The sequence below is a fragment of the Meridianimarinicoccus aquatilis genome, assembly GCF_004358675.1.
In the GTDB taxonomy this organism is placed as follows: domain Bacteria; phylum Pseudomonadota; class Alphaproteobacteria; order Rhodobacterales; family Rhodobacteraceae; genus Meridianimarinicoccus; species Meridianimarinicoccus aquatilis.
The window spans coordinates 1-57037 of sequence record NZ_SMZO01000014.1; the positions used below are offsets into that span (position 1 = coordinate 1).

The 57037-nt window shown below is 59.2% G+C and carries 53 protein-coding genes (1 of these 53 cut by a window edge); 20 read left to right on the forward strand and 33 right to left on the reverse strand.

Annotated elements, in window-relative coordinates; all coding sequences use genetic code 11:
• The coding region (locus E2L05_RS07990; protein WP_133342398.1) for a DUF2235 domain-containing protein at nucleotides 1-843 on the reverse strand (843 nt) is incomplete at its 3' end.
• Nucleotides 844-994: 151 nt separating this feature from the next.
• Between E2L05_RS07990 and E2L05_RS07995 the strand changes: the two genes are divergently transcribed.
• Genes E2L05_RS07995 through E2L05_RS08005 form a run of 3 tightly spaced genes read left to right on the forward strand, consistent with a single transcriptional unit; the run spans nucleotide 995 to nucleotide 5624 of the window.
• Nucleotides 995-4192: a valine--tRNA ligase gene (locus E2L05_RS07995; protein ID WP_133342399.1), complete on the forward strand. Its 3198-nt coding sequence runs from the start codon at nucleotides 995-997 to the stop codon at nucleotides 4190-4192.
• A 50-nt stretch (nucleotides 4193-4242) separates the two neighbouring features.
• On the forward strand, nucleotides 4243-5364 hold the full coding sequence (locus E2L05_RS08000; RefSeq protein WP_133342400.1) for a pyridoxal phosphate-dependent aminotransferase: 1122 nt from the start codon (nucleotides 4243-4245) through the stop codon (nucleotides 5362-5364).
• 50 nt (nucleotides 5365-5414) lie between these two features.
• Nucleotides 5415-5624 (forward strand): hypothetical protein, encoded by a 210-nt coding sequence (locus E2L05_RS08005; RefSeq protein WP_133342401.1) that lies wholly within the window; start codon nucleotides 5415-5417, stop codon nucleotides 5622-5624.
• Between the two features lie 7 nt (nucleotides 5625-5631).
• Here E2L05_RS08005 and E2L05_RS08010 read toward each other — a convergent pair whose 3' ends face one another.
• Nucleotides 5632-6858, reverse strand: a complete 1227-nt coding sequence (locus tag E2L05_RS08010) for a pyridoxal-phosphate-dependent aminotransferase family protein (protein ID WP_133342402.1) — start codon at nucleotides 6856-6858, stop codon at nucleotides 5632-5634.
• Between the two features lie 136 nt (nucleotides 6859-6994).
• Here E2L05_RS08010 and E2L05_RS08015 point away from each other — a divergent pair, with 136 nt between their 5' ends.
• From E2L05_RS08015 to E2L05_RS08045, 7 genes are all read left to right on the forward strand, one after another.
• Nucleotides 6995-7669 carry a phosphatase domain-containing protein gene (locus tag E2L05_RS08015; RefSeq protein ID WP_165971710.1) on the forward strand — a complete coding sequence of 225 codons (675 nt, stop codon included), beginning with the start codon at nucleotides 6995-6997 and terminating at the stop codon, nucleotides 7667-7669.
• Between the two features lie 58 nt (nucleotides 7670-7727).
• On the forward strand, nucleotides 7728-8489 hold the full coding sequence (gene ygfZ / locus E2L05_RS08020) for a CAF17-like 4Fe-4S cluster assembly/insertion protein YgfZ (protein WP_133342404.1): 762 nt from the start codon (nucleotides 7728-7730) through the stop codon (nucleotides 8487-8489).
• 142 nt (nucleotides 8490-8631) lie between these two features.
• The gene (locus E2L05_RS08025; protein ID WP_133342471.1) at nucleotides 8632-9849 is read left to right on the forward strand and encodes an aminopeptidase P family protein; all 1218 of its coding nucleotides are present in this window, start codon (nucleotides 8632-8634) and stop codon (nucleotides 9847-9849) included.
• 194 nt (nucleotides 9850-10043) lie between these two features.
• A complete protein-coding gene (locus E2L05_RS08030) occupies nucleotides 10044-11144 on the forward strand; it encodes an ABC transporter ATP-binding protein (protein WP_133342405.1) in 1101 nt (366 codons plus the stop codon).
• Between the two features lie 129 nt (nucleotides 11145-11273).
• Nucleotides 11274-12380, forward strand: coding sequence for an extracellular solute-binding protein (locus E2L05_RS08035; RefSeq protein ID WP_133342406.1), 1107 nt, complete (start codon nucleotides 11274-11276; stop codon nucleotides 12378-12380).
• Between the two features lie 84 nt (nucleotides 12381-12464).
• Nucleotides 12465-14162 (forward strand): ABC transporter permease, encoded by a 1698-nt coding sequence (locus E2L05_RS08040; RefSeq protein ID WP_133342407.1) that lies wholly within the window; start codon nucleotides 12465-12467, stop codon nucleotides 14160-14162.
• 3 nt (nucleotides 14163-14165) lie between these two features.
• Nucleotides 14166-15344 carry an ABC transporter permease gene (locus E2L05_RS08045; protein ID WP_133342408.1) on the forward strand — a complete coding sequence of 393 codons (1179 nt, stop codon included), beginning with the start codon at nucleotides 14166-14168 and terminating at the stop codon, nucleotides 15342-15344.
• Between the two features lie 76 nt (nucleotides 15345-15420).
• On the opposite strand, the gene E2L05_RS08050 is transcribed toward E2L05_RS08045, so the two are convergent.
• From E2L05_RS08050 to E2L05_RS08060, 3 genes are all read right to left on the reverse strand, one after another.
• On the reverse strand, nucleotides 15421-15753 hold the full coding sequence (locus tag E2L05_RS08050) for a DUF1236 domain-containing protein (RefSeq protein WP_243721912.1): 333 nt from the start codon (nucleotides 15751-15753) through the stop codon (nucleotides 15421-15423).
• A gap of 110 nt (nucleotides 15754-15863) precedes the next feature.
• Complete coding sequence (locus E2L05_RS08055) at nucleotides 15864-16526, reverse strand: DUF1523 family protein (RefSeq protein ID WP_133342409.1); 663 nt, start codon at nucleotides 16524-16526, stop codon at nucleotides 15864-15866.
• Between the two features lie 7 nt (nucleotides 16527-16533).
• Entirely contained in the window at nucleotides 16534-16797 is a 264-nt protein-coding gene (locus E2L05_RS08060) for a hypothetical protein (RefSeq protein WP_133342410.1), read from the reverse strand.
• Between the two features lie 106 nt (nucleotides 16798-16903).
• On the opposite strand from E2L05_RS08060, the gene E2L05_RS08065 reads away from it, so the two are divergent.
• Complete coding sequence (locus tag E2L05_RS08065) at nucleotides 16904-17899, forward strand: P1 family peptidase (RefSeq protein ID WP_394346541.1); 996 nt, start codon at nucleotides 16904-16906, stop codon at nucleotides 17897-17899.
• On the opposite strand, the gene E2L05_RS08070 is transcribed toward E2L05_RS08065, so the two are convergent.
• Complete coding sequence (locus E2L05_RS08070; protein WP_133342411.1) at nucleotides 17896-18705, reverse strand: alpha/beta hydrolase; 810 nt, start codon at nucleotides 18703-18705, stop codon at nucleotides 17896-17898. The genes E2L05_RS08065 and E2L05_RS08070 overlap by 4 nt on opposite strands.
• A 146-nt stretch (nucleotides 18706-18851) precedes the next feature.
• Here E2L05_RS08070 and E2L05_RS08075 point away from each other — a divergent pair, with 146 nt between their 5' ends.
• Nucleotides 18852-21014 (forward strand): esterase-like activity of phytase family protein, encoded by a 2163-nt coding sequence (locus E2L05_RS08075; protein ID WP_133342412.1) that lies wholly within the window; start codon nucleotides 18852-18854, stop codon nucleotides 21012-21014.
• A gap of 62 nt (nucleotides 21015-21076) precedes the next feature.
• Here E2L05_RS08075 and E2L05_RS08080 read toward each other — a convergent pair whose 3' ends face one another.
• The 6 genes from E2L05_RS08080 to E2L05_RS08105 form a co-directional block, all read right to left on the reverse strand.
• Nucleotides 21077-22465, reverse strand: a complete 1389-nt coding sequence (locus tag E2L05_RS08080; RefSeq protein WP_133342413.1) for a GntP family permease — start codon at nucleotides 22463-22465, stop codon at nucleotides 21077-21079.
• A gap of 134 nt (nucleotides 22466-22599) precedes the next feature.
• Complete coding sequence (locus E2L05_RS08085; RefSeq protein ID WP_133342414.1) at nucleotides 22600-23070, reverse strand: Hsp20 family protein; 471 nt, start codon at nucleotides 23068-23070, stop codon at nucleotides 22600-22602.
• A gap of 117 nt (nucleotides 23071-23187) precedes the next feature.
• Entirely contained in the window at nucleotides 23188-23907 is a 720-nt protein-coding gene (locus E2L05_RS08090; protein WP_165971711.1) for a trypsin-like serine peptidase, read from the reverse strand.
• 141 nt (nucleotides 23908-24048) lie between these two features.
• Entirely contained in the window at nucleotides 24049-25341 is a 1293-nt protein-coding gene (gene glcF / locus E2L05_RS08095) for a glycolate oxidase subunit GlcF (RefSeq protein ID WP_133342416.1), read from the reverse strand.
• Nucleotides 25342-25352: 11 nt separating this feature from the next.
• Nucleotides 25353-26522, reverse strand: a complete 1170-nt coding sequence (locus E2L05_RS08100) for an FAD-binding protein (protein ID WP_133342417.1) — start codon at nucleotides 26520-26522, stop codon at nucleotides 25353-25355.
• Nucleotides 26523-26643: 121 nt separating this feature from the next.
• On the reverse strand, nucleotides 26644-28083 hold the full coding sequence (locus E2L05_RS08105) for an FAD-linked oxidase C-terminal domain-containing protein (protein ID WP_133342418.1): 1440 nt from the start codon (nucleotides 28081-28083) through the stop codon (nucleotides 26644-26646).
• A gap of 81 nt (nucleotides 28084-28164) precedes the next feature.
• Here E2L05_RS08105 and E2L05_RS08110 point away from each other — a divergent pair, with 81 nt between their 5' ends.
• Both E2L05_RS08110 and E2L05_RS08115 read left to right on the forward strand, forming a co-directional pair.
• Nucleotides 28165-28863, forward strand: a complete 699-nt coding sequence (locus E2L05_RS08110) for a DUF599 domain-containing protein (protein ID WP_133342419.1) — start codon at nucleotides 28165-28167, stop codon at nucleotides 28861-28863.
• A gap of 46 nt (nucleotides 28864-28909) precedes the next feature.
• Nucleotides 28910-29269, forward strand: coding sequence for a hypothetical protein (locus E2L05_RS08115; protein WP_133342420.1), 360 nt, complete (start codon nucleotides 28910-28912; stop codon nucleotides 29267-29269).
• Between the two features lie 77 nt (nucleotides 29270-29346).
• On the opposite strand, the gene E2L05_RS08120 is transcribed toward E2L05_RS08115, so the two are convergent.
• Genes E2L05_RS08120 through E2L05_RS08135 form a run of 4 tightly spaced genes read right to left on the reverse strand, consistent with a single transcriptional unit; the run spans nucleotide 29347 to nucleotide 36144 of the window.
• Nucleotides 29347-31437: a hypothetical protein gene (locus tag E2L05_RS08120; RefSeq protein ID WP_133342421.1), complete on the reverse strand. Its 2091-nt coding sequence runs from the start codon at nucleotides 31435-31437 to the stop codon at nucleotides 29347-29349.
• A complete protein-coding gene (locus E2L05_RS08125; RefSeq protein WP_133342422.1) occupies nucleotides 31437-34247 on the reverse strand; it encodes a DUF4159 domain-containing protein in 2811 nt (936 codons plus the stop codon). The genes E2L05_RS08120 and E2L05_RS08125 overlap by 1 nt, the downstream gene beginning before the upstream one ends.
• Entirely contained in the window at nucleotides 34247-35122 is an 876-nt protein-coding gene (locus tag E2L05_RS08130; RefSeq protein ID WP_133342474.1) for a DUF58 domain-containing protein, read from the reverse strand. The genes E2L05_RS08125 and E2L05_RS08130 overlap by 1 nt, the downstream gene beginning before the upstream one ends.
• 14 nt (nucleotides 35123-35136) lie before the next feature.
• Nucleotides 35137-36144 carry an AAA family ATPase gene (locus tag E2L05_RS08135; protein WP_133342423.1) on the reverse strand — a complete coding sequence of 336 codons (1008 nt, stop codon included), beginning with the start codon at nucleotides 36142-36144 and terminating at the stop codon, nucleotides 35137-35139.
• Between the two features lie 57 nt (nucleotides 36145-36201).
• On the opposite strand from E2L05_RS08135, the gene E2L05_RS08140 reads away from it, so the two are divergent.
• Nucleotides 36202-36807 carry a DUF1285 domain-containing protein gene (locus tag E2L05_RS08140; RefSeq protein ID WP_133342424.1) on the forward strand — a complete coding sequence of 202 codons (606 nt, stop codon included), beginning with the start codon at nucleotides 36202-36204 and terminating at the stop codon, nucleotides 36805-36807.
• A gap of 175 nt (nucleotides 36808-36982) precedes the next feature.
• Complete coding sequence (locus E2L05_RS08145; protein WP_133342425.1) at nucleotides 36983-37216, forward strand: DUF2798 domain-containing protein; 234 nt, start codon at nucleotides 36983-36985, stop codon at nucleotides 37214-37216.
• Between the two features lie 10 nt (nucleotides 37217-37226).
• On the opposite strand, the gene E2L05_RS08150 is transcribed toward E2L05_RS08145, so the two are convergent.
• The 4 genes from E2L05_RS08150 to E2L05_RS08165 form a co-directional block, all read right to left on the reverse strand.
• A complete protein-coding gene (locus tag E2L05_RS08150) occupies nucleotides 37227-38165 on the reverse strand; it encodes a cation diffusion facilitator family transporter (protein ID WP_133342426.1) in 939 nt (312 codons plus the stop codon).
• A 277-nt stretch (nucleotides 38166-38442) separates the two neighbouring features.
• Nucleotides 38443-38637 (reverse strand): hypothetical protein, encoded by a 195-nt coding sequence (locus E2L05_RS08155; protein ID WP_133342427.1) that lies wholly within the window; start codon nucleotides 38635-38637, stop codon nucleotides 38443-38445.
• Nucleotides 38638-38717: 80 nt separating this feature from the next.
• Nucleotides 38718-41504 carry a DNA polymerase I gene (polA, locus tag E2L05_RS08160; protein ID WP_133342428.1) on the reverse strand — a complete coding sequence of 929 codons (2787 nt, stop codon included), beginning with the start codon at nucleotides 41502-41504 and terminating at the stop codon, nucleotides 38718-38720.
• Between the two features lie 84 nt (nucleotides 41505-41588).
• Nucleotides 41589-41780, reverse strand: coding sequence for a zinc-finger domain-containing protein (locus tag E2L05_RS08165; protein ID WP_133342429.1), 192 nt, complete (start codon nucleotides 41778-41780; stop codon nucleotides 41589-41591).
• A 149-nt stretch (nucleotides 41781-41929) separates the two neighbouring features.
• Here E2L05_RS08165 and E2L05_RS08170 point away from each other — a divergent pair, with 149 nt between their 5' ends.
• Nucleotides 41930-42859, forward strand: coding sequence for an ABC transporter ATP-binding protein (locus E2L05_RS08170; RefSeq protein WP_133342430.1), 930 nt, complete (start codon nucleotides 41930-41932; stop codon nucleotides 42857-42859).
• Between the two features lie 39 nt (nucleotides 42860-42898).
• On the opposite strand, the gene E2L05_RS08175 is transcribed toward E2L05_RS08170, so the two are convergent.
• The 5 genes from E2L05_RS08175 to E2L05_RS08195 form a co-directional block, all read right to left on the reverse strand.
• Nucleotides 42899-43336, reverse strand: coding sequence for a hypothetical protein (locus E2L05_RS08175; protein WP_133342431.1), 438 nt, complete (start codon nucleotides 43334-43336; stop codon nucleotides 42899-42901).
• A 110-nt stretch (nucleotides 43337-43446) separates the two neighbouring features.
• Nucleotides 43447-44433 (reverse strand): NAD(P)H-quinone oxidoreductase, encoded by a 987-nt coding sequence (locus tag E2L05_RS08180; RefSeq protein ID WP_133342432.1) that lies wholly within the window; start codon nucleotides 44431-44433, stop codon nucleotides 43447-43449.
• A gap of 39 nt (nucleotides 44434-44472) precedes the next feature.
• A complete protein-coding gene (locus E2L05_RS08185) occupies nucleotides 44473-45057 on the reverse strand; it encodes a hypothetical protein (RefSeq protein WP_133342433.1) in 585 nt (194 codons plus the stop codon).
• A complete protein-coding gene (locus tag E2L05_RS08190; protein ID WP_133342434.1) occupies nucleotides 45054-46373 on the reverse strand; it encodes a hypothetical protein in 1320 nt (439 codons plus the stop codon). The genes E2L05_RS08185 and E2L05_RS08190 overlap by 4 nt, the downstream gene beginning before the upstream one ends.
• An 81-nt stretch (nucleotides 46374-46454) precedes the next feature.
• Complete coding sequence (locus tag E2L05_RS08195) at nucleotides 46455-47156, reverse strand: COQ9 family protein (RefSeq protein ID WP_133342435.1); 702 nt, start codon at nucleotides 47154-47156, stop codon at nucleotides 46455-46457.
• Nucleotides 47157-47281: 125 nt separating this feature from the next.
• On the opposite strand from E2L05_RS08195, the gene rpsU reads away from it, so the two are divergent.
• Both rpsU and E2L05_RS08205 read left to right on the forward strand, forming a co-directional pair.
• Nucleotides 47282-47488 carry a 30S ribosomal protein S21 gene (gene rpsU, locus E2L05_RS08200; RefSeq protein WP_005614280.1) on the forward strand — a complete coding sequence of 69 codons (207 nt, stop codon included), beginning with the start codon at nucleotides 47282-47284 and terminating at the stop codon, nucleotides 47486-47488.
• 199 nt (nucleotides 47489-47687) lie between these two features.
• Complete coding sequence (locus E2L05_RS08205) at nucleotides 47688-48389, forward strand: glutathione S-transferase N-terminal domain-containing protein (protein WP_133342436.1); 702 nt, start codon at nucleotides 47688-47690, stop codon at nucleotides 48387-48389.
• Between the two features lie 128 nt (nucleotides 48390-48517).
• Here E2L05_RS08205 and rplT read toward each other — a convergent pair whose 3' ends face one another.
• From rplT to pyk, 3 genes are all read right to left on the reverse strand, one after another.
• Complete coding sequence (gene rplT, locus E2L05_RS08210) at nucleotides 48518-48883, reverse strand: 50S ribosomal protein L20 (RefSeq protein WP_133342437.1); 366 nt, start codon at nucleotides 48881-48883, stop codon at nucleotides 48518-48520.
• A gap of 12 nt (nucleotides 48884-48895) precedes the next feature.
• The gene (gene rpmI / locus E2L05_RS08215) at nucleotides 48896-49096 is read right to left on the reverse strand and encodes a 50S ribosomal protein L35 (RefSeq protein ID WP_133342438.1); all 201 of its coding nucleotides are present in this window, start codon (nucleotides 49094-49096) and stop codon (nucleotides 48896-48898) included.
• A 279-nt stretch (nucleotides 49097-49375) separates the two neighbouring features.
• Complete coding sequence (gene pyk, locus E2L05_RS08220; protein WP_133342439.1) at nucleotides 49376-50821, reverse strand: pyruvate kinase; 1446 nt, start codon at nucleotides 50819-50821, stop codon at nucleotides 49376-49378.
• 379 nt (nucleotides 50822-51200) lie between these two features.
• Here pyk and E2L05_RS08225 point away from each other — a divergent pair, with 379 nt between their 5' ends.
• Complete coding sequence (locus E2L05_RS08225) at nucleotides 51201-51497, forward strand: DUF1244 domain-containing protein (protein WP_133342440.1); 297 nt, start codon at nucleotides 51201-51203, stop codon at nucleotides 51495-51497.
• Nucleotides 51498-51547: 50 nt separating this feature from the next.
• On the opposite strand, the gene cobJ is transcribed toward E2L05_RS08225, so the two are convergent.
• The 5 genes in view from cobJ to E2L05_RS08250 are tightly spaced (at most 52 nt apart) and all read right to left on the reverse strand, a layout consistent with a single transcriptional unit that may run on beyond the window.
• Nucleotides 51548-53353, reverse strand: coding sequence for a precorrin-3B C(17)-methyltransferase (cobJ, locus tag E2L05_RS08230; RefSeq protein WP_133342441.1), 1806 nt, complete (start codon nucleotides 53351-53353; stop codon nucleotides 51548-51550).
• Nucleotides 53344-54054 (reverse strand): precorrin-2 C(20)-methyltransferase, encoded by a 711-nt coding sequence (gene cobI / locus E2L05_RS08235; RefSeq protein WP_133342442.1) that lies wholly within the window; start codon nucleotides 54052-54054, stop codon nucleotides 53344-53346. Before cobI ends, cobJ begins: the two co-directional genes overlap by 10 nt.
• Nucleotides 54051-55262 (reverse strand): precorrin-6y C5,15-methyltransferase (decarboxylating) subunit CbiE, encoded by a 1212-nt coding sequence (gene cbiE / locus E2L05_RS08240; protein WP_133342443.1) that lies wholly within the window; start codon nucleotides 55260-55262, stop codon nucleotides 54051-54053. The genes cobI and cbiE overlap by 4 nt, the downstream gene beginning before the upstream one ends.
• A complete protein-coding gene (locus E2L05_RS08245; RefSeq protein WP_133342475.1) occupies nucleotides 55259-55897 on the reverse strand; it encodes a precorrin-8X methylmutase in 639 nt (212 codons plus the stop codon). The genes cbiE and E2L05_RS08245 overlap by 4 nt, the downstream gene beginning before the upstream one ends.
• A 52-nt stretch (nucleotides 55898-55949) precedes the next feature.
• A protein-coding gene (locus tag E2L05_RS08250) for a sirohydrochlorin chelatase (RefSeq protein ID WP_133342476.1) crosses the window boundary here: on the reverse strand, nucleotides 55950-57037 show its 3' portion. 7 nt of this gene lie beyond the right edge of the window; only the last 1088 of its 1095 coding nucleotides appear in the window; its start codon lies off the right edge, out of view; the stop codon is at nucleotides 55950-55952.

Sequence of the window (57037 nt, forward strand, 5' to 3'; positions counted from 1 at the left end):
CCCCGATCCCGGCGCATTCGCATCGCGCGGAAATCCGGCGCGCCATCCCGGCGGCAAGGGCAAGCCGCACCCTTCTAGCTGGCACAGCATCCAGACCAGAGGAATATTGGCCAGCGGACGCGCCGCTTCGCGCCCGGCCAGCTGGCCGCCCACATCAGAATGGGTGCCGCGAAACCACACCTGCTCGACATGTCCGGTCCATCCCGGCGGACAATCCCACAGCACCGGCGTGAACGCGACCCGCGTCTCATCCAACGCCAGCGCATGAAATCCGTGCCGCACCCGCGCGCCCAGATGATGGGAATGAAACGCATGGGCGCGCTCTGTGAGTCCCGCCAAAACCGGCAAACGCACCCCCAACGCCTTGACCGTGTCAAACACCCCCACGGCAGTTATCTCGGCCTCTGGCACACAGAACCGCGCGGCAAATGCCTTTGCATGGGGGCCGTGCGGGTCTTCCATGTACAAACGGTAGAGCTGTTCAATCATCGGCGCCGTCGCACAGCGCGCCTTCAGCAGCCCAATCCGGTCGATCAGCCCGGCCAGTGACCGCACCGCATAGGCCCCGCGTGAGTACCCGATCAGAAACACCCGGTCACCGGGCCGATACCGCGCCGCCAAAAAGCCATAGGCGCGCCGGATCTGCCGATTGATCCCCCGCCCGGTGATCACCGGCCCCATGTCGCGCCAGCCCTGCCACTGGCCACCCTCTTCATAGAACACTTCGGCCCGCCGTCCGTCATGCCCCTTGTCCAGCAACCGCGCAATCCGCCCGGCATGGGTCATATGCTCGGGCAACAAACGCCCCAACGTTCCATCAAGAATCACAACCAGATCGCGCATGACGCCCTCCCTGCGCCCAACCTAGCCGCTGGCCGGTTAACAAGGGCCGCATATCTTGTCACACCTGCGCCATTAGCCGCGCGCCCTTGGCCTTGCCCGCGCCTTTCGATATGTCCGCCCCAAAGACGATGACCCATCGAGGACGCGAACAATGGCAATGGACAAGACCTTTAACGCCGCCGAAGCCGAAGCCCGGCTTTACGAGGCTTGGGAAACCGCCGGGGCCTTCAAGGCCGGCGCAAATGCCAAACCGGGGCCGGACGGCAAGACCGAGGCGTTCTCTATCGTGATCCCGCCGCCCAACGTGACCGGCTCGCTGCATATGGGCCATGCCTTCAACAACACGCTGCAAGACATCCTCGTGCGCTGGCACCGTATGCGCGGCCACGACACCCTTTGGCAGCCCGGCACCGATCACGCGGGCATCGCCACGCAAATGGTCACCGAACGCGATATGGCGGCCAAGGGCGAACCCTCCCGCCGCGAAATGGGCCGCGACGCGTTTCTGGACCGCGTCTGGCAACAAAAGCAAAACTCGCGCGGCACCATAATCGGTCAGCTCAAGCGCCTCGGCGCGTCCTGCGACTGGTCCCGCGAAGCCTTCACCATGGGCGGCGCAAAGGGCGACCCCGAAGCAGGCAACGGCCCCAACTTCCACGATGCCGTGATCAAGGTCTTCGTCGATATGTACGACAAAGGCCTGATCTATCGCGGCAAACGGCTGGTCAACTGGGACCCGCATTTTGAAACGGCAATCTCTGACCTCGAAGTCGAAAACATCGAAACGCCGGGCCATATGTGGCACTTCAAATACCCGCTCGCGGGCGGCGAAACCTATGAATACGTCGAAAACGACGAAGACGGAAACGTCACACTGCGTGAGACACGCGATTACATTTCCATCGCGACGACGCGCCCCGAAACCATGCTGGGCGACGGCGCGGTTGCGGTGCACACATCCGACACGCGCTATGCGCCCATCGTTGGCAAGATGTGCGAAATCCCGGTCGGCCCCAAGGAACACCGCCGCCTGATCCCGATCATCACCGATGAATACCCCGATCCGACATTCGGGTCGGGCGCGGTCAAGATCACCGGCGCGCATGACTTCAACGACTACCAAGTCGCCAAGCGTGGCGGCATACCGATGTACCGCCTGATGGATACCAAGGGCCACATGCGGGCCGATGGCGCCGATTACGGAACCTGCGCGGCACAGGCGCAATCCCTCGCCCAAGGCAACACTGCGTCTGAAACCGAAGTCGATGCGATCAACCTTGTGCCCGACCATCTGCGCGGGCTCGACCGGTTTGAAGCGCGCGAAAAGGTCATCGCCGAGATCACCGCCGAAGGGCTGGCCGTCATGGTGCCGCCCACCGATGCGCGCCTTGGCAAGAAAGCCGTCAAAGCCGCCCAGGAAAACGACGAGGACCAAGGCGAAACCCTTGTGCCGCTGGTCGAACCCAAGATGATCATGCAGCCCTTTGGCGACCGGTCCAAGGTCGTGATTGAACCCATGCTCACCGACCAATGGTTCGTGGAAACCTCCAAGATCGTGCAACCCGCGATCGATGCCGTGCGCAATGGCGATACGCAAATCCTGCCCGAACGCGACGCCAAGGTGTATTTCCACTGGCTGGAAAACATCGAACCGTGGTGCATCTCGCGCCAGCTTTGGTGGGGCCACCAGATTCCCGTCTGGTACGGGCTCGACATCTGGCCAACCGGCTTCCGCGACGATGAAGGTGGCAATGCCCTGGACGAGGTGGAAATCTTCCGCCTGCTCCGCGAAGGCGCGTTCAACCATGCCGATCCGACGCATCATTGCGGCGAACATATCGACGACATCACTGCACGCTTCCGGGCCGATCTGGCCGCACTGCCTGCGCCGCTCCATGCGGCCCAAATCGTCGAAGTCGCGGACAAGAACGCAGCTATCGAAGCGCTCGCCGCGGCCATGGCCGATTACAATCTCAGCCAAGACCCGACACATCTGATCTACCCCGTCTGGCGCGACCCCGACGTGCTCGACACGTGGTTCTCGTCCGGCCTTTGGCCCATCGGCACGCTCGGCTGGCCCGAACAGACAGCAGAGCTTGAGAAGTATTTCCCGACCTCCGTTCTGGTCACCGGCTTTGACATCATCTTCTTCTGGGTCGCCCGGATGATGATGATGCAATACGCCGTCGTCGGGCAAAAGCCGTTCAGCACCGTCTATGTCCACGCGCTCGTCCGCGACGAGAAGGGCAAGAAGATGTCCAAAAGCTTGGGCAACGTGCTCGACCCGCTCGACTTGATCGACGAATACGGCTGCGACGCGGTGCGCTTTACCCTGTCGTCCATGGCCGCCATGGGGCGCGATCTGAAGCTGTCGAAGGACCGCATCGCAGGCTACCGCAACTTCGGAACCAAGCTGTGGAACGCCGTGCGCTTTGCTGAAATGAACGGCGTGTTCGAAGCGCGGGACTCCGACGGGATTCCTACAGGACTCCTACAGCAATCCGACATCACCCAAACGGCCAATAAATGGATCGTCGGGGAAACCGCCCGCGCCCGCGCCGAAATTGACGACGCGCTCGCCGCCTACCGGTTTAATGACGCCTCCGCGACACTGTATTCCTATGTCTGGGGCACGGTTTGCGACTGGTATGTGGAATTTGCCAAGCCGCTCTTTTCCAGCGAAGACCCTGCAATCGTTGCGGAAACTCGGCGCACAATGGCGTGGGTGCTGGATCAGTGCATGATCCTCGCCCATCCGTTCATGCCCTTCATCACCGAAGAGTTGTGGGCCTTGACCGCCGCCCAGCGCGACGAAATGCTGATCCATGCCGACTGGCCGACCTATGAAGCCTCTGAAATTGCTGACAAAACAGCAGATGGCGAAATGGGATGGGTGATCGCCTTGATCGACTCGATCCGGTCCCTGCGCGCCCAGATGCACGTGCCTGCCGGGGCCAAGCTGCCCCTGCTGCAACTTGATCTAGACGCCGCTGGTCAAGCCGCGTGGGACCGAAACGCAACCCTGATCCAGCGCCTTGCCCGCATTGAATCAGTCAGCATAATCAACGAGTTGCCCAAGGGTGCCGTGACCATTCCGGTCGAGGGCGGCACCTTCGCACTTCCGCTGGCAGACGTGATTGATGTGGCCGAAGAACAAGCGCGACTGGAAAAGACGCTGGGCAAATTGGCCAAGGATATGGGCGGTCTTCGCGGCCGGTTGAACAACCCCAAATTCGTGGCCTCCGCCCCCGATGACGTGATCACCGAAACCCGCGATCTGCTCGCCACCAAAGAAGACGAAGACGCCAAGCTGCGTGCAGCTCTGGCCCGCTTGGCCGCCCTCGCCTGAAGCTGTCAAACCCCTTGCCTGCAAAGCGTTTTCCGCGATAGGCAAGGGGTATGACACGTGCCCCACGATACACGCAGACCGTGGCGAACCTGCCCGCGACGGTGCCCTTCATCGGCCCCGAAGCGATGCAGCGCAGCGCCGGGAAACCCTTCGCGACCCGCCTCGGCGCCAATGAAAGCGTCTATGGCCCCTCGCCCCGTGTGATTGACGCGATTGCCGCGGCAGGGCCTGATGTCTGGATGTATGGTGACGCCGAGGCGTTTGACCTGCGCAACGCATTGGCAAAGCACCACAATCTGGCGATCGATAACATCGTCGTCGGCTCTGGAATCGACGGCCTGCTGGGCACTGTGATCCGCCTTCTGGTCGCCCCCGGCGATCCGGTCGTAACCTCGGCCGGGGCTTACCCGACCTTCGCATATCACGTCGCGGCCAATGGCGGGACCCTGCACACCGTTCCTTATTCAGGCGACCATGAAGACCCCAAAGCCCTAGTGGCCAAGGCACGAGAAACACGCGCAAAAATTGTCTATATCGCCAACCCAGACAACCCGATGGGCAGCTGGCACAGTGCCGCCACCATTCAAGACATGATCAAAGATCTGCCAGATGACTGCGTTTTGGCGCTGGACGAGGCATATATCGATCTGGCCCCTGCGGGCGCGGCCCCACTTTTCGACATGGGCGATCCTCGCATTCTGCGTTTCCGAACCTTTTCCAAGGCGCATGGTCTTGCAGGGCTGCGGGTTGGCTATGCCATCGGCGCGGCGACGACGATCCGCATGTTCGACACGATCCGCGATCATTTCGGGGTCGGCAGGCTTGCGCAATCCGCCGCACTGGCAGCCGTTCAAGACGTGGAATGGTTGCGCCAAGTGAAGGCAAAAGTCGCGACGGCGCGCACGGAACTCTCTGCAATCGCATCGGAAAATGGGCTGGCCGCGCTACCATCCGCGACCAACTTCGTGACAATCGATTGTGGGCGCGATGGGGCCTTTGCCCGCGCGGTCTTGTCCGGGCTACTGGCGCGCGGCATTTTTGCCCGCATGCCCGGCGTGGCCCCGCTGGACCGCTGCATCCGGGTCAGTTGCGGACGTGCCGATGATCACGCGCTGTTCGCCACCGCGCTTTCAGAGACGCTCAGAGAATTAGGCAACGCCGATGTGACTTGACGCAGCGCCGGGACCGCGCCCCAATATGGGCACAGTCACGGAGTTTGCCCATGTTTGACCCGCAAGACAGTCGCGCGCCCCTTCCCGGTCACGGTCAACCGGTCGAAGATTATACCAACGCATTCCTTGTTACCGCCTGCGGGCTGGTGTTCTGTACCCTGTTTGCGCTCTGGGCGATGTATGGGTTGTTTGCAGCGCTGGCAGTTGCGTGGGTCGCAGATAGGGCGCTGTTGCGCTTTACGACACGCCAAAGGCACTGACAGCCTTCTAGGCGCTTACTTCTTTCGAGCGGCGCGTCGCGTCTGCGACAACGCGAGCCGCTGCATCAAGTCCGCCCGGTGCATAGGGGACATCAAGCGCGTCCATCCCAGCCTGAAGCGACGTCAAAACACCCAGAACCATGTGCGGGTTCACGTGGCCCATGTGCCCGATACGGAAAAATCCAGCAGCCTCGGGACTGCCGGGCGCGGCCATGCCAAGCCCGATGCCCAAGGTCACGCCCGCCTCTTGCTCCATCCACGATCGCAACTGCGCCCCATGCGGTGCTGCGCACCGAAGGGCGGTGACTGCATGGCTTCGATACGCCGGATCAACGATATTCAGCGAAACCCCGCCCTCGGTCGCCCAGCCATCGAAAGCCGCCCAGACCGCGCGGGCCAATACCCCATGGCGTGCAAGCGCCGCATCAATACCTTCCTCATGGACCAGCATGTTCAGCGCCTCGCGCAAGCCAAACAGGTGATGCGTCGGCGCCGTACCGAAGAAGTATTGATAGAAAATATCCGCCTGTGTCCGCGGCAGCCAATCCCAGTATGCCGTGACGCAATCGGCCTTTGCACGCGCTTGGGAGGCTTTTTCATTGAAATAGACAAAGCCAAGTCCAGGCGGGGTCATCAGACCCTTCTGACTGCCTGCAACCATAACATCGACGCCCCAATCATCCATCCGAAGATCATCACAGGCAAGGCAGGCGATACAATCCAGCAAGAAAAGCGCAGGATGACCCGCCTCATCAATCGCTGCCCGAATGGCGGGCACATCGTTGCGCACGCTGGTCGCGGTATCGACCTGAACGCATAAAATCGCCTTGATGTCGTGCGCGGTGTCTTCGCGCAACCGCTCGGCCACACGGACCGGGTCCACCGGGCCGCGCAACCCGAATTCCATCACTTCGATTTGCGCCCCAAGGTTAGCAGCGACATTGCCCCAGCCTTTGGCAAAATGGCCAGTGGACAGAACAAGGACCTTGTCGCCCCGTGACAGGACGTTGGCCAATGCCGCTTCCCATGCGCCGTGACCGTTCGCGATATATATCGCCACTTCGCCGCGAGTGCGGGCGACTGTTTTCAGATCGGGGAAAATGGTTTCTACCATTTCTGGCAGCGCGCCTTCGTAAATATTGGGGGCGGGCTGATGCATCGCTTGCAGCACACGATCCGGCAACGCGGACGGACCGGGAATGGCAAGATAGGGGCGACCATAGGCGAGTGACATCTCGTGACCTCGAAAATCATACTGCCCAAGCGAGGTAGATCAGCCACGCCAAGCGGTCAACGTTGCTTGCACACATTGATTGCTGCCGTCGGGAGCGGTACATCACCAAAATCTTGTCCTAAGAATGGTCCTCACCTTGACGCTCAAGTCCCGCTTCCGCGCAATCGAACATGGACTACGTGACCGGTATGGTCGCAGCATTGACGGCGCACAGGCCCGCCGCCGGGCGTGGTGGCATTTCCAGCTTCTGGACCATGCCTTTTTGCGGGTCGTTTGGTGGAACCTTTTTGAAATCGCCCCAGACGTATGGCGGTCGAACCAGCCCTCACCCAAACGGTTGAAACGCTATAAACGTATGGGCATTCGCAGCGTAATAAATTTGCGCGGCGCGGTGCAGCAAAGTCCGTACCTGTTCGAAGAAGAGGCCTGCGCAAAGCTGGGCCTTCATTTGCATAATATCACGCTCAGTGCCCGCAAACTGGTCCCACGTGAAAATATCCTGACCTTGATCGACCTGATGCGTTCCGTGGAAAAGCCCTTTGTACTGCACTGCAAATCGGGCGCTGACCGGGCCGGGTTCGCGTCGGCCATTTATCTGGCCGTGATCGAAGGCCGGCCTGTCGCCGAAGCGCGCAAACAACTCCATTGGAAGTATATGCATCTGTCCACAACAGACACCGGCGTGCTGGATCACGTGTTCGATGTGTACGAAGCGGAACAGGCCGATACTCCGATGCCTTTCGAAGACTGGCTGAACACGCGCTATGATCACGAGGCATTGACCGCGAGCTGGGATGCATCGCGCGCCTGATCCCTTTCGAAGCGCCCTGCGCGGCCCTATATCAGTCCGACGCATGACAGGAGCCGCAATGACCCATTCTCGCAGCATTTTTCGCATCTCTGGCGCCGACCGAGTGCATTTTCTACAAGGCCTGGTCACAAATGACGTGACGAAGCTTGCGGATGGGGCCGTGTACGCGGCGATGCTGACACCTCAGGGAAAGCTTCTTGCTGACTTCATACTCGTGGCCGAGAACGATGCGATTTTGTTGGATGTGGCCGAGCCGCTGGCAGCAGGGCTTTTCAAACGGCTGTCCATGTACAAGCTTCGGGCGGATGTGGGCATTGAGAAAACCGGGCTGGTGCTATCTCGGGGGCTGGGCAAGGCCCCGGCAGGTGCGGTTTCAGATCCGCGTCACCCCGCGCTTGGCTGGCGGTCATACGGCACAACAGTCACCAGCGAGATAGATCCGGCCGACTGGCAAGCCCTTCGGGTCGCCCATCTGATCCCTGAGACCGGGACAGAACTGTTACCAGACGGAACATTCATTCTTGAGGCTGGCTTTGAAAGGCTCAACGGTGTCGATTTCCGCAAAGGATGTTATGTCGGTCAAGAAGTGACGGCGCGGATGAAGCACAAGACCGAGCTGCGCAAAGGGCTAACCCGCGTCACGGTTGAAGGCAGCGCGCCCAGCGGAACCGAAATCACCGCGAACGGTAAACCGGCTGGCACGTTGTTCACCCAATCGGGCGGTTTCGGGATTGCTTATTTACGCTTCGATCGGGCCAAAGGTGCACTTCAGGCGGGCGATGCCACGCTGCACTGGACCGGGGCAAATCAAGACGCTTGACCATAGCGACGGGCAAATCTAACGGTTTTGCATCCACGATGGCGTCGTGGTGCCGCGCCAACAGCGCGGGTCTATGTCGTCCTGCACGCCGGGATGCCCTGACCGGGCGTCATTGCCCGGCACGTTTCGGGACATCACCAAGATGAACACGCAAAATCGCCTTGCCACCTTCACCTGTCACAACGGGGAAAAAGCCCCCCTGCCCTTCCCGCGCAGCGAATACGAACGGCGCCTTGCCGCCCTGCGCGCTTTGATGGCAGAGCGGGACATCCCCGTTGTTCTGCTCACCTCCATGCACAATATCGCGTATTTCAGCGGCTTCTTGTATTGCGCTTTCGGGCGGCCCTATGGTTGCGTAGTCACGCAAGAGGCGTGCACAACCGTCAGCGCCAATATTGACGCCGGTCAGCCTTGGCGCCGGTCCATCGGTGAAAATGTCATCTATACCGACTGGGCGCGGGACAATTACTGGCGTGCCGTGCGCGATTTGGTCGGCAGTGCCAGACGTGTGGGGATCGAAGGGGACCACCTGACGCTTTTGCAATCCGCCAAGCTGGCCGACTTTCTGAACGCCCCGGAAACAGTGGACATCGCAGATGGCACCATGGCGATCCGCATGCGGAAATCCGATGTTGAGATTGCGCTGATCCGCGAAGGCGCGCGTATTGCAGATATCGGCGGCGAAGCCGTCCGCGACGCGATCCGCGTTGGAACCCGCGAAATCGACGTGGCCATGGCTGGCCGCGATGCAATGGAAGCAGAAATCGCCAGAAGTCACCCAGACAGCGAAATGCGCGACAACTGGGTTTGGTTTCAATCGGGGCTAAACACGGACGGCGCACATAACCCTGTGACCACGCGGGCTCTGCAAGCCGGTGATATCCTCAGCCTGAACACGTTTCCGATGATCTCTGGCTACTACACCGCGCTGGAACGTACACTTTTCTTGGGGGAGCCAGACGCAGCATCCCTAAAGATCTGGGAAGCGAACGTGGCTATCCACGAGTTGGGTTTGTCGTTGATCAAACCCGGAATGACCTGCGCCGGGATTTGCGACGCGTTAAACACCGCGTTGGCCGACATGGGGCTACTAAACTATCGGTCCTTTGGATTTGGACACTCCTTTGGGGTTCTGTCCCATTACTACGGCCGCGAAGCTGGTCTGGAATTGCGCGAAGATGTGGATACGGTTCTAGAGCCGGGCATGGTCGTCTCAATGGAACCCATGCTGTGGATTCGCGAAGGTCAACCGGGCGCTGGCGGTTACCGCGAGCATGACATTCTGATCGTGAACGAAGACGGTTCCGAGAACATCACCGGCTTTCCCTATGGCCCCGAACACAACATCGTCGCGGTCTAGCGGCGATTCGGCCCCGGGTGCATCTTTAGCGGCAGTTCCATAGGGCGCACATCCGGGGCCAATTGCGCAATTAGTATACATTTGCCTGAATAAGGGCGCTTTTGACCCTAAATGGTCGCTAACCGGTTGCGCCTCGCCAGTTCAGCGGTTTTCATTGGGGCAATAACAAAACGCATAGCAACGGGGAGCCCTTCGTGGCCAATGACCAATCTACAGCGGCGTTCGTAGAATTTGAGCGCGTGCAGAAAAGCTATGACGGCGAGACTCTGGTCGTCAAAGACTTGAACCTTTCAATGCCGAAGGGTGAGTTTCTGACAATGCTCGGGCCGTCCGGGTCCGGGAAAACGACTTGCCTGATGATGCTTGCCGGGTTTGAAACGGCAACACATGGCGAGATCCTGTTGGACGGCAATCCGATCAACAACATTCCGCCGCACAAGCGCGGCATCGGCATGGTGTTCCAGAACTACGCCCTTTTCCCCCATATGACGGTCGCGGAAAACCTGTCCTTTCCGCTTGAAGTGCGGAAAATGGGCAAATCGGACCGCGAGGCAAAAATCACCCGCGCGCTGGACATGGTGCAAATGGGGGCCTTTGGGGGCCGACGCCCCGCCCAGCTTTCGGGCGGTCAGCAACAGCGGATCGCACTGGCGCGCGCGCTGGTGTTTGAACCCGAGTTGGTCTTGATGGACGAACCGTTGGGCGCACTCGACAAACAGTTACGCGAAACCTTGCAGTTCGAAATCACGCGTCTGGCCCACAATCTTGGCATCACGGTCGTCTATGTGACCCACGATCAGACCGAAGCACTGACAATGTCAGACCGCGTGGCCGTGTTCGACGATGGCCGTATTCAACAACTGGCCCCGCCCGACCAACTCTATGAAAGCCCGGAGAACAGTTTCGTCGCGCAGTTCATAGGCGAGAACAATACGCTCGAAGGTGTGGTCAAGGATATCTCGGGCAACGTCGCACATGTTGAACTTGATGGCGGCGAACTGATTACCTGCAAGCCCGTCAACGTGACCAAGGCCGGCGAGCGGACCAAAGTGTCCATCCGGCCCGAACGGGTGGAATACAACAAAGAGCGATTGAGTGAAGATGCACACACACTCAAGGCAGAGGTTCTTGAATTCATCTATATGGGCGATATTTTCCGCACCCGGTTGCGGGTCGCTGGCAATGACGATTTCGTCGTGAAAACGCGGAACGCCCCAGATCAGGTCAGGCTGAAGCCTGGTCAGCAGATCGAAATCGGCTGGCTTCCAGAAGACTGTCACGCGCTCGACGCCTGATCACATGAACACGCCTCGCGGCCACGCAGCGATTGGTTTGCGTGACCGCATGGCGATCCGACGGACGCGGTTGCACCCGTGGCCCAACACGTCGGAACGAACGACACGGGAAAACAGGGGAAATTACAAATGAAGATCACCACTGCCCTTTTGGCGAGCACGGCACTTGTTGTCACGCTGAGCCCAGCAACCGCGCAGGACATGTCCAACGAGATGACAATCGTTTCGTGGGGCGGCGCGTATCAGAGCAGCCAACAGAAAGCTTACTCAGAGCCGTATGTTGAAATGCACCCGGAAGTTACCGTCACTTGGGACGAATCTTCGAACGAAGCCGTTGCCAAGCTGCGCGCCATGAACGAAGCCGGCAACATCACTTGGGATCTGGTCGATGTCGTCGCCGCTGACGCGATCCGCTTGTGTGACGAAGGTCTCGCAATGGAATACGACCCGGATGACCTTCTGGCAGAAGGCGCAGATGGCACATCAGCCGAAGACGATTTCGGTGATCTGATCGTGTCCGACTGCTTTATCCCGCAGATCGTGTATTCGACCACATTTGGCTATCGCACAGACATGGTCGGCGACACGCCACCAACCGAAGTCTGCGCTGTGTTCGATCTTGAAGCCTATCCGGGCAAGCGCGCGCTGGAAAAGCGGCCTATCAACAACATGGAATGGGCGCTGTACTGTGATGGCGTCGCAAAGGACGAAATCTATGACGTGTTGGCAACCGCCGAAGGTCAGGATCAGGCCCTTGCCAAGCTCGACACCATCAAGGACGACGTAATCTGGTGGTCTGCCGGCGCGGACACGCCGCAACTTCTGGCAGACGGCGAAGTTGTCATGGGCTCGACCTATAACGGTCGTTTGTTCAGCGTGATCGTTGACCAGGAGCAGCCCGTTGGGATGCTGTGGGACATGCAGGTGTTCGACCTTGACGGTTGGATCATTCCCGAAGGTCTGAGCGACGAAGAACTGGCCCGCGTCAAGGACTTCGTCTTCTTCGCGACAGACACTCAGCGTCTTGCGGATCAGTCCCAGTACATCTCGTACGGTCCTGCACGCCTGTCTTCTGCACCGCTGGTCGGTCAACACGCCGATTTGGGTATCGACATGGCGCCGCACATGCCAACCGATCCCGAGAACGCCAAGAACACGCTTCTCTACAACTACGAGTTCTGGGCTGACTACCGCGACGATATCGACGCGAAGTTCCAGTCCTGGCTGGTACAGTAACAAAACCTGAGAAAAGGGGCCGCTTGGCCCCTTTTCACCGTCCTGACGGGACATACCGAACAAAAAGAACCGAACGGGGATGATATGGCCGACGCGACAAATACAAATGCGGGCGCCCACGCGGATGACGCCACAGGGCCAGTTCTGGCCGCCGATGGATCACCGCTAAAGTCCAGCCTGAACAAGGCATTGCGCGCGCAAAAGCTGCGTGCCTTGGCGTTGATCGCCCCGCTTTTGATTTTCGTGATGGTCACGTTCATCGCGCCCATCGTCGACATGCTTTTCAGATCCGTCGAGAACCAGATCGTTTCAGAAACGCTTCCACGAACGGTTGCCGAACTGGGCGATTGGGACGCGACCAGCGAAACACTTCCCGATGATGACGTGTACGCTGCGCTGTATTACGACCTTTTCATCGCGGCCGAGTACAAGAACCACACACGCCTTGGCAGCCGATTGAATTATGAACAAACCGGCATGTCCTCCATGTTCCGGCGGGTTGGCCGCAATGTCGGCGACTTTGGGGAACTGTATCTCGATCAGTTCGAAGACCTGGACGAGCGTTGGGACGAAGAGGCCGATTGGGCCGCCCTGATGGCGCATCCTGGATATCTCGAAGACGCAGCAGAGTGGCGCGACAACCGTGATGCAGACAGGATCGACCCACGCGATACCCCCGCCCCTCGTTTCCGTCTTGCGCCGGGCATTGCAGACCTGCTGCCACAAACTGCGCAAGCCTATTCCCAGTACGCAGAGTTCATGCGCACCGAAGAGCAAGAGACAGCCGATGAAGACCAGCCTTGGACGCTGGTCGATACGATGCTGTACAACGATCTTATGGCCGCTTCTGAAGCTGACATCGCGGCCTATTCCGGCCCCATGGCGGACGCTTTGCAAGCCGCACATGCTGCTGTACCTGAATTTGAAACGGCGACACTGAAAGAACTGTTTATCGAGTCTGACGATGAGTGGGCCAATCTGGACAACTGGGCGACCATCAAAGTCTACGCGCCAAATTACACGTCCGGCTATTTCCTGACAGCAGTGGATATGAAACTTGGGCCCGACGGGATGGTCAGCCAACCCGAGGATCAGCAGATCTATGGCCTGCTGTTCAAGCGAACTTTGTTCATGTCGATGGCTATTACCATCAGCTGTATTCTGCTCGGCTATCCGGTTGCGTGGTTGCTTGCGAATCTGCCGATGCGCTCTGCAAACTTGTTGATGATCCTTGTTCTGTTGCCCTTCTGGACCTCGCTTCTGGTGCGGACCAGCGCGTGGAAGGTGATGTTGCAGCAACAGGGGGTCATCAACGACGTCCTCGTTTGGCTGGGCGTCGTGGGGGATGGCGACCGACTGATTATGATCAACAACCAGTTCGGAACGATTGTGGCCATGACGCACATCCTGCTGCCGTTCATGATATTGCCTCTGTATTCCGTGATGCAGACGATCCCACCGACCTATCTGCGCGCCGCAAAATCACTGGGGGCAACCCCGTTCACAGCCTTCTGGCGAGTGTATTTCCCACAATCGGTGCCGGGGATCGGGGCGGGCTCGATCCTCGTATTCATTCTTGCGATCGGCTACTACATTACGCCTGAAATCGTGGGCGGCACATCCGGTACCTTCATCTCGAACCGGATCGCTTATCACATCTCCAGTTCACTAAATTGGGGTCTTGCCGCGGCACTTGGAACAATCCTTCTGGGGGCGGTTCTGATCCTCTATTGGGCCTACGACCGCATCGTCGGTATCGACAACGTCAAATTGGGGGGCTGAAACATGGCAACTGTAATCACACTGAAAAAGCAGCCCTATTCGTTTGTAGGTCCGGTCAGCGCAGCCGCCGGCGGCTTTGCCGGGCTGTTCGTCGGAACCGCGCAAGGGTCTGGTCTGCTTGGCATCATTCTGGGTGCAACTTTGATGGCCGGGCTTGCTTATGGCCTTATGACCCTGGATTTACCGCGCAAGACCGTCAGGCTCGGTATTGCCGCCGTGTTCGCGGCTGTTGGCTTTTTGCTTAGTGGTCCCATGGGGTTGATCATCGGGGCCTTATTCGGGGCCTTCTTCGGCTGGTTCCCGGCTTGGCTCGCCGATGGCAAGTATCGCGCAAGCCTGCCGCCCTATCTGACCGCACGGGAAGTGCTTTGGCACTATACGTTCCGGATCATCTGCGGATTGATCTTCTTCTTTTTGATCGCACCGATCGTCGTGGTCATGCCGCTCAGTTTCAATGCCGAGAACTTCTTCACCTTCACCCCCGAGATGCTGCGCCTTGACCCGGACGGGTACTCGCTCAAACACTATCAGGACTTCTTCCAAAGCAATGACTGGCAAGCTGCCCTGCGCAATTCGCTGACCATCGCACCGGTTGCCACGCTGCTGTCCGTTTCATTCGGCACTCTGGCAGCCATCGGTCTGAGCCAACCGCACGTCCCGTTCCGTCAGGTCATCATGGCGATCCTGATCTCGCCGATGATCGTGCCTTTGATCATCTCCGCCGCTGGCATGTATTTCTTTTACAGTCGGATTGGACTTCAAGGCACATATCTGGGCGTTGTTCTGGCCCACGCTGCGCTTGGCATTCCCTTCGTCATCATCACCGTGACAGCAACACTCGTGGGCTTTGACCGTTCGCTCACCCGTGCGGCTGCGAACATGGGCGCGAACCCGGTGACCACATTCTTCCGGGTTCAGATGCCACTGATCCTGCCCGGCGTTATCTCGGGCGGCCTGTTCGCGTTCATTACGTCCTTTGACGAAGTGGTCGTGGTGCTGTTTGTTGGATCCGCCAGCCAGAAAACACTTCCGTGGCAAATGTTCATCGGCTTGCGAGAGCAGATAAGCCCCACGATTTTGGCTGTTGCGACGATCCTCGTGTGCCTGTCCATCGCGCTTTTGACGACGCTGGAACTGCTGCGCCGCCGATCGGAACGTCTGCGCGGCATGTCCCCGGGCTGACACCGCGACGCAGATGCAACGCAAAAAAGGGCGGCTCGCCCATCGCGGCCCGCCCTTTTCGTTACGCAGTTGACGGTCAGTTCAGAACTGCGCCTACCGCCTCAAGAAGTTGCAAGATCTCGCGCGTGTCCCGGTCGACCCGGAATACCGTATCGCCAATGCGGTAATAACTTTCGTTCTGGCCCACCCGTGGCAGCCCGTACCGATCTGGCTGGTCCAGAAGGATGCCATCTGAGGGAAGCTTGTCGCCCACGCGCAGGGATTGCTTGACCTGCCCGGGCGGCACGCATGGCACCGCTTTCTTGGCAAGGCCCGGCGGGCACCCTTTGGGTGCAGCCTTGGCACCAGCCCCAGACAGACACATGCCAACGGCAAGCGCCGTCAAACCACTGATAATCCATGCGCGCATTTCGAATCCTTCAAAGACATCACCAGGCGACGACAAACGCAGGTTGCCAGTGGCAGCCCAAGTTTGCCAGTCAGCCCCGTCCCTTCGGCGATTTATCGCTTGATGATCGCTTAGCCGAACGTCTCGACCCACCATTCACGGAACTTCTGCCGCTTACCGCGGAACCGTGTTTGGGCATCCCCAACCGCATCCTCGGCATCGTCAAACCCTTCGGCCACGCGCGCGACGACCGGATCTACCCGGTTGCGCCAGAACCGCTTGATCAGCGCACGGATAACCAGCACCAGCACTACAAGCACTGTCAGAATGATGATGTTCAACCACGGGATGACCCGCACATTGGGGCTATCAACCGCGGTCAGTTTCAGCGCGTTGGGGTAGATTGAGAACAACTGACTGCGCCAGCCATAATACTCGACCGACACCCATTGCGGATTGCTTGTGTTCGAAATCAGATCAGCTGCACGCGCTTGCAAGTCACTTGAGTTGAACTTGAAATATGGCGGCCATCCCCAACCAGTGTCTTCATTACGAAGGACCAAAGGCTTGCTACCCTCGTCGACAGCAGAGATGAATTTGACATCGCGACTTCCGGTTGTCGCATCTGCTGGTTCGGCACTGCCCCAAAAAAGTCCGTTGGTGCCAGCAAGCTCCACACGGCGCACTTCGCTTTCCACAAGCCGCAAGGTTTCATGCCGCGGCAGCGTATAGTGCAGGAACCCGCCTACAACGAGGACCACCAAGGCCCAGAAAATCCATTTCACGTAGGCCATTGCGCCCTCACATAGTGTTGGTCAGAAAAACTTGGGCCGCCAGCCCCGTCAGTGGAATCCCAAACACTGCCAAAGCCAACCATCCCCGGATCCGCGCAGCATAGGCGCGAACCCCCGCAGTGACAAACGCGTCACGTTCGCGTTCAGTTCCCCCCGGCTGATAATTCGCCAGCAAATGCTCGCGGTGGCGCTGGCATAGATATGCCAGTACGCTCAGGTAAACGACCGTGAGCGGGATCAAAACAAGTACCATAAGCCTAAGAAACGCCATGCAGGGCCTCCATTGTCCTGATCTAGGGCATCGCGCGCGTCGGCGGAAGGGGCTTCACGTGCGGCGCGGCTTGACCGTGCAGCAAGAGCGCCCCAAGGTCCGCACTATGACTTTGCGCCCTGGCCCGCGAAACCTGATCACTGACGTACCCGGACTCTTTGTCGGCAATGCGTCAGACGCCGATCTCAAGTCCGGCGCAACCGTTCTGACGGCAGATGCGCCCTTTACGGCAGCGGTCCATGTGATGGGCGGCGCGCCGGGAAGTGTCGAAACAGACTTGCTCGCGCCTGACAAGTTGGTCACGCAAGTCGATGCGTTGGTCTTGTCCGGTGGGTCGGCCTTTGGTCTTGCCGCCGCAGACGGGGTACGCGGGGCGCTTCGGGCGCGAGGTCGCGGTTTTGCTGTTGGCGATCAGCGCGTGCCGATCGTGCCTGGCGCTATCCTGTTCGATTTGCTGAACGGCGGAAACAAATCATGGGGCGACAATCCGTATACCGCTCTTGGCGCGGCGGCATTTGACGCCGCAGGCAGGACTTTCGATTTGGGAAGTTTCGGTGCCGGTACCGGGGCAATGACGGCCACTCTAAAGGGCGGAATTGGGTCCGCATCTTTGCAGGTCGGGTCAATAACGATTGGGGCTCTGGTTGCCGTCAACGCACTCGGCTCGGCAACGGTTGGCAACGGCCCACATTTCTGGGCTGCACCGTTCGAGATGGAGGGTGAGTTTGGCGCACGCGGCCCCTGCCTTTCCCCACCGCCGCCATCCTTGCCGACCTTGAAAGCCAAACCCGGCGAGGCAACAACCATCGCAATCGTGGCGACAGATGCGGCCTTGAATCAGGCACAGTCAAAACGTTTGGCCGTGGCTGCCCACGATGGCTTGGCGCGCGCACTGGTGCCCTCCCACAGCTTGCTGGACGGCGATCTGGTGTTTGCCGCATCAACAGGCGCGCAAGCGCTGCCGGACCCGTTGGAAACTCCGTTTCAGTTGGGCCATGCCGCCGCGATCTGCCTTGCCCGCGCCGTGGCACGCGCTGTCCATTCGGCTACTCCGGCCCCCGGCGACACACGGCCGTGCTGGCATTCGCTGTTTGAGAACTAGGCGGCGGGGCTATCCCCCAAGAGATCGCGCAGCATGGCACTTCCCGGCTCGCGGAGCGCATCGATGACATCAAAATGATGCTTGCCTTGTGCAATTCGAACCGGGGTCTGCCATGCCTCGCCAAGCCAACGCGCTTGATCCAGAAAGGCGGGTCGCTCTGCTCCGCCAACCCATGTGGTGACCGAAACGCCGTCCCGCAGATCGCCCAAAGCCGGGCTTTCTGACGCTGCCTCTGACGCATCAAGCCCCAGCTTGCTATTCATCGTCGTTTCCAACAGCGGGCGCAGGTCCGACAAAGGCGAGATCGGCACAACGCGCACCACCCGCGCGGCCACGTCTTCCGAAATCGGGGCATCTGTCATCGCCATTCGGGCTACAAGATGGCCGCCAGCAGAATGACCCGAAAGCGCAATGGGCCCACGCACCTGCTCCGCCGCTGCGGCTATGGCCTGCCCAATCTGTTTCGTCATCGTGGTGATACGCGCCTCGGGCGCAAGCGTGTAGGACGGCAGGGCACAGGCCCACCCTGCTGCGGTACACCCTTGGGCAAGGTGTGACCAATCCTCACGGCCGAACCGCAACCAATACCCGCCATGCACAAACACGGCCAACCCTTCAGGCCGACCGGCGGGCAGAAAGAGGTCAAAGCGTTCGCGCGGCGCACCGCCGTATGGAAGGTTCAGGCGCGCCCGGCCAATGGCGGCCTCGACCCCGCGCCAATCAGCGGCATCATCCGCCCAACGGTCGAGAAACGCAGCAGCGTCAGGGATATGCCCGCTATTGTCATAGGCGTCATCTAGGGTCATGCGCATCTTTCCTGTCTGTCCGGCGATGCTGCGCCGCTGGAAACAAATGCGCAAGTCGTCACATTTTCACCAAACTGTCACAGCTTCGAAACACGTCTGTCGTGAACCGGGCGCAGCACACGACCGACGTCAATCAGGAGTTTCGAATGAACCACCTTGTCTGCTTTACCTCTGTGCTTGCGCTCACGGCCGGGGCTGCCACGGCGCAAGAGATGAATTTTAACCGCATCGCATCTTTCCCCGTCGTTGAAAACATGGCCGAAGGCGAAGATACGGACCGGGCAACCGCCCCGGAAATCATCGACGTCACACCGGACGGAAACACACTTGTCTACACCGACAGCCCGCTGGGCGTTTTGGGCTTTGTTGACATCACCGACCCGAAAAATCCCGCCCCGCTGGGTAATCTTGATGTGGGGGGCGAACCGACCTCTGTCGCCGTGTTCGCGCGCCGTGCCTATGCCGGGGTGAACACGTCGGAAAGTTTCACCAACCCATCGGGCCATCTGGCGGTCATCGACATCGACACACGAACACAAGTTGCGTCGTGCGATCTGGGCGGCCAGCCTGACAGCGTTGCCGTTGCTACAGATGGCAGCTTCGCAGCGATCGCGATCGAAAACGAGCGTGACGAAGACCTAGGCGACGGCCGCACCGGCCAGATGCCTGCCGGTTCCCTTGTCATGATCGACCTCGCCGATGACACAGCGCTGTGTGACACGCTCAAGATTGTGGAAATGACCGGTCTGGCGGACGTGTCCCCCGAAGATCCAGAGCCGGAATTCGTGGATATCAATGCCCTTGGTGAAACCGTCGTCACGATGCAGGAAAACAACCATCTTGTGGTGGTTGCGCGGGATGGAACGATCTTGTCGCATTTCTCGGCTGGGGCCGTCGATCTTGAGGGTATCGACACCGAAGAAGAGGGCGCGCTGGTCTTTGACCAAAGCCAGACAGCACGCGTTCGCGAACCCGACACCGTAAAATGGATCGACGACAACCATTTCCTCATCGCCAACGAAGGCGACATGGACGGTGGATCACGCGGCTGGACGATCTTTTCCAAGACCGGTGACGTCATGTACGAAGACGGCACCGCATTAGAACGGGCGATGATCCAAATCGGTCACTATCCGGAAAACCGGTCTGGCAACAAAGGTGTAGAGCCCGAAGGCATCGCATTCGGCACTTTTGATGGAACACCCATGGCCTTTGTCGGCTCTGAACGCGGGTCCATCGTCGGCGTGTATGATGTGACCGATCCCACCGCTCCGGTTCTGCGGCAACTGCTTCCCTCAGGTATTGGGCCAGAGGGGTACGTCGCAATCCCATCCCGCAATCTGTTGGCCACAGCGAACGAAGAAGACCTGCTTGAGGACGGCGGCGCCCGAGGGCATGTGATGCTCTACGAATACCAAGATGCGCCAGCAACCTATCCGCATCTGACAAGCGCGGGCATGGACGAGTTGACAGGCTGGGGCGCCATTTCCGGCATGGTGGCTGACGCAGATGGCATGATCTATGCCGTGAACGACAGCTTTTATGCGATGCAGCCCACGATCTTCAAGATCAACCCGGCGCAGACCCCGGCACAGATCATCGAAGCGATCCGGGTCACCCGCTCAGGCCAACCCGCGCAGAAACTGGATATGGAAGGCATCACGCTTGACGGCAATGGCGGCTTTTGGGTCGCCTCGGAAGGACGCACTGACCGGGTGATCCCGCATGCAATCTATCACATCGGGGCAGATGGCGAGATTAAGGCAGAAATCGGGCTACCGGCTGAGTTGATGGCCGTCGAAAAGCGGTTCGGCTTTGAGGGCATCACCTTGGTTGACGACACCCTTTGGATGGCTGTTCAGCGCGAATGGAACGACGACCCGAAGAACCATGTCAAACTGGTGTCTTACAACATCGACAGCAATCAATGGGGGGCAGTGCACTACCCCAAGGCTGAACCGGCGATGGGGTGGGTCGGGCTGTCTGAAATCACTTATCACGACGGCTTTTTCTACATCGTTGAACGTGACAACCAGCTTGGCCAACGCGCAGTAACCAAAAAGGTTTACCGCGTTCCGGCAAGCGACATGAAGCCTGCACCGCTGGGTGGCGACTTGCCCGTCGTGACCAAGCAAGAAGTGCGCGATTTGATCGGGGATCTGACCGCAACCGGTGGCTATGTTCTGGACAAGGTCGAAGGCCTGGCCGTGACCCCTGAGGGCGATATCTGGATCTCGACTGACAATGACGGCGTTGACGATCACTCTGGCGAGACAATGTTCTTCAGCATCGGCAAAGCTGGCAACTGATCAAAGTGGACTTCAGAAAACAGCCCCCGCAGGTCACAGCCTGCGGGGGCCTTTTTGTCTACTCAGGCTGCGCCGAAAATACTCCCGAGCACAATCACCGAGACGAGTGCAACAACCGGTATCAACACCGCGACCACGAACAGATCGGGGTAAGATTTGCGGTGGTTGAGTCCCGTGATTGCCAACAGCGTGATGACCGCGCCATTATGTGGCAGGCAATCGAACCCACCCGACGCAATGGCAGCAACGCGGTGCAGCAACTCTGGGCTCAGGTTCACCGCCTCGGCCATTTGCACATAGGTGGACCCGAGCGATTCAAGCGCGATGGACAACCCGCCAGAGGCCGATCCCGTGATCCCCGCCAGAACATTCACGGCAATCGCCAGTGACACAAGGGGCGTGTCCGGCATGATCCCTGTGACTGCTTCGCGGATGGTCGCAAAGGCCGCGAGGCTTGCAATGACGGTCCCGTACCCGACTTCGGACGCCGTGTTGAAAATCGGCAGGAACGAGCCCGTAACACCAGCTGTCAGGGTTTCGTTCAGTTTGCCGTCAAACGTTTTCCAATTGGCCGCGACCAGCACCACATTGGCCGCAAACAGGGCCGCAATGATCGCCCAGATTCCGCGCACATCGTCCAGCGTGACATTGCCGAATTTGTCGGTCTCAAGATACGCTGTGTTCATTGCCGGAAAGACGAAACGGGACAGCAAAAAGTTCAAACCGATCACTACAACAATTGGCAAAAACGCCAGAATAACAGCGCGCGGCGATAGATCCGTTTCAAAGGCGGGAGCATCAGAATAGTCGTCTGTCTCGCCATAATCCGCACCAGCGGCGACTGCTTGGCGGATGCGGAAGTTCAGCCAGCCAACGCCGCCACCGAACATGATTGCCGCCGCAACAAGCCCCAACAGCGGGGCCGCAAAGGCATCTGTTCCAAAGAACGGCGCCGGAATCGCATTCTGGATCGCGGGCGTGCCCGGCAAGGCAGTCATTGTGAAGGTAAAAGACCCCAAGGCAATAGCTGCAGGAATGAACCGCTTGGGGTTGCCAGCGCGAGAGAACAGCGCCGCCGCGATAGGATACACAGCAAAGGCGACAACGAACAAAGACACGCCGCCATAGGTCAGCACACCGCACGCCAGAACCACGGCAAGGGCGGATTGGCTCTGCCCGACGCGCGCCACAATCCACTCGGCGATGACCCGCGCGCTTCCCGAGACTTCCATGAGTTTGCCGAAGATCGCTCCCAACAAAAAGAGCGGGAAGAATTTCACCACATAGCCGCCAAGGGCTGCCATGAAAATCTGGGTATACGTCGCCAGCAAAGGCGACCCGCCAGACAAAGCCGCCGCAAGAAGCGACAGAACCGGCGCAAGGATAAGAACGCTCACCCCGCGATAGGCGAGGTACATAAGTAGAAATAGGGATAAGATAATGCCCAGCATGGCGGTCTCCGTTTGGGGGATAAACCCGCTATGAGGCTGTGCCATGTGTCTTGCAACCATCTGGTAGCGCCAGATGGAAAAAACCCGCGCAGTGACCTGCGCGGGCGGTATCAGTGCCTAATTTCAGATCGCGGTCAGACTGACTGGGTCACCGTACTGTCCACATCCACCTGCTTGTGCGGCGAGGCAGAAATTTCAATTCGGCGTGGTTTCAGTGCTTCAGGCACTTCGCGCACCAAATCGATGTGCAACATACCGTCAGCCGTGCTGGCCGCAGTCACGCGCACATGGTCCGCAAGATGGAAGCGGCGGTCAAAGGCACGTGTGGCAATGCCGCGATGCAGATAAACGCGCTGGCCTTCTTCTGCCGCTTTTCGCCCGCTTACGATCAACGCGTTCTCGCGCACCTCGACGGTCAGTTCATCTTCGCTGAAGCCAGCGACAGCGACGGAAATACGCCAGCCGTCTTCTGCTGTTTTTTCGATGTTATAGGGCGGATAGCTCGGCGCCTGCACATCTGATGCAAGCACACGGTCCATCAGGTCAGCAACCTGATCAAAGCCGACAGTGGCGCGATAAAGGGGAGCAAGGTCAAAGTTTCGCATGGTCATCCTCCATTGAGCGATAACAAGATGCGGCTTCCGGCATGGACAGCCGCTTTGGGTAATCCGGGCCCCGTCAGGCGACCCGGTTCCAATAATTTGGGAAATGCCCCGATTATTTCAAGGGGTAGGAATTCCGATACCGGTCGCCGCCGCAGGCACGGCAGTTTGTCCGGTCGGTAAGGCGTCTAAGACCTCCGCCCCCGTCAGCTGCATGAGCATCTGGTCCAAACGATCTTGAGTCGCTTCAACCGCCAATATATCGCCAACCGGGATCAGCGTCTTTGGTTGAGCCAGGATTGAAGACGCAATCGCGACCAAAACCGCCCGTCCATCATGTACCTGCAACAGCGGCGCACCGGAGACACCGGGTATCCCCTCGCAATCTGTAAAGATCACCGACGAGATCCGCTTTTTGAAATGACACCCGCGTTCGACGGACAGCAGTTGCGCCCGGTCCATGCCATAGGACAGCAACGTGATGTCCAAATCTTCTTTTATGCCATCCGCCAACGGAATCGGAACAACGCTTGGCGGCATCGGCGCTTGCAGGCGAATGACCCCGATATCAGCCGCAACGACTTTTCGCGCCCGGCTATAGCCAGCGGCCAACGCTACGGCTTCGCCACGCCCATGCGCGGCATAAGAACCGATGCGAAACCCTGCGAGGAAGTGAACTTTGTCGGAAGAAACAACCTTGCCCGTACGGCGATTGATCAGGCAATGCGCAGCGGTCAGCACAAGATCAGGCGCAACCAGCGTTGCAGTACAAAAACCCTGCCCTGTAACGTTCAAACGCCCTACCGCAGACTGGCTGGCCTGCTCGTCTTCGGCGGTCATGACGCGACTTTCCGCAAATGCCCCCGTTGCGAGGCAAACAGCAAGGGACGCATGGCAGACAAAGGCGAGGGCATGTGAGATAAATTTCGTGCGCATTCAACGCTTATTGCACGGCCCAATTTGGCTGTCTTTGATGTAAGTTCACTTAAGATTAATAGACGCTGGTCGTGGCCCGCCTGTCGCCCAATCTATAAGCTGAACAGTGTGCAAAACAGGCACACCTGTGCCGGATCCGATCTGCATCATGCAGCCGATATTTCCAGCCGCTATGACATCCGGGGTCGTCGCTTCAAGCGTCGCGACCTTTCGATCCCGCAACTTACCGCTAATTTCCGGCTGCAACAGATTATAGGTGCCGGCAGACCCACAGCACAGATGCGGGTCTTTCGGTTCGACAACCGTGAACCCGGCGCGTTTTAACAAATCCTTCGGGGCCGATTTTATCTTCTGCCCATGTTGCAGAGAACAGGCCGCGTGATAGCCGACTTTCAGAGGCTCAGGCGCCTTCATGCCCTTAAAATCAAGGGTTCCAAGAAACTCGCTCACATCCTTGGCAAGCGCCGACACAGTGGCGGCATCGTCTGCCATCGGATCGTTGCGCAACATGTGGCCATAATCCTTAACAGTCGTGCCACAGCCTGACGTGTTGATGATCACAGCATCCAGCCCGCCGGCGTTCTTCTCGGCTATCCAGGCGCGTATGTTGCGTTTGGCAGCCGCATGGCTTTCATCTTCTTTGCCCATATGGTGCACCAGCGCACCGCAACACCCCATGTCCTTGGCAACGACCACTTCGACCCCAGCGCGTGTCAGCACACGGATCGTGGCATCATTGATTTCAGTGTTCAGCGCCCGCTGCGCACACCCGGTCATCAGCGCCACGCGCGCCACGGGCTTTCCTTTCACTTCGAAGGTTTGCGGATCATCATTGCGGCTGACCGGCGGCACGGTCGTTGGCGCCATCTCAAGCATCGCGCGCAAGCGGGCATCGGGCACAAGCCCCTTGAAAGGGCGCGCCATCTTGGCCCCCAAAAGCGCGACCCTGAAACGCATTGGATAGGGCAGAATCCGCGCAAGAACCCAACGAAGCGTCCGGTCGTGCCACGGACGGGTATAGGTCTTTTCGATATAGGCGCGGGCCTCGTCGACCAAATGCATATAGTGCACGCCCGACGGGCACGTGGACATACACGCAAGGCAAGACAGACAGCGATCAATATGTTTGACCGTGCGCGCATCAGCGGGCCGGCCGCTTTCAAGCATGTCCTTGATCAGGTAAATGCGCCCACGCGGGCTGTCCAACTCATCGCCCAGAACTTGGTATGTCGGGCACGTCGCGGTGCAGAAGCCGCAGTGCACACAGGCACGCAGCACTTCGTTCGCACGTGCGATGCCGGGATCGGCCAGTTGAGCTTCGGTAAAGTTCGTCTGCATGTCAGGTCGCCTCAGGCCATCAAGCCGGGATTGAGAATGCCGCGCGGATCAAACCGCCGACGCAATGCTTCGCTCAGCATCGCAACAGCGGGCGCTTCGGGCTGAAAGGGGGCGATTGCCGTGCGGGTGTCTTTCCCGCCACGAACAAGTGTTGCATGACCGCGGAAAGCCCCAAGTCGATGGCGTACGTCGACCCCTTCCGTGACCAAAAGCCAGACCCGGCCGCCACCCCAATCATAAAGCGCACGCGCCCCCGGAACCCTTGCCACAAGGCCCGGCGCGTCCCCGGGCACCGTTGAGATTTGCCACACATCGCCTGTCTTTCCGGCAAAGGCTTTGACGTCACGCACCTCTTCCCAGACGGAACGGGTCTTGTCCGGGTCTTCCACAATCTCGAAATCCGCGATGGGAGCCAAGGCTGCCTGAACACAGCCCGCGCGATAGGTCACCGACCCGGCGAACCCTTCCAACCGAAGCCGCGTAACTGATGCGCTGCTGTCCGCGCCCTGAAGATGTGCCGCGCCATTGACCTCGAACGGGGTTCCCAACGCACAGGTCATCGCCCGCAACGCGGTCTCGTCATCCAACCCTTCGCACACCAGCATGGCGCAGGTTTCCGGCTCTGGCAGAAGTTTCAGGGACACTTGGCTGAAAACGCCCAACGTGCCCCAGCTTCCAGCCATGAGTTTTACCAGATCATACCCGGTCACGTTCTTCATCACGCGCCCGCCATTCGACACCACGTTTCCGGCCCCATCGACGAAACGCAGACCAATGAGGCTGTCACGGCACGCCCCAGAAATAAAGCGCCGTGGTCCAGACACATTGCCCGCAACCATACCGCCCAGCGTGGGCACGCCTGTTCCATCGTCCGCCACGCCGCCCATCAGGGCGCGATGATCCATCGGCTCGAATGGAAGGCGCTGCCCTTCGGCGGCAAGCGCTGCTTGCACATCCGGCAACGGGGTGCCTGCACCCGCAACAAGCGTCAGCGCGCCAGGCTCGTACAGAGTTATCCCGCTTAGGTTTGCTGTGCTCAAAGGCTGGCCGTGAACAGCGCGACCCACCGGGCGCGTCCCGCCGCCAACAATACGCAAGGGACCCTGTGCGTCCGCCACGATTTGGGCCAAATCAGCCTCTGTCTGGGGTGCAAGAACATCCCTCTCAAGAACGTCGCTCACACCGCGCCCCCTGTTTGTAGTCTCGACAACCCGGTGCGGTTCAAACCGGAAAAATGACCAGTAGCGGGCAAACGCAGCCTAAAGACCGGCAATGGCAGCCTAAAGACCGGCAATGGCAGCCTCATATCGTCCGCTCACGGCGCGACGCGCTGCTCGATAACGGAAAGACCTTTGACGGGTTCAAGAGCCATCCCGGGTCGAACACATCCTTGACCTGCATCTGCGCCTCAAGGTCGGCTGGCGCGAACTGAGTCGACATCAATTCGCGCTTTTCGACCCCTACCCCGTGCTCGCCGGTCAGGCATCCCCCAACCTCGACACACAGGCGCAGAATATCCTCGCCGAACCCTTCGGCCAGCGCCAGATCACCGGGCTTGTTCGCATTGTACAAGATAAGCGGGTGCATGTTTCCGTCACCCGCATGAAATACATTTGCCACGCCAAGGCCATATTCCTTGGCCAACTCGCCAATGCGCCGCAGTACAAACGGCAGTTCGCTGACAGGGATTGTTCCATCCAGACAAATGTAGTCGCCCATCTGCCCCATGGCGCCAAACGCGGATTTGCGCCCCAACCAGATGGCCGCGCTTTCCTCAGCCGACTGGCTTTCGCGCATTTCGACAGGATTATGGCGCCCTGCTATGTCCTTTATCAGGGCGAGCTGATGGTCAATTTCAGGGTCTGACCCCTCAACCTCCACGATCAACAGCGCCTCACAAATCGGATAGCCCGCGCCGGTGAAATTCTCGCAGGCCGTGATGCACGGACGGTCCATAAATTCGATGGCCACAGGCAACACACCCGCCTTGATTATATCGGCCACACATGCGCCAGCAACTTCGGCGCTATCAAAGCCCATCAGCACAGGCCGCGCGCCTTCTGGTTTGGGCAGAATGCGAAGCGTGGCTTCGGTCACAACACCAAGCTGCCCTTCGGACCCGCAGACAAGCCCAAGCAGATCAAGGCCAGAGGCGTCACAGAATGCTCCGCCCAGTTCAACGACGTCGCCATTCATCATGACCATGGTCACGCCCAAAAGGTTATTCGTCGTCACACCGTATTTCAGGCAATGCGCCCCGCCAGAGTTCATGGCGATATTTCCCGCAATGGCGCACGCCAATTGAGAGGACGGATCCGGTGCATAAAAGAATCCTTCATCTTCAACCGCTTGCGTAACGCTCAGATTGGTGCGGCCCGACTGCACCCGAATGAACCGGTTGTCATAGTCGGTTTCCAGAACGTCATTCAGGCGCGCAACACCCAGCACAACGCTGTCTGCCGTCGGCAAAGCGCCACCCGCCAGTGATGTGCCAGCCCCGCGCGGAACCACTGGCACGCCAGCTTCATGGCAGACCCGCAAAACAGCAGAGACTTCTTCAGTGCTGCGGGGAAGCACAACTGCAAGAGGCGGGCAGGTATATGCCGCCAATCCGTCACATTCATATGCGCGGGTCTCGGCGATATTGTCGATCACAGCGTCTTCGGGCAGCACTTGACGCAACATAGCAACGATCGCTGCCTTTCCGGCAATCACGATATCGCTTGGCTTCGGCATTTCCATGTCGATCCCCCCTTAATTGGTAATTTGATATAACCAATTTATCCCTTTGGCAAGTCACCATCACTCGGGCTATGCACGCGTATGGATATCACATCACTTCCCGAATTCCTTACACCTCTTGATGTTGTTGCGGTTACGTTTCTTTTGGCCGCTTGGGCTGCGATGACCCTTCTGATCGAACGCACAGACGGGAAAACAAAGTCGGTGTCCGTTCTCATGGCCGCTTACCGGCGCGAATGGATGCGGCACACGATCACGCGGCAACCGCGAGTCTATGACGCGATGATCGTCACGTCCCTGAGGCAGGGTGTGGCCTTCTTTGCCTCGACCTCAATGATTGCTCTTGGCGGCGGCTTGGCCCTCATTTCCAACATTGATCAACTGTCCGAAGTTGCGTCGGAATTGACGTTGAACAAGACGCCCGCAGTCGTATGGGAAGTAAAGATCGCCACCGTGCTGTTCTTTGTGGCGAACGCATTTTTGAAATTCGTCTGGTCGCATCGCGTTTTTGGCTATTGCTCAGTGGTAATGGCATCTGTTCCAAATGAAGAAGACGACCCAATCGCTATGCACCGGGCAGAGCAAGCCGCAGATCTGAACATCACAGCGGCGCGTGCTTATAATCGAGGACTGCGGTCGATCTATTTCGCGCTTGGCGGTCTGGCATGGCTGCTTGGCGCAGTGCCGTTGCTGATTGCGACCGGGATCACTGTTCTGGTGCTTTGGCGCCGCGAATTTGCATCAGCAACACGCGCCACTTTGCTTAAATCCCATCCCTGAGAGAAACTTGTTTGGCATGGCATGGCGATATCGTATGGCTAATCACATGATTTATCGTTTTTCCGCCCTTTTCGCCCTTCTGGCGCCCATCGCGGCACAGGCCGATGCCCCAGAGGTTGTTGACGCCACAGCCCGCGAGAGCGGTTCTGGCTGGCAAATTTCAGTCACCATTCGTCACCCGGATACGGGGTGGGACCACTATGCAGACGGCTGGGAAGTTCTGGACACCGACGGGAACAGACTTGGCTTTCGCGAACTGCTGCACCCTCACGAGACAGAGCAACCATTCACTCGATCACTCGGCGGTGTAGCCATCCCTGATGGAGCCGAAAGCGTAGAAATTCGGGCACGCTGCTCTGTAGACGGGTGGAACGATGCAACTTACACGCTGCGATTGCCGAACTAGGCAGTTTTTCTGCGCACGAGCCAAAGGTGTCGCGCTCAGGCGCACATTGCGGCTCGGCCTGCTATATCAGAAAGGCATCACTGTGCCGCAACCCGGTGCCGACTGCGCCCTTCCCATAGCCAAGCACCGATAGTCAGCGCCGCGACCAAGGCAAGCCAAGCCCAACCGGGCAGTAAGGGCGTGACAGAGACGTTGGTCGTCTCATAAGCGCCCCGCGGTGTTATTCCGATCCAGCCGCGACCAACGGCGGGACGCCCTTCACGCACTTGCCGAACATCAAGCGCGCCGTCTTCCAACCGGCGAATTCCACCGCCCGTCGGTGAGAGTACCGGCGCCAGCGCATCGCCGCTTGCGATGGTCTGTTCGAATTCCTTGGGCGCTGACGGGCCAAGGGCTGCCACCGTTGTTCGACTTCCATCCGAAATGCGGTAAAGGCCGATTTCCAGCCCCTCAAGCGTCACTTCATAGCGGCCAGGCGCAACCTCTGTCGGAGTGATGACCGTTTCCGTGCCATCAGGCGCGGTGATTGTGAAATCGCCCTCGCCGTCGCCAAGGGTCCGCCGCGTGACAGTCAGTGACTGCCCATCGCTTGTGGCAGTGAGTGCCTCTTCTTCAAGTTCCGGTTCTTTCATCATCCAATGCGCCAGTCGCCGCAGCAATTCCGATTGGGGCCCGCCACCATCAAAACCGCGGTTCCACAGCCACGCCTGATCTGATGCAAGCAGCGCGACGCGCCCTTCCCCGACCCGGTCCAGCAATAGAAGCGGTCGGTCGTCAGGCCCGGACAGGACCACTTCGGCATTGGGCGCGGCAACCACATCGATCAACCGAAACCACCGGCCCCACTCTGCGTCTGCGGATCCCGCTGCAAATGCGTCGTCCAAACCGGCAGTCACCGGATGCTTGCGTCCCAGTTCGGTAATGGCAGGGCGATACCCTTGCTCGATCACCTGCGCGGTCGGCTCGCCCGGAAGGATCTGGGCCAAAGGCGAGCGATAAAGACTGGCTGCAGAGGCAAAATCCGGCCCCGCCGCAACCAAGACGGCCCCGCCGCCTTCGACGTACTGCCGGATATTGTCGAGATAGATCCCCGGCAGGATCCCCCGCCGCTTGTATCTGTCAAAGATGATCAAATCGAATTCGTCGATCTTTTCCAGAAATAGCTCGCGTGTGGGAAATGCGATCAGCGACAGCTCGGTCACCGGGACCCCGTCCTGCTTTTCTGGCGGGCGCAAAATGGTGAAATGAACAAGGTCGACACTGCTGTCGGATTTTAACAAGTTACGCCAGGTGCGTTCACCTGCATGCGGCTCGCCAGACACCAACAAAACCCGCAACCTGTCGCGAACACCATTGATGCGGACCACGGCCGAATTGTTCCGATCCGTCAATTCGCCGTCCGCCGTCGCGACCGTGAATTGGATCACGTTCATTCCGCCGTGCGGCAGATCGACGGGCAACTCCAGATCGCGCCCTATTGGAACCTGCACTTCACGGGGCTCCTGCCCATCGACCGAAAATTGCAGCCGCGCCGTACCGCCAAGCCCCGCAGGTACCGCACCCTGATCTTCGACTTTGAGGGACAAGGTCACAGGTTCGCCAAGAATGGCATAGGCCGGGGCGCTGGTGATCACCAACCGCCGGTCCCAATCGGACGCGCGCCCGGTCAGCAACAGATGCAGGGGCGCGGGCAGATCCGGCGCGCCAGCAATGTCGTGCAACTGCCCATCGGACAGCATGATCATGCCCGCAACCCGCCCGCGCGGTACATCCGCCAAAGCAGAGGCCAGCGCCGCCATACCGAGCGAGCCGGCATTGTCTGGCGCATCTCCGAGCGATACTGTCCGCAGTTCGGTATTGGGCAACTGCGCCACTTCTGCCTCAAGATCAGCGATGGCCTCTGCGGTTTGCTGTGGACGGCCCGCAATGCTTTGGCTGGCACTTTCATCAACCACCAAGATCACGATGTCAGACAGGGCATCACGCTCTTCGCTTTGCAGCGACGGATTGGCCAGCGCAGCCAAGACGGCCAGCGCAGCAGCCCCTCGCAACCACCATCCGGGCAGCCCCCGCCAAAGAGCAAACCCAACTGCCAGCAGCATCACAATGGCCAACAGCGCCAACAGCACCGGATTGATCAGCGGGTCATAAAGGATGTCGCGCGTCATCAGTTCCCCAAACGGTCCAGAAGAGCGGGCACATGCACCTGATCGGACTTATAATTGCCGGTCAGCACATGCATGATCAGGTTGACCCCGAAACGGAAAGCAAGTTCGCGCTGGCGTTCCCCGGCATAGCCGCGTCCAATGGGAAACAGCGCACCACCACGCCCATCGGTGGCCCATGCCGCGCCCCAGTCATTGCCGCCAATGACGATCGGCGTGACACCATCGTTCAGATTACGGAACGGCATGCCTTCAACCTGCTCCGCGTCAGGCGGGGCGGCTTCAACCCAAACCTCGGGGCTGTTGAAACGACCCGGGAAATCCTGAAGCAGATAGAAGGTCCGAGTCAGCACGTGATCCGCAGGGACAGGCTCCAGCGGCGGAACATCCAGCGGGCGAGCCAGTTGTTGCAACTTGCGTCCGTTTGGCGTTTGCGTCCCAAGCCCGCCCAGGTCCGCATCGCGCGTGTCAAACAGGATCATGCCACCGCTGCGAAGATACCGGTTCAGCCGGACATACGCCTCGTCGGACGGGATCGGCTGATCCGTGGTCACGGGCCAGTACAGGAATGGGAAGAAGGCAAGCTCGTCCGTTTCGAGATTGACCCCCCGCGGGGACGCAGGCTCAATGGACGTTCGGGTAAACAGCACCTGAGACAGGCCATCAAGACCGGCACGGGCGATGTCATCAAGCCGAGTATCACCGGTTATGACATGGCCCAGAACCACGTCCGATGTGACTGCGATGGCGAAAGTCTCGTCTACCGGGTCGCCCGGCGGGGATGTGTCTTCTGCCGTTTGCGCCCGCATCGGCGCCGCATACCCCAAAGCAAGTACCGCGATCAGGGCGACGGCCAGGCCAGCGCGCTTTGGTTTCGTGCGGCGCGGAAGTTTGCCGGAAAGCGCCAGCGCACCAATGATATCTGCTACAACGAGCAGCAGCGCGAGCGTCAAGAACATACCCCCAAGTGGGGTTTCACGCACTACCCCAAGCCCTTCGACCGAAATGCGCGCGGGCCATGTAGCGGGCTCAAGAACAGTATCTGGCCCCGCGACATTGACAGCCAATCGCCGATCACCGCCCACGTAAAGGCCGGGCTGCATATCGGGGCCGGGTTGGCCTTCGGCGATGCGTTCGCCGGGGATACCGGGCAGCGTTCCAGCAGGTTCCAGGTGGCCAAAGCCATCCATGATTTCGGCGGCCTGCCAAACCGTCCCTTCCAAGTCTTCAGCATCTGGGTGCGCAGTCCGCGACGACACGGCCAACCGTTTCAGCATCTGAACGAAAAGACCCGACAGGGGCAGGCTGGACCATTCGGCATTGGCTGTAACGTGGAACAACACCACCTGCCCATCGCCAAGCCGCGAGCGGGTTACGAGAGGTGTGCCATCAGTCAATTCAGCGATGGTGCGGGCAGATAGATCGGGTCCGGGCTGGGCAAGAACCTGTGCGCTGACCCTGACATCTGGCGGCAGGGTGAGGCCATAGAACGGGCTGTCTTCGGAAAACTGCTGCAAGGATTTGGGGGCGCCCCAACTCATGGCACCGCCGACGCTGCGCCCCCCTGCCCGAAGCGAGACCGGAAGCAGCGGATCGTCCTCTGCGGCTGCAGCACTGTCGCCCGCTGCCGCAAGTCTCGGCCCGGCAAAACGAAGCAAGAGCCCGCCCTTTTCAACCCATTCCTGCACTTTAGCCGGCTCGGCAACCCGCGCCACATCGGCCAGAACGATCACGTCCGGATTGGCCTGCAAGATATCGTCGATGGAACCTTGGATCAGGTCTGCGGATGGCTCTAGCGCCTGCTCAAGGTAGTGCAATGGAGACAGCAGTTGCAGCCCTTCGCGTTCCTCACGACCGGCGATCAAAGCAACCTCACGGCGTCGCAGAGCATCATCGGTCAAGCTGACGGCCCCGGCCGACGATACCCCCCCAATTTCGAACCGTGTGACGCGGTTGCGCAGTTCGGGCGGCAAGGAAAGCTCCAGCTGGGCGACACCCTCACCATCGGCAAAGATGGCTTCACCGCTGGCCAATTGCCGTTCGATCCCGGCAGGATCGAGACCTCGTGCATGTATTTCGAGGCGACGCTCGCCGTCGGTCCGCGCTCGCAATACATCCAGTGCGATGATGCCGTCGTCAAATACCGGCGGGCGCAGGGCCAAGGCCCCGTTCGGGCTTTCAAATACGCGCACTGGTCCGCGCTCTTCCAGTGCGGCCAACACGCCCGTGCGGCTGTCACGTGCAAGGCCATCGGACAGCCAAAAGGTCGAAAACGACCCGTCCAATGCCCGGGCCCAAGCGGTGATGGCACCGGGTTGCGGCCCCCAGGCCGCAGGCTGCACGCTCGCAAGCCCCGGCATCACGCTGTCGGCACTGCGAAACACCGGGGGGCCTGGGGGCAAATCGGTTGCGGCCACGACGGCAACTGACCGGCCTGCGCGCCCGGCCTCTTCCACGGTTTGTTCAACCCGCGCCATGCTTTGCTGCCAGCTATCCGCATCCGCCCATGTCGCGTCGATCAACACCAGCAACGGGCCGCGTCCGTTCTCGCGCGGCTGAGGATTCAGAATAGGCCCGGCGAAAGCAAAGATCAGGGCAGCAACCGCCAACATGCGCAGGAGCAACAACCACCAAGGGGTCTTGTCACTTTGCGTCTCGGCATCGCGTAGCCCCAAAAGTAGTGCAACACCTGGAAAGCGGCGCCGGGTCGGTGCAGGCGGCACCACACGAAGAAGCAGCCACAGCACTGGCAAAGCAGCTAGCGCCGTCAGCAACCACGGCGCGGTGAACCCTATGGCCCCGAGCGACAACATCAGCGGCGGCGCTCCAGCGCACCGAAGACCCACAAAAGCGCGGCCTGCGCACTGTCGCCGGTGTGATGGCACATGAGCTGCCACCCGGTCAGGCGCGCCAATTCTTCAAGCCGCGCTTTGCGTTCCGCCAACCGTTCGAGATAGCGCTTCCGCAAACCGCCAGCCTCTAGGGTCTCGTGGCGCAACCCGCCCCCCATGCTTTCGAAAACCGTCCGCCCATCGAAGGGAAACGCTTCTTCCGCCGGGTCCAGAACTTGCAGCAACGCCCCTTTCACCCCCATGTCGGCAGCTTCGGTCAGCGCTTCTTCCACGTTGAGAAGCGGGCCCATGAAGTCCGACACGAAAAGAGCGCGGGATTTCGGGACAATGCCCCGCACATCCGGCGCGCCAAAATCGTCGCGCTCCGTCCGGTCGGCAAGCAAACCTTGGGCAATGCGCAGCAACTGAACGCCACCCCTCCGGGGAGGAACCTCTTGCCCGGTCAAGCCAACACGTTCGCCACCCCTCAGCAGCAAGATCGCCACCGCCATCGACAACAGTCGCGCCCGGTCCGCCTTGGTTGCTGCGCCTGCGCTGGAAAAGTCCATCGAATGCGCCCCATCAACCCAAATCGAGACTGTCTGCGCCGCCTGCCATTCCTTTTCCCGAATAAAATGCGTGTCAGATCTGGCCGACCGACGCCAGTCGATCATCCGTGCCTCGTCGCTCACCATCGCTGGACGGTATTGCCAGAACTCTTCGCCCATGCCGGGCCTCCGGCGACCGTGCGACCCCAGCAGCATCGTCGACGCCAAATGTTCCGCATCCGCCAAAAGCGGAGGTAAGGGCGCGGCCAATGCCTCGCCGTCCCGGCGCAGGGTACCCCGGTCGAACATGCTGGGGGTTTCGTTCACGCCGCAGCCTCGGTGCGGGTCATGCGGGACGCGATCTGTTCGATCAGCGGGCGCAGCCCTTCGCCGCGCGCACGGGCCGCAAAGGTCAGTTGCATGCGGTGGATCAGCACCGGCACCGCCATGCGCGCCACGTCATCGGCGGTTGGCACCAAGCGCCCTTCCAACAAAGCCTGCGCCCGAACCGTCAACATCAGGGCTTGCGCCGCACGGGGCCCTGGCCCCCAAGCCACAGATTCCCGTACGAGCGCAGGCGCGTCTGGGTCTTCGGGGCGGCACGCGCGGACAAGATCAAGAATGGTTTCGACCACCGCCTCACCCACCGGCATCCGGCGCAGCACGTTTTGCGCGGCCAGCAAACTTGGCGCATCGAACACCTGGTGCGATACGGCATCTTCGACCCCGGTGGTGGCCAGAAGAATGTCGCGTTCGGTATCACGGTCCGGGTTCAACACATCGATCTGCACAAGAAAGCGGTCAAGCTGCGCTTCGGGAAGCGGATAGGTGCCCTCTTGTTCGATTGGGTTCTGGGTCGCGAGCACATGAAACGGCGGGGTCAGGGCGTGCGGCTGGCCTGCGATCGTCACAGATTTCTCCTGCATCGCCTGAAGCAGCGCCGACTGCGTGCGCGGGCTGGCCCGGTTGATTTCATCTGCCATCAAAAGTTGCGTGAACACCGGCCCCTGAATAAACCGAAAGCTGCGCTTCCCATCCGCATCGGTTTCCAACACTTCCGAGCCAAGAATATCTGCTGGCATAAGATCCGGCGTGAACTGAATCCGCGCACTGTTGATCCCCATCACTGTGCTTAGCGTGTCGATCAACCTTGTCTTCCCTAGCCCCGGAAGACCGATCAAAAGGCCATGACCACCGCACAAAAGAGCGGCTAACGTCAGGTCCACGACCCGTTCCTGACCAATGAACCTGTTGGTAATACTATCTTTTGCAGCAGACAGCTTTTCACCAAGGGCTTCGATATCATTTACGAGATCTGCGTCTTGGGTCATGAAAAGCTCTCCGCTATGTCTATAGTCCTATGAAGTCACATATCGTGCGCAACTCAAATGGCAAAATCCCTGGTAGGACAAAACATCGTGAAACCCTCCGCAGACAGCCTTGCCGCCTCGGCGCAAGCGGCCACGAAAAAGGGGCCGGCACCCGTCCATTTGTGGAATCCACCGTTTTGTGGGGACCTCGACATGGAAATCAAACGTGACGGCACATGGTTCTACATGGGGACACCCATCGGCAGACACGCACTGGTCAAGCTGTTTTCATCCATCCTGAAGCTTGAAGATGGAAATTACTATCTCGTCACCCCAGTCGAAAAAGTGGGCATTCGCGTTGAAGATGCCCCATTTCTGGCCACTGATGTGACGGCCACCGGTTCGGGGCCAGATCAGAAGCTGACATTCACCACCCAAGTCGGTGACACGGTCCAAGCTGGCGCCGATAATCCTATCCGCGTTCCGCGCAATCCTCAAACGGGGGAACCATCGCCCTATGTCATGGTCCGCGCTGGTCTTGAAGCGTTGATAGACCGCAAAAGCTTTTACAGGCTTGTCGATATGGGCGAGACTGCGCGCCACAACGATGCGGATTGGTTTGGCGTCTGGTCGGGCGGCGAATTCTTCCCGATCATCCCCGCAGCTGACCTTCCCGACATGTGACACCAGTCGGAACCGGCCAAACTGGCCGTCCGACGTCTGGGGCGCTTTTTGGCGTGAGGTAGCCATTGGCACGGTGGGGGGCTGCCCGCAAACGGCGAAGTCGTTGCACCCCTCTTGCAAACTGGCTCATTCGCGCCTTATGCAACGGCAACAAATGCACATATTCGGAGGCAATATGATCCCGCAACGCTATGCTCAGGTGCTGTTCAGTTTACTTCTGAGCGGAATGATGTCGGCGATCGTGTCTGGTATCGTAACCCTTCGTACCAGCCCAATTGACCTTACCCTTCCGGGTATTTGGTTCAGTTCCTGGCTTTCAAGCTGGCTTATTGCGTTTCCTGCCGTGTTGGTCGTAGCGCCAATCACACGCCGCTTGGTCGCCAAATGGACCAAACCGGACGGCAGCTAACGAGGCCAGTTCAAGTGCAATCGCCCCCGATGGTAGCGGGGTTGATGCACTCCGCCCCTGCGCTTTCCGTTTCAAGCGTGACCTGTTCAATTTGAAAGTCGTCCCGTAAGAGTTGCCGCACGGCGCTGCGCGTGGTCGCGTCATGTGCGGAACTGACCAACACAAGATGCGCCTGAAACGTCGCGCGCCGTTCGTCGATCTGCCACAAGTACATATTGTGCACGCCCACCACGCCATCGACACTCTGAACAGCCCGCGCAACCTTATGCGGGTCAATCCCCGGAGGGGCACCCAGCATCAAAATGCGAATGACAGGGCCGATATCGGTCAGCGCGTGCCACATGATGTAAACCGAGATACCGAGTGTCAGCAGCGGATCGACAAGTCGCCAGTCGAACAACATCACCAGAACGCCGCCCAAGATAACCGCAACCGATGTGCCGGCATCCGCAAGATTGTGCAAAAAAGCCGCGCGAATGTTGAGACTATCTTTCGCCATGCTGTAAGTCAGAATGGCGGTTACCACATCGACCGTCAGCGCCAAACTCGCAACCGCAATGACGATCCAACCGGTCACGTCTGTTGGGTCGATGAGCCGCCAAACCGCTTCGTAAGCGAGATACACAGAAATCAGGACAAGTGTGGTGTAATTGACCAGCGCCGCCACGGTTTCAGCACGAGCGTAGCCAAAAGTCATGGACGCATCGCTTGGCCTGCGCGCTATTCGCCGTGCAACCAGCGCAATCACCAACGTCATCGCATCGCTCAGATTGTGAATCGCATCGGCGATCAAAGCGATTGAGCCAGACAGGATGCCACCAAATATCTGTCCGACCGTCAGCAGCACATTCGCGGCAACGGCCCAAGCCACACGGCGATCACCGCCGTTGTCCAGCAGGTGCACATGGTGTTTGTGGGAATGATGGTGATGGCGGTGGCGACGCGACATGCGGTTAGCTCAAATGGTTTACCCCGCGAAGGTCAACCCGGCATAAAAAGCGTGTGCCCAGATCAGGTCGTCAACGGAACAATAAAAACCGCAGCGGCAAGCACGCATAGGGCAACGGTGTGGATAAGATGCAACGACATTGGAGGGGAACTCTGGTCAAGGTGAAAAAACAGCAGCGACTGTCGCTGCTGCTGTATCAAGTGGGCATCCAAACCCGTGCATCAAGACCCCGGACACCCTGTCGCAGCCTGTCAACTTTGGCGGCGGCTCAGGCGGATCATGCAAAGCGCCGCAAAAGCAACACACCCGTCGCCGGAAAGGGGTATTCCCTCTGAACTCGGGAGCTTTCCAAGGTTCTAACCGTGGTCCCGAAAGAGTCGAAATCAAAATAGTCGCCAGCGTTAAGGGTTTCACCGGGCAGCTCTGGCAGCGCAGCGGCGCGCAACGCCACAACAAGCGCCAATGCGCTCAAAAGCTCTTCCCCCTATCCGATTAGCCTTATCAATCGTTCACAGCTTGCTCGCCATACGGGGTCAGAGGCGCAGAACTTGATCAATGAGCGTCGCTCCAGTTCGAACCGGATCCAGCGTCTACCGTCAGCGGGACGGTCAGATTGACTGCGGGCATTGATGCGTTTTCCATGATCTCGCGCACGCGTTGCGTGACTGTATCAACCGCCTCTGCATCCACCTCGAACAACAGTTCGTCGTGCACCTGTAGAAGCATGGTCGCCGGAAGATCTGCTATGGCGTCCGGCATACGGATCATTGCCCGCCGGATCACATCAGCCGCCGTACCTTGAATCGGCGCATTTATCGCCGCGCGTTTGGCAAAGCCAGCCCGCGGGCCACTGGCAGAAATCTCGGGTGTGTGGATCTTGCGGCCAAACAACGTCTGCACAAAACCGTGTTCCTTGGCAAAGGCCGTCGTGTCGGCCATGTAATCCTTGATGCCGGGAAACCGTTCGAAATAGCGGTCAATGAATCCCTGCGCTTCGGCGCGCGGAATGCGTAGGTTTCGCGCCAGCCCAAAGCCGGAAATCCCATAAATGACCCCGAAATTGATCGCCTTTGCCTGACGGCGCACATCCGGCGTCATTTCGTCCAGCGGGACGTTGAACATCTCGGAGGCGGTCAGCGCGTGAATATCCTGCCCTTCGCGAAACGCCTGCTTCAACTCTTCGATCCCGGCGATATGCGCCAAAATCCGCAACTCGATCTGGCTGTAATCCAGCGCGAGCAACACCTTGCCCTCTTCGGCAACAAACGCCTGTCGAATGCGCCGCCCCTCTTCGGACCGGATCGGGATATTTTGCAGGTTGGGGTCAGTCGATGCCAGCCGCCCGGTCGCCGCCCCGGCAATCGAATAGCTGGTGTGCACACGCCCGGTGTCTGGGTTGATATGGTCCTGAAGTGCGTCGGTATAGGTCGATTTCAGCTTTGACAGTTGCCGCCAATCCAGCACGCGGGCGGGCAAGTCGTATTCGGTGGCCAGATCTTCCAGCACATCGGCACCTGTGGCATACGCGCCCGTCTTGCCTTTTTTGCCACCGGTCAAACCCATCTTGTCGAACAGAATTTCTCCCAATTGCTTCGGGCTACCGACGTTGAAAGTCTCACCTGCAAGTTCGTGAATTTCAGCCTCTAGCCCGGCCATCTTCTGCGCAAAGGCCGAAGACATGCGGCTCAGCGTCTGGCGATCCACCTTGATGCCCGCGCGTTCCATGCCAGCCAGAACAGGGACCAGTGGGCGCTCCATCGTCTCATAAACGGTGGTCACTTTGGCAGTGTGCAGACGCGGCTTCAACGCGTGCCACAGGCGGAGCGTGATATCGGCATCCTCGGCCGCATAGGGCGCAGCTTTGTCGAGCGACACACGATCAAAGGTGATCGCGGACTTACCGGACCCCAGAAGCGGTTTGATCGGGATCGGCGTGTGATCCAGATAGCGCTCGCTCAGCGTGTCCATCCCGTGCCCGTGCAACCCGGCATGCTGCGCATAAGAGATCAACATCGTGTCGTCGATTGGAGCCACATTTATGCCAAAACGCCAAAGGATCTTGGCGTCATACTTCATGTTTTGGCCGATTTTCAGAATCGAGGGGTCTTCCAGAACGGGTTTGAGCATCTCGATACAGGTGTCGAAATCCATCTGCCCTTCAGCCAAATCGTCGGAGCCAAACAGATCATCCCTGTCGGCGGCCTTGTGGCGCAGCGGGATGTAGCAGGCGCGCCCAATTTCAACGGCAAGGCTGACGCCCACCAAATCAGCGCGCATATCGTCCAGCCCAGTGGTTTCGGTATCCACCGCGACCCAACCACGATCCACGATCCGGTCAATCCATACCTGCAACGCAGCCGCATCGCGGACCACCTCGTATTTGTCGGGATCAAATGGGACCACCTCTGCCTCGACCTGCGGCGCGGCCGGTTCAGGCACAGCCGGGGCGGCAACCCCCATCCGGTCACTGACCCGCTTGGTCAGGGTCCGGAATTCCATTTCGGACAAAAATGCGAGCAGGGTTTCTGCGTCCGGGTCGCGCACTTCCAGATCATCCAGCGTGAAAGGCAGCGTCATCGACGTATCCAGCCGCACCAATTCACGCGAAAGGCGGATCTGGTCAGCATGATCAATCAGGGTCTGCCGACGCTTTGGCTGTTTGATTTCGCCAGCACGTTCCAACAGCGTATCGAGATCGCCATATTCGTTGATCAACAGCGCGGCCGTCTTGATGCCGATACCGGGTGCGCCGGGCACATTATCGACGCTGTCGCCGGCCAATGCTTGGACGTCAACAACACGGTCAGGACCAACGCCAAACTTGGCTTCAACCCCTTCCACATCAATGCGCAGGTTCTTCATTGCATCCAGCATCTCGACGCCCCCGCCAACAAGCTGCATCAAATCCTTGTCTGAACTGATGATCGTGACACGCCCGCCTGCTTCGCGCGCCTGACACGACAGGGTCGCGATGATATCGTCCGCCTCGAACCCTTCCAGTTCCTCGCAAGCCACATTAAAGGCACGGGTTGCATCCCGTGTCAGGGGGATCTGCGGGCGAAGATCTTCGGGCATCGCATCGCGGTTAGCCTTGTACTGATCGTACAGGTCATTGCGAAACGTGTGGCTGCCCTTGTCAAAGATCACCGCCGCATGGGTGGGCGCATCCGGCCCGTCGTTGCCGTCGATGTAGCGCAGTAGCATATTGCAAAAGCCCGAGACCGCCCCGACGGGCAGCCCGTCGGACTTTCGCGTAAGCGGCGGCAGCGCGTGATAGGCCCTGAAAATAAAGGCCGACCCGTCGATAAGATGAAGGTGGTGTCCCTTGCCGAATGCCATGCCGCGTTCCCGTCCGTGCCAAAACTGCCTGCTGCTACTTAATCGCAGTCGGCAAGCTTGGCGAACAGGTTTTCCGGCTATGGATTAGTCGGCGTCTGCGATCTTGTCCGCAAAGCTGCTGTGGATGATCTTCTTGTCGCAGTAGCCACATTCGACCCAACCTTTGTCCTTCGGGATCGAATACCACACGCGGGGGTGGCCAAGTGCGCCTTCGCCGCCATCGCACGCCACGCGCCAGGCATCGACAATCTCGGTCTCGGGGGGGGCGATGGGCATGGGCGTCCTCTCTTGATGGCTCGCTTAGGGATATCTGTCGGCCTAGCGGTTGCCGCAGGCCAAAGGGCAGCATAGATCATGGCATACAATACAAATCCGCTGCGTCGCGGCAAGCCCGCCATGGGCGCGTAACAAGCACGAGGGCCAAGATGTCACAGAATGCGATCGAATTCAAAGGCGTGACAAAGACCTATGCCGGTCAGGGAAAGTCTGGCCCCAAGCACGCGCTCAAGGGGATCGACCTGACCATTCCGGCGGGGTCCATTTTTGGACTCTTGGGGCCGAACGGTGCCGGCAAGTCAACGATGATCAACATACTGGCCGGGCTGGTCAACAAGACCAGTGGCAAAGTCGGGATCTGGGGATTCGATCAGGACGTGAACCCAAGGCAATCGCGCGCCGCCATCGGGGTGATGCCCCAGGAATTGAACCTTGATCCATTCTTTTCGCCACGCGGCGCACTGGAGGTTCAGGCCGGTTTGTACGGTGTTCCGAAATCCGAACGCCGTACTGATGAAATTCTTGAGATGATCGGCCTGACCGACAAGGCAGATGCCTATGCCCGTTCACTGTCAGGGGGCATGCGGCGGCGGCTTTTGCTCGGGAAGGCGTTGGTGCACCGGCCACATATCCTCGTGCTTGATGAACCCACTGCCGGTGTGGACATCGAATTGCGCCAGATGTTGTGGCGCAACGTCCGGCGACTGAACGAGGAAGACGGGATGACCATCATTCTGACCACCCACTATCTCGAAGAAGCGCAGCAGATGTGTGACGAGATTGCCATCATCAATCATGGCGAAATGGTTGTGCGCGACACGACCGCAAATCTGCTTGGCCGGTTGGATGCAAAAACGCTCGTGATCACACCTGAAGCCGAACCGAGCCACCTGCCGACCATTGAAGGCGTCAAGATCAGCCAGCGACCCGGTGGTAAAATTGCCTTTGATTTCAACCGCAGCGCCACAACGCCCGGCGCCATTCTCGACGCTGTGCGCGATGCTGGTATCTCACTGCGGGACGTCGCGACCGAAGAACCGGATTTGGAGGACGTGTTCCTCGCTCTGACGCATTCGTAAAGTTTGATGGGTGGTGTTTACCCTTGGTAACACGCTTGGTCAGGCCCTGCGTTTGTCTACGGGCACTGCGTCGATAATCAGATCATCATCCCATTTCGAAACTGTCGCGCTGTGTTGCTGATCTGCGCTCAAGTCTGCGTCCCAAACGGTGAAGACGTCGTCTGAACTGTACATTGCAGGTTCGGATTGACCGAGCTGCGCCGCAACATGTTCGCGCCACGCCCCATAGCAGACAGCGAGGATCACGCAGGTCAGGGACCCGGCCCAGCCGATCAACAGCGAGGCGACCGCACTATAGCCAAAAAGCAGGGACAGAATGCAGAAGCCTGCCAAAAACCCAAAGCCCAGAACAACAATCGCCACTGGCCCGCCCCGTGTCTGCGCCTCTTCCCACTCTTCATTGTCGCCGCTGACAAAGCGGCGGGTGGCTTGCCCTTTTGGGGGGGTGCGCATGTGTTTTGCGGGTTTGGCGGACATAAGTCATACCTTTTGTGATGTTCCTCATAACCACATCGCACATCGCGCATCGCGGCAAAACGAAATTGAGATGCCACGCTTAACATATTAAAATTGCTGAAATTTTTTGACTATTTTGCGACGCGCAGAACGATCTTTCCGATGTGTTTGCTGCTTTCCATCAACGCATGAGCCTTTGCCGCTTCGGTCAGGTCAAAGGTGCTGTCGATCAGCGGCGCGAACCGGCCACCAGCAATCATTGGCCAGACCCGAGCTTCGATGTCTTCCGCAATTCGCGCCTTGGCGACATCCGATTGCGGCCGCAAGGTTGACCCTGTGATGGTCAACCGGCGCAACATGATCTGGGCGAAATTCAACTCGACTTTCGGGCTTTCCAGAAACGCAATCTGAACCAACCGCCCATCATTTGCCAACGCCTTGATGTTACGCGGTATGTAGCTGCCGCCGACCATATCAAGGATCAGGTTTGCCCCGCCTTCCGCCCGCAAGACCTCCACATAGTCTGCCTCGTGGTAGTTGATCGCCTGCTCTGCCCCAAGTTTTTCACAAACTGCACACTTTTCAGCGGATCCCGCTGTCGCAAAGACCCGTGCCCCAAGAGCCGTCGCAATTTGGATCGCAGTCGTTCCAATGCCGGACGATCCACCATGAACTAAAAACCGTTCCCCCGCTTGCAACCCGCCGCGCATGACCACATTGGACCAAACCGTGAAACAGGTCTCGGGAAGGCAAGCTGCCATGCGCAAATCCAGCCCGGCTGGAATTGGCAGTGCGTGCGCTGCGGGCGTGGTGACATACTCAGCATATCCACCGCCGGGCAACAGGGCGCAGACCTGATCACCCGGTTTGTACCGACTGACCGCAGCGCCAACTGCCACAACTTCGCCCGATGCTTCTAGCCCCGGCAAATCGGACGCGCCCGGCGGTGCCTTATACGCGCCCGCCCGTTGCAAGGCATCTGGTCGGTTCACCCCCGCAAAGGCCACCTTGATCAGGATTTCGTCGGCCTTTGGCTCTGGCACCTGACGCGTCACAGGCACCAAAACCTCCGGACCGCCGGGTTTGGAAATTTCTATCGCATGCATGGTCTTAGTCATTTCAGCATAACATCCAATGAATGTTCCTTGCGCAACCCGTTACTGCAATAGCCGCGACAGTGTTGGTTGGTCTGGCAAACCGGTTTGCTCCAGTTGTTCTGCCATCTGATAGGCCGCCAACGCATCCGACAAGCCCGTCTCGCCAGACCCCGGCGCGTACCCGGCTGCGGCCAGCGCAGCACGCACTTGCGCCAAAACCGGCCTGTAGACAAAAACCACGGACCCGTCATTTTGCAGCGTAACCAAGTCTGCTTCATCGGTGAGGGCGCGCGGCAGGAGGTAAGCAATCAGTTCCTGCGCGCCCCGCTCCACGATCTCTTCCGGATGCGCGGCGCAATACTGTTCGAGCAGTCCCAACAACAGGCCCGGCGATTGCCAAGCCGTCAGGTCAAAGATATCCGGCATGAACCGGTTATGCGCGGTCAGATACCCGGTCAGCCACGCCGCAGACAGTTGACGCTGCAGACCTTCTGGCTCCCATTCGGTGAACGCGGCACAACTTGCACGGCCCGGCCCCTCGACCACATAGGGCATTTCTTGCGCCGACGCTGACTGGGCAAGCATGCTCAGGAGAAGCGTCAGCGCAGAAATCGCCTTCCACATCGCTGTCTGGCGACGTCTCACGCCACGCGGCGTTTGCGGCGCGACAGCACACCAAGACCGCCCAAACCGGCCAGCATCAACGCTGCGGCAGGCGGCAACGGAACCGCGGCATCCGTGTCAACGACAATGGCCGTCTGCGTCAGGTTCGACGTTGAACCGGTCCCAGAGAACATGAATCCCGCGACAAAGGTTGTGATGTTATCGGGGTCAAGCATCAGCGCCTCGCTGATCCCCAGCACCTCGAAAGTGGTTACGTTCGTGTAACCCTCGGCGACGAAATCCAGCACTTCACCCGGCAAAAGGCTAAAGGACGTTCCATCAGGAAGAACCAATGTGTAGCCGTCAGGATCGTTGACCGCGCTCAGCGTTGGCGCCTGAAACTTGGCCACGGTGCCGCCGTTTTCCAGAACATACGTGTATCCAACCGCGATTTCCGGATCGACGAATACGAAACCCGTTCCGGCCGAAGAGACGTCAAAACTGAAGCTGGGGCCGCCGGTCGCCCCGACCGTTGCCGTGGTCGGAAGCAGCGGCGCAGATTGACTAGAGCCATCTGCTGCGCCGAAACCGCTAAAACGAAGGGGATAGGTATCAGCTTCGCTCTCAATTATTTCTTCAAATAGCTCGTCGCCGTCATCGCTTCTCACAATTTGTTCAAATGCCAACGACGAGACCAGAACCTCGTTGAAGTCCGGTATCGCGCCAACCGAGGTCTCAAACCAGTTTTCTGCTCCGGCAAGAAAAAGGACCATTCCGTCAGTGTCGATATGCAGTTGTGGGGCTTCTTCTGCAACCAGCGCGATCACGTCCAAACGCTCTCCGCCTACTCCAGCGACGATATCGTTCAGAGCGTAAACCGCTGTACTGGTGGTAACTAGGCTGCCAACGTTCCTGCCATCGGACACCGCCCGGAAGGTAGATACACCGCGTCTGCGGCCAAGAAACTGCGTGTCTTCTTCACCGGTTGACACAAGTCCGGTGTCGATTCCCAAAAGAAAATCAGCGTCGAATGTCCAAGTACCCGTTACTGAACCCGTGCTGATAACATTGTAATCTTCTGAAACGGGAACATCGGTCGGTGACGAAGGAATCTGCGTGGGGTCAAACACGTCGATTTCCTCGGTCAGGATGCGGATGTGTTCGTCGAAGAAGATGTACGGGTCTGACAAAAATGGGTTGGGATCGCGATAGCCGGGATGCCCTTGCAGGGTGATAATATCCTGTGTCACCGCCTGAGTTGTTGTGACTTGAAATATTGATGCCGCGTTGGCCGGGCCAAAAGCCACCAAGCCACTTACGACCGTTAAAATTGCAGACCCGGCAATATTGCTTCTCACTTTAATGTTCCTTTGTTTGAAAATTTCCTGATTTTCACCAGATCGCCCCCCGAAGGCTATGTTAACGGAACGTGAAAGTCACTACGGCCTTTGCCAAGAACCTGGCATGTCGGAGCGTGGCGTCTTTTTTGGGGCCTTTATCCAACCCAGCGCCCAGTCGGACCGAGACAGAAGCGGTTTGAGAAGGGAGTTTTCCCGCACCTTGGCCTTTGCCTTTTCAATCTGCATCACGTCATCAACCCGGCGGTCCAGAAACGCCCATGTCCGGGCGTGATCGTCGCTATCGTCGCCCAGCCAATACAGAACCGTTGCAGAATAGACCCCGGCCAACGTTCCGCGTTTTGTGTACCAGTTGTAGTCTTCTGATTTGTCACCCAACACATCCCATATCCGGTCAACCGTGCCCCAAACCAGCTTTGCGCCATCCCCCGCGTACATCGGCAACGCGAACAAAGTACTGCCCCGGCGCACCAATTCCTTGTCCTCTACCGCTTCAAGCCGGAACCGGACGGCCGCCGCGACCCGGTCGCGAAACCGCATTTCGCTAAGGTCAGCCATGCGAAGGCGACGCCCCATCTCATCATCCCCTGCTTTATGATAGGCAATGGCAAGATCGACAGCGCCGCGCGGGCACACAGCATCGGCAGTTGCCTGATCAATCTTTGCATCCGCACTCGCCATGCGAAACGCCTTGTGCGACCACCCGTCAAAAGGGACATGCGGGGTGATTGCGCCCAAAAGGCGGGCGGTCACTGTGTCTTGCTGGGAAGCATCCTGGGTCATGATTTCTCCTGCGTTGGACCGGTTGTTGGCCTTGGTTGGCTGTATGGACAAACTAGGTGGCCTTTGCTATACGGCCACTTCCTGCAATTCATGCAATCTTTAACCTAGAAAGGTGGTGACACCACATGCAGGTCAGTGTCCGCGACAACAATGTTGATCAAGCGCTCCGTGCGCTCAAGAAAAAGCTCCAGCGCGAAGGCGTTTTCCGTGAAATGAAGCTCAAGCAGCATTTCGAGAAGCCGTCCGAGAAAAAAGCGCGCGAGAAGGCAGAGGCGATTCGCCGTGCCCGTAAGCTCGCACGCAAGAAAGCTCAGCGCGAAGGGCTTCTCTGAAGCTTCGACATCGCAGACTGACGGCACGTGTCGTCCTACACGAAACCCCCGTGACGCTTGTCCGGGGGTTTTGCTTTTGTGAGGCGCAGAAATGCTGCGCGCCCTTGAACAGGGGCACCCCACTTCACGCACAGGCGATGACCTTGGGGTGACGCGTTTCGGGACTTATCTGTAAGGATCAAGCCAACAAGGAAAATCCATGTCAGCCCTTTCAGACTTCCCGATTACCGCCCGCTGGCCCGCACAGCATCCCGACCGCATCCAGCTTTATTCCTTCCCGACCCCGAACGGCGTGAAGGTATCCATCGCGTTGGAGGAACTGGGCCTGCCCTACGAAGCGCACAAGGTCACGTTGTCGGACGCGGATGTGAAATCCGACGCCTTCCTGTCGCTCAACCCCAACAACAAGATCCCCGCGATCATCGACCCCGACGGTCCCGACGGCGCGCCGCTGGCACTTTTCGAATCCGGCGCGATCCTGATCTATCTGGCGGAAAAGGCGGGAGCCCTGATCGGCAACACGCCTGCAGAACGATACGAGGTCTTACAATGGCTGATGTTCCAGATGGGCGGGGTTGGCCCGATGCTGGGACAACTTGGGTATTTCTATGCGTTCAAGGGATCTGAAATTGAAGATGCCCGCCCGCGTGAACGCTATATCGGCGAGGCGCGCCGCCTACTTGCCGTTGTGGAAAAGCAACTGTCTGGGCGCGATTGGATGACAGGGGAATTCACCATTGCCGACATCGCCATAGGGCCGTGGCTCACCGCCATCGAAAAAACCTATAAAGCGGGTGACGTAACCGGCATCAGGGACTTGCCCAATGTTCAGGCCTATCTGGCACGATTTGCAGCACGGCCCGCGGTGCAAGCAGGATGTTCTGTTCCGCCGCGCGATTGACAGGCCCATGATCAAGGCAACGTTCGGGGCTCAACCTAAGCACCGCGCACTTCAGACCCTAAGCAAAAGAAAACCGCCGCTCGGACAAATCCGAACGGCGGCATCATCAATCAGGTCTGTGACGCGGCTTAAGCTGGCAGCGCGTCACGTGCCTTTTCAACAATCGCGTTGAAGGCAACAGGTTCGTTCACTGCCAGATCGGCCAGAACCTTGCGATCCACTTCGATACCGGCCAGCGAAAGACCATTGATGAACCGGGAATAGGTCATCGTTACGTCGAATTCGCGAACACCTGCATTGATCCGTTGGATCCACAAAGCGCGGAAATTGCGCTTGCGGTTCTTACGGTCGCGCGTGGCGTACTGGTTCGCCTTGTCGACGGCCTGTGCGGCTGTCTTGAAGGTATTCTTGCGACGGCCGTAGTAACCTTTGGCGGCGTCAGTGATTTTCTTGTGGCGGGCGTGGGTGACCGTGCCCCCTTTGGTACGTGACATCTCAGGCTCTCCTTAACGGGCGTAGGGCATGTAGGACTTGACGATCTTCTCGTCCGGCTTCGACAGGATTGTGGTCCCGCGTGCGGTACGAATGAATTTCGTAGACCGTTTGATCATGCCGTGACGCTTGCCTGCCTGGCCTGCTACGACGCGGCCAGAGGCCGTCACCTTAAAGCGTTTTTTCGCGCTCGATTTCGTCTTCATCTTGGGCATTTCCAGCTCCTTCCACATGGGCGGTTTTCCCGCGACTCGGCATGCCACTCTGGCCGGTCACGCGGTCGATAGAGCGCGCCGTATAAACCGGCTTGGCCGGACGCGCAACTGTCAAGTTGAGGGGATGTGGCGGGAGGCCCGGACCCGCGGTTCATAGACCGGGATTTGCAGGGGTTTGCGCCGGATCGCCTTACTTTTCAAAGGTTGCCGCGGTGAGAGACCCCACCACAACAGATATCAATTCGGCGGCGCAGGAAAAGCCGCGCCGCCCAAATCCCATCAGCCGGGTTCCGCCGTAAAGATGAGACGTTCTTCACAGGGCGCCACGCGCAGGATGTTCGTTGTCCCGGACGTATTGAACGGCACCCCGGCGGTTACCACGATGAAATCATCCGGTCCGGCAATGTCCATCGCACGGGCGGCCCGCGCCGCGCTGACCACAGCCATTTTGAACCGTTCAACCTCGTCGGTAACGGCGCAATTCATACCCCAAACAAGGCTCAGACGCCGAGCTGTCCGTTCGAACGGCGTCAGGGCAATGATCGGAACTGCCGGGCGTTCACGCGCCACAAGCGACGCTGTCACGCCGGAATGCGTGAAACAGCAGATCGCCTTGACGCCCGACGCTTCTGCCAGTTGCCGTGCCGCTGCCACCATACCGTCGGCAATGGTGCTCCGCACCACTTCGCGAGAGGATTCAAGGATGTTGCGATAATTCGGGTCGCGCTCTACCTCTTCGGCAACGTTGTTCATCGTCTTGACCGCTTCTATGGGGAACGATCCCGCTGCGGATTCAGCCGACAGCATGATCGCGTCTGCGCCCTCATAGATCGCCGTCGCAACGTCTGACACTTCGGCCCGTGTGGGCATCGGGCTGTCGATCATCGACTCGAGCATCTGTGTCGCAACGATGACCGGCTTGGCTGCCTTACGGCATTTGCGGATCAGCATTTTCTGGATCGGTGGCACATTCTGAACCGGAAGTTCCACACCCAGATCACCACGCGCCACCATGATGCCGTCAGACGCCTCAAGGATTTCTTCAAATGCATCCACGGCTGCGGGTTTTTCGATCTTTGACAAAACCGCCGCGCGGCCCTGCGCCAACGCGCGCGCTTCTTGGACGTCGGCGACACGCTGGACAAAGGAAAGAGCAAGCCAATCCACACCCAGTTCGCAAACGAATTCCAGATCACGGCGATCTTTTTCAGACAGCGCAGCAAGCGGCAGAACGACATCGGGAACGTTCACGCCCTTTCGGTTGGAAATTTCACCGCCGGCGACAACCTTACAATCCGCGAAATCCGCGCCACAGTTTTCCACTTTCACACGGATCTTGCCGTCATTGACGAGCAGCGTCGCACCAGGCTCCAGCGCCTCGAAAATTTCGGGGTGCGGCAGGTTCACGCGCGAGCTATCGCCTTCGGCTTGATCAAGGTCGAAGCGGAATTCCTGCCCGACCTTCAACATTTCCGACCCGTTCGCGAACACGCCGCATCGAAGCTTTGGCCCCTGAAGGTCGGCGAGAATTGCGATCGGGTGCCCGTATTCCTTTTCGACCTTGCGGATAATCGCGTGTCGCTCGGCAATTTCGGCGTGGTCGCCATGGCTCATGTTAAGGCGAAACACATCGGCCCCGGCTTCGAACAAGGCGCTGATCATTTCATAGTCGTTGGATGCCGGGCCCAATGTGGCCACGATCTTGATACTGCGGTTCCGGTGCATGGAAACCTCCCTGGATGTCGGCTCGGCATAGTGTGCCGCGAAAGCCGAAAACATTTTATAACCGATAGCGGTAACAAACTGACAGTCATTTCGCGCATTTTGCCGAACACGGCAACCACCGATCCTGTCTTGTGCGATTAAGAGCCATAATTGTGACGTTCACTCGACAGTCAGGTGACGTGATGCCCAATTTCTCTGCGCCTACGCTAAACTTCAACCACAGCGCTGCCAATCCCCTCCGATGTACCCTTTAAGCGCGAAATGTTGCCCAAAGCGGCCAGATTGCGCAGATCGACAAAAATAGTTGGAACCAGCCCCCCCCCTTTTTGCCGCGCCGGACACACCATATAGGAAGGGACAGAAGCGAAAGGACCTCACGATGGACGACCAGACCAAAACCGAACTAGAAGCCGCAGCATTCCGCCGTCTGCGCGATCATTTGGCCGAACGCACAGATGTGCAAAACATCGATATGATGAACCTGACGGGGTTTTGCCGGAACTGTTTGAGTCGCTGGTATCAGGAAGCCGCCGCCGAGCGTGGGCTTGAGATGGAAAAGGAAACAGCCCGAACGGAAGTCTACGGCATGCCCTATTCCGAGTGGAAAGAAAAATACCAGACCGAGGCCACCGACGCACAAAAAGCGGCCTTTGACACCGCGCAAAAAGCGCACTGATTTAGAGGTGTTGACGTCGCAGGGCAACCGAACCGCGCCCTGCGAAACTTCTAGGCGCTTAGTTCAACAAGCTTCTTGGCGTAACCGCGCGGGGTAAAAAGACGCGTGCCGTCGCCGGTTTCAAGCAGCTTTGATTGGCTAGAGCCGACCAGCACGACCGTCAGCATATCCACTTCGTCCACATCGAGCTGATCCAGACGACGATAGCGCAGGTGCTCCTCAGGGCGGCCAAGAGAGCTGGCCAGCAACACAGGCGTATCAACCGGGCGATGGCGCAGCAGGATATCACGGGCTTCGGCCAAAAGAGTCCGGCGGCGTTTGGATACCGGATTGTAGAAGGCGATTACAAAATCCCCCTCTGCTGCGGCTTTCAGCCTTTTCAGAATATCATCACGCGGCGTCAGAAGATCTGATAGCGAAATGGCGCAGAAATCATGCCCAAGCGGTGCCCCGGCGCGCGCCGCGGCTCCCTGCAGAGCCGATACGCCCGGTGCGCTCAGCACCTGAACCCTGCGCGCTGCATCCGTGACACCGCCCGCTCCGTCACCGCGCGACAGCAACTCGAAGACCAGCGAGCCCATCGCGTAAATGCCGGCATCGCCCGAACAGATAATGGCAACATTCCGCCCCTTACCAGCCTCTTCCAACGCATACCGACAGCGATCTTCTTCGCCGCCCAATGGAAAATCAGCGCGCGGCTTACCCGATGCAATCGGCCCCAAAAGGTCAATGTAAAGCCCATAGCCCACCAACTCATCCGCCTGCGCGACCATGCGGCTCGCTTCGGGTGTGCGCCATACCGCATCCCCCGGCCCGATGCCGACCAACGACACCCGGCCACGTCCGCGCCCCGCAAGAGGCCCCGACAAAACATCCGGCGACCGGGCGATGGCGCAGGTGGCGTTCGCGGTTTTTGATTTCGGCAGAACAAGTTGCGCATCTGGTCCAGCCACGGCCAACGCTGCCCCTTCGGACACGCCGTGACACCCCACCTCAGCAAAGACGACATCTGACGGCGTAGCAAGCCGGTCTGCCTGCGCTTCGAGTTCAGCCGCTGTGAACAGACGCAGAGGGACGTCAAGCCGCGCGGCGAGGGCGTTCATCGCTGCCTCGTCAGCCTTAAGATCCAAAGTCGCAACCGCCGCAACGGCCCCTTGAGCAACCCCAGCTTGCGCCAAAGATGCCTGAGCTAGTTCCCAAAGCTCTGCCGGGTCGCAACCTCGCGCGCAGCCAACGCCCAAAACGTGCCGTTGCGGATGGTAGACCAGTTGCGCAGGGCTCCCGCTTTGCGGTTGTTCGGTCACCGAAATGCACACCTCACCGGTCGGCACATGGGGAAGGTCGAACACTGACTCGCCCGACATTTGCGCGCCCTTACCAGACAACAGTGCCGCCATGACCGGCTTTGCGTCTTCAGGATTTGCCAACCTGTACCCCGCTGGCGGCGTATCCAATGCGACACCAAGGGCAACATCTCCCGCCGTGGTCACAGCGGCCGCACCGCCGAGTATCGCTGCAATGTCCCGCGCAAGCCGATTGGCGCCGCGGTGACCGCCAAGCAGCGGCACCACGACGGCACCATCATCGGAAACGGCCACGACAGGCGGCTCAGTCCGTTTGTCCGACAACAACGGCGCAACAGCGCGGATCAGGATACCGCTTGCACAGACACCGACCACCGGAACACCTGCCGCAAACAAGTCGCGCACATGGGCCAGAGCATCGGCAAAACCGACATCAGGCGCATCAACACGCCCCTCGCGGCCATGCAAGGCGGCACCAAGGTGATCGGCCACGCGCCTCGCAACAGGTTCGCCCGAACGATTGATGCACAGCACCACAGGTTTCACAGCCACGGGTCGGCCCCTTTCGTCACAAGGATCATGGAAAAATACGGCGCCTCGTCCGGCGCTTCGGTCAGCGGCAATATCCGCTGATTAGGCAAGCTTGCGCGTTCCACATAAATAGCGCCATCCAGCAGACCCTCATGGGTCAGCAACGCGCGCAAACGGCGCAAATGACGGCCCACCTTCATGATGACAAGCGTGTCCGCCGCCCGGATGCGCTCGGTCAGTGCGAAATCTTCCAAAGGGCCAGGCAGAATGGTCATGGATTCGTTGCGCGCCGCAAGCGGAAGACCTGCAAGGGCTGCGCACGCCGTAACAGAGGTTACACCCGGCACCACCTCAACGCGATACTTTGGGGTCAGCCGCGCATGCAAGTACATGAACGACCCATAGAAGAACGGGTCGCCTTCGCACAGAGCAACGACATCTTGTCCGGCGTCCAACACCTCGGAAATTGCTTGTGCACCAAGATCATAGGCCGCTTGTGCCGGGGCACGATCCTTGGTCATTGGCAGATCAATCACGATTTCTCGGGCGCTTGGCGAAATCAGATCAGCGGCAATCGCACGGGCAAAGCTGTCGCCCCCCGCCAATGACGGATAAGCGACAACATCTGCGCCTTCGATAAGCTTCGCAGCACGGCGGGTGATAAGATCAGGGTCGCCAGGCCCCAGCCCAACGCCGTAGAGCGTGCCAGTTTCAGTTGTCATCTCTTAAGAAGGCTCCATTGTGTCACGGGCATCATTGGCCCCCAACCAGTCAACGTTCCGACGGGCCGCGCACGAGCAACCGAAATGCGCGTCAACTCTCCACCAAGGCGGGCATGCAGCGCCAAAAGCACCGCTTCGCTTTCCAGCGTAACTGCGTTTGCGACCAGACGCCCAAGGGGTTTCAATACATCCAGCGCTGTTTGTGCTGCTGGCATGGACAGACCGCCGCCGATGAACACCGCGTCTGGCGCAGGCAGACCATCAAACACAGCCGGAGCGTGCCCCAGCACCATGTCGAATTTCGGCACCCCAAGCGCCATCGCATTTTCCATTGCCATGTCGCGCCGGTCTTCGCGAGGATCGATCCCAATGGCACGGGCGTCCGGCGCCGCACGCATCCACTCAATCCCGATGGACCCGCAGCCCGCCCCCACATCCCACAACAAGGCCCCTCGCTGGGGCATCAGCTTTGACAACGTCACTGCGCGCACTTCGCGCTTGGTAATCTTGCCGTCGTGGTGGAACATGTCATCTGGCAGACCGGGGACACGGCTGATCACCTGTGCACCGCTGTCCGCGACACACTCGATCGCGAGCACGTGAAAGGCGGGCACATCCCGCGCCCAGCCAGAGGCCAGCCCGGTCGTGCGGCTTTCGTCAACTCCGCCCAGATGGGCAAGAACGGTCAGCACCGATGGTCCATAGCCGCGATCGGTCAACAGCCGCGCAATTTGCGTCGGGGTTTCGGACCCTGCGGTCAGCACCAACAACTGCGCGCCCGGCGCAACGAAAGGTAAAATCTGTTCGGGTGGGCGTCCGTGGGCTGTCAGGGTTTCGACGTCGGCCAGCGACCAGCCAAGCCGTGCACAGGCCAGTTGGAACGCCGACAGTTGTGGGTGATATACGATTTCGGCTGTATCGATGTCGCGCCCGATACGTGCGCCCACCGAATACCAAAGCGGATCGCCCGTGGCCAAGACAGCGACACGGCGCCCCCGAAGAGCCCGCAACTTACCAAGCAAAGCATCAAAGGGCGACGGCCATGTCACCCGTTCTGCAGACAACCCCGGCGCCAGATCATGTAACCGGTCAGACGCGATGACGATTTCGGCCGCGTTCAGGGCCGCTCGGGCGGCGGGCAGCAGGCTGTCAAGCCCATTGTCGCCCATCCCGATGATATTCAGCCATGGCGTCTGTGCACTGGTCATGTGGGCTCTCCCGGAAGGCCAGCGGCAAGGGCATTGACCGCAGCCGAGGCCATGGCAGACCCGCCGCGGCGCCCGCGCAGCGCTATGAACCCTGCACCGCGTGGCCGTGCCGAAAGCTCCGCCTTGGATTCTGCTGCGCCAACAAAACCGACCGGAAACCCGAGGATCACTGCCGGTGCCGGAACACCCTGCTCAAGCAGTTCAAGAAGGTGAAACAAAGCCGTTGGTGCATTGCCGATGGCAACAACGCTGCCCGCGAGCCGGTCGCGCCACAATTCAACCGCAGCGGCTGACCGCGTTGTGCCCAAATCCGCCGCCATGCCCGGAACGCGCGGATCGTTCAGGGTGACGATGACATCGTTGTGCGCGGGCAAAGCGCGCCGGATCACACCGGCAGCCACCATTTCACAATCGCACAGAACAGGCGAGCCTGCGGCCAAAGCGGCGCGACCAACCTCGGCTGCCCCAAAGGAAAACGCCAGTCGGTCCGCGACATCGATCATCCCACAGGCATGGATCAGGCGGATCGCAACAGCCTGCATCGCGGGATCAAACCTGTCCAACCGCGCTTCTGCGCGCACGGTCGCAAAGCTTTGAGCATAAATCGCCGCCGGGTCTTTTTCGTAGGACCGCATCATTGGCGCGCCCTCGCAATACGCGCAGCAGGGTCAACCGCGAAACGCTGGGTCACGTCTTTGTCCTGCGCGCGCTTTCCGGGCCGTGAGGATGCTGCGCATGAGGATACGGCGCATGATGGTGATGATCATGGCCGTGATCATGATGCCCGTGGTGATGGTGATCGTGGTGATGGTGATCCGTCGCCTCCAGACGACATTCCCCTGTGCAGAACGTATCGCACAGCGCGCAATCAGTCACGTTTGAGCCTGGCGCACTCGCCCCCTGCCCTTCGACATGGTGATGATGGCTTTCCTGAACTGCGCCCACTTCGGCTTCGAACCCCAGAACTTGGGTCCGGTATTTGCACATGGCGCAGTTCGGCGGTGGCACTTCGCCCACCTGTTCGGTAACGCGTTCTGCAAACGTTTCGAGCACCTTGGGATGGTCGCCAAGGTAACCCGCCTTGACGAATTCCAGATCAGGGTTCGCTGCCGCAACGCGGTCTGTGAACCCGTAGATCCGATCAATCAAAATGCCCGAAAACAGGAAGTACGGGAAGACGACAATGCGCTTGTAACCAAGCTTGGTGACGTGGTTCAGGCACGGCTCGACCAATGGGAAGGTCACACCGCTATAGCCGACCTCGCACCAGCCAAAGCCCATTCCCTCCCATAACATGCGCGCCACTTTGGATACATTGCCGTTTGCATCGGGGTCCGATGCGCCACGCCCAATCACCACAAGGCAGGTCTCATGCCGCGCCACAGGGCCATCCGCAGCATCTGCTTGCGCCACCGCGGTTTCGATTCTGGCCGCCGCGGCCGCGATCATCTTCGGGTCCACGCCCAATTCGCGGCCGTAATGCACGTCAATTCCGTGGGTCGCGGAATATGTATTCAACACGGTGGGAATGTCATTCTTGGCATGCATCGCCGCGAACAACATGCCCGGCACCGCCAAAATCCGCTCGCATCCGGCGTCACGCAGACGGTCAAGCCCGTCGCGGATCACCGGGTTGGCGAATTCTAGATATCCGTAATCACACAGCCAATCCGGCGGAAGGTAATCTGGCAACTTGGTGGCAAGTTGGGCAAATTCATCGACAGCGGACTGACTGCGCGAGCCATGACCGCAGATCATCACGCCAGTTTTCGGGC

What these genes read in the sequence shown, in the direction of transcription:
- E2L05_RS08005 (WP_133342401.1), top strand. Translation starts at nt 5,415, where the DNA reads ATGTTTGACCCGCAAGACAGTCGCGCGCCCCTTCCCGGTCACGGTCAA.
- E2L05_RS08000 (WP_133342400.1), top strand. Translation starts at nt 4,243, where the DNA reads ATGACACGTGCCCCACGATACACGCAGACCGTGGCGAACCTGCCCGCG.
- E2L05_RS08070 (WP_133342411.1), bottom strand. Translation starts at nt 18,705, where the DNA reads ATGACCCTAGATGACGCCTATGACAATAGCGGGCATATCCCTGACGCT.
- E2L05_RS08090 (WP_165971711.1), bottom strand. Translation starts at nt 23,907, where the DNA reads ATGACCGCCGAAGACGAGCAGGCCAGCCAGTCTGCGGTAGGGCGTTTG.
- E2L05_RS08120 (WP_133342421.1), bottom strand. Translation starts at nt 31,437, where the DNA reads ATGACGCGCGACATCCTTTATGACCCGCTGATCAATCCGGTGCTGTTG.
- E2L05_RS08065 (WP_394346541.1), top strand. Translation starts at nt 16,904, where the DNA reads ATGACTTTGCGCCCTGGCCCGCGAAACCTGATCACTGACGTACCCGGA.
- E2L05_RS07995 (WP_133342399.1), top strand. Translation starts at nt 995, where the DNA reads ATGGCAATGGACAAGACCTTTAACGCCGCCGAAGCCGAAGCCCGGCTT.
- pyk (WP_133342439.1), bottom strand. Translation starts at nt 50,821, where the DNA reads ATGCACCGGAACCGCAGTATCAAGATCGTGGCCACATTGGGCCCGGCA.
- E2L05_RS08075 (WP_133342412.1), top strand. Translation starts at nt 18,852, where the DNA reads ATGAACCACCTTGTCTGCTTTACCTCTGTGCTTGCGCTCACGGCCGGG.
- E2L05_RS08055 (WP_133342409.1), bottom strand. Translation starts at nt 16,526, where the DNA reads ATGGCCTACGTGAAATGGATTTTCTGGGCCTTGGTGGTCCTCGTTGTA.
- E2L05_RS08060 (WP_133342410.1), bottom strand. Translation starts at nt 16,797, where the DNA reads ATGGCGTTTCTTAGGCTTATGGTACTTGTTTTGATCCCGCTCACGGTC.
- glcF (WP_133342416.1), bottom strand. Translation starts at nt 25,341, where the DNA reads ATGCAGACGAACTTTACCGAAGCTCAACTGGCCGATCCCGGCATCGCA.
- E2L05_RS08080 (WP_133342413.1), bottom strand. Translation starts at nt 22,465, where the DNA reads ATGCTGGGCATTATCTTATCCCTATTTCTACTTATGTACCTCGCCTAT.
- E2L05_RS08125 (WP_133342422.1), bottom strand. Translation starts at nt 34,247, where the DNA reads ATGTTGTCGCTCGGGGCCATAGGGTTCACCGCGCCGTGGTTGCTGACG.
- E2L05_RS08135 (WP_133342423.1), bottom strand. Translation starts at nt 36,144, where the DNA reads ATGACCCAAGACGCAGATCTCGTAAATGATATCGAAGCCCTTGGTGAA.
- E2L05_RS08140 (WP_133342424.1), top strand. Translation starts at nt 36,202, where the DNA reads ATGGCAAAATCCCTGGTAGGACAAAACATCGTGAAACCCTCCGCAGAC.
- E2L05_RS08010 (WP_133342402.1), bottom strand. Translation starts at nt 6,858, where the DNA reads ATGTCACTCGCCTATGGTCGCCCCTATCTTGCCATTCCCGGTCCGTCC.
- E2L05_RS08180 (WP_133342432.1), bottom strand. Translation starts at nt 44,433, where the DNA reads ATGACTAAGACCATGCATGCGATAGAAATTTCCAAACCCGGCGGTCCG.
- polA (WP_133342428.1), bottom strand. Translation starts at nt 41,504, where the DNA reads ATGGCATTCGGCAAGGGACACCACCTTCATCTTATCGACGGGTCGGCC.
- E2L05_RS08040 (WP_133342407.1), top strand. Translation starts at nt 12,465, where the DNA reads ATGGCCGACGCGACAAATACAAATGCGGGCGCCCACGCGGATGACGCC.
- E2L05_RS08045 (WP_133342408.1), top strand. Translation starts at nt 14,166, where the DNA reads ATGGCAACTGTAATCACACTGAAAAAGCAGCCCTATTCGTTTGTAGGT.
- E2L05_RS08130 (WP_133342474.1), bottom strand. Translation starts at nt 35,122, where the DNA reads ATGTTCGACCGGGGTACCCTGCGCCGGGACGGCGAGGCATTGGCCGCG.
- E2L05_RS08245 (WP_133342475.1), bottom strand. Translation starts at nt 55,897, where the DNA reads ATGCGGTCCTACGAAAAAGACCCGGCGGCGATTTATGCTCAAAGCTTT.
- rpsU (WP_005614280.1), top strand. Translation starts at nt 47,282, where the DNA reads ATGCAGGTCAGTGTCCGCGACAACAATGTTGATCAAGCGCTCCGTGCG.
- E2L05_RS08150 (WP_133342426.1), bottom strand. Translation starts at nt 38,165, where the DNA reads ATGTCGCGTCGCCACCGCCATCACCATCATTCCCACAAACACCATGTG.
- E2L05_RS08195 (WP_133342435.1), bottom strand. Translation starts at nt 47,156, where the DNA reads ATGACCCAGGATGCTTCCCAGCAAGACACAGTGACCGCCCGCCTTTTG.
- E2L05_RS08205 (WP_133342436.1), top strand. Translation starts at nt 47,688, where the DNA reads ATGTCAGCCCTTTCAGACTTCCCGATTACCGCCCGCTGGCCCGCACAG.
- E2L05_RS08225 (WP_133342440.1), top strand. Translation starts at nt 51,201, where the DNA reads ATGGACGACCAGACCAAAACCGAACTAGAAGCCGCAGCATTCCGCCGT.
- cbiE (WP_133342443.1), bottom strand. Translation starts at nt 55,262, where the DNA reads ATGACCAGTGCACAGACGCCATGGCTGAATATCATCGGGATGGGCGAC.
- cobI (WP_133342442.1), bottom strand. Translation starts at nt 54,054, where the DNA reads ATGACAACTGAAACTGGCACGCTCTACGGCGTTGGGCTGGGGCCTGGC.
- rplT (WP_133342437.1), bottom strand. Translation starts at nt 48,883, where the DNA reads ATGTCACGTACCAAAGGGGGCACGGTCACCCACGCCCGCCACAAGAAA.
- E2L05_RS08050 (WP_243721912.1), bottom strand. Translation starts at nt 15,753, where the DNA reads ATGCGCGCATGGATTATCAGTGGTTTGACGGCGCTTGCCGTTGGCATG.
- E2L05_RS08175 (WP_133342431.1), bottom strand. Translation starts at nt 43,336, where the DNA reads ATGTCCGCCAAACCCGCAAAACACATGCGCACCCCCCCAAAAGGGCAA.
- E2L05_RS08035 (WP_133342406.1), top strand. Translation starts at nt 11,274, where the DNA reads ATGAAGATCACCACTGCCCTTTTGGCGAGCACGGCACTTGTTGTCACG.
- E2L05_RS08115 (WP_133342420.1), top strand. Translation starts at nt 28,910, where the DNA reads ATGATTTATCGTTTTTCCGCCCTTTTCGCCCTTCTGGCGCCCATCGCG.
- E2L05_RS08145 (WP_133342425.1), top strand. Translation starts at nt 36,983, where the DNA reads ATGATCCCGCAACGCTATGCTCAGGTGCTGTTCAGTTTACTTCTGAGC.
- E2L05_RS08105 (WP_133342418.1), bottom strand. Translation starts at nt 28,083, where the DNA reads ATGGAAATGCCGAAGCCAAGCGATATCGTGATTGCCGGAAAGGCAGCG.
- rpmI (WP_133342438.1), bottom strand. Translation starts at nt 49,096, where the DNA reads ATGCCCAAGATGAAGACGAAATCGAGCGCGAAAAAACGCTTTAAGGTG.
- E2L05_RS08025 (WP_133342471.1), top strand. Translation starts at nt 8,632, where the DNA reads ATGAACACGCAAAATCGCCTTGCCACCTTCACCTGTCACAACGGGGAA.
- E2L05_RS08085 (WP_133342414.1), bottom strand. Translation starts at nt 23,070, where the DNA reads ATGCGAAACTTTGACCTTGCTCCCCTTTATCGCGCCACTGTCGGCTTT.
- ygfZ (WP_133342404.1), top strand. Translation starts at nt 7,728, where the DNA reads ATGACCCATTCTCGCAGCATTTTTCGCATCTCTGGCGCCGACCGAGTG.
- E2L05_RS08170 (WP_133342430.1), top strand. Translation starts at nt 41,930, where the DNA reads ATGTCACAGAATGCGATCGAATTCAAAGGCGTGACAAAGACCTATGCC.
- E2L05_RS08110 (WP_133342419.1), top strand. Translation starts at nt 28,165, where the DNA reads ATGGATATCACATCACTTCCCGAATTCCTTACACCTCTTGATGTTGTT.
- E2L05_RS08165 (WP_133342429.1), bottom strand. Translation starts at nt 41,780, where the DNA reads ATGCCCATCGCCCCCCCCGAGACCGAGATTGTCGATGCCTGGCGCGTG.